Origin of the sequence: Amycolatopsis sp. 2-15 (genome assembly GCF_030285625.1) — a bacterium.
Classification (GTDB): domain Bacteria; phylum Actinomycetota; class Actinomycetes; order Mycobacteriales; family Pseudonocardiaceae; genus Amycolatopsis; species Amycolatopsis carbonis.
The window spans coordinates 3,257,821-3,314,148 of sequence record NZ_CP127294.1 but is presented as its reverse complement, the minus strand read 5'-3'; the positions used below and the strand labels follow the sequence as shown (position 1 = coordinate 3,314,148).

Sequence of the window (56,328 nt, the reverse complement as noted above, 5' to 3'; positions counted from 1 at the left end):
GCGTTCGAGATCGGAGTGTTGCATAGGGCAAAACTTGCTATAGGCAAGGTCTTGAGGTCAAGGGACTCGACGGGTGGCCCGTGTCACCCACCGGAACACACCAGGTGAACGACCTGCCCGACCCCGAAGATCTCCCGCCGCCGCCCGCTGGCCCTGAACCCCACCCGCCGATACAACGCCAGCGCCCGCTCATTGGCGACGCCGGTCCACAACTGCAGCCGACCCGCAGCGCGCTCTTTCAACGCACCCAGCAACGCCGCCCCCACTCCGGCCCCCCAACACTCGGGCCGCACGAACACCATCGAGACGTGGCACAACCCCGGCAGCACCGGCCCCTGTCCGTCCTCCGCCCGCCCCTCCTCGGCCAGCACCATGCCAACCACGCGCCCACCCACCACCGCCACGAGCACCAGCGCCTCGGGATCCGCCAGCTTCTCCCGCACCCGGTCCATCCTCTCCACCCCAGGCACCTTGCCGCGCGCAACATTGGCCGCACGCCAACACTCCCGCGCCTCCTCAAGCTCCGCACCAGTCCCCGCGACCCGAACCTCGACCACGGCCTCATCGCCCCCACGCTTCATCGGCACCTCCCACCGCACCCGACCCGCTACCCATGACACACGCTGGCGTGCCGGCGCATGGGGGCGCCCGGCGGTTGGGTGTGACGGACAGCCCGGCGCTTGGCACGCAAGCGGGGACGACAGGGCTGCGGCGGGCATCCCACACGCCGGTGCTCGGCGTGCTGGTTAAGACGGCAACCCGCCACCCGCCCACCTCACCCACACCCCACCCAACCGGCGCGGCTCTTGCCACCCTCAACCCCCACCCGGCAACACAACTCACCCCCCACCCACCCCTCCCCGCACCCTTCCCCCGGCCGGCCCCCGATGTCTTTCCCCCACACCGTCACAATGAAAAATCGGGGTGCCCCACCACCCACCCCGCGGCGCAATGGTGTGCGCAGCACGCCGAGCCGCCACCCGCTTCACCGAAAGCCCTAAACTCGACCACCGGCGACGCGGGAGGTGAGCCCGGTGGAGAACCACCCCTTCCGGGGCAACCCCGGAACGCACCACATCACCCATTCACAGCGCCCCACGCGAGGGCGGCACGCTGCGCGTACAAGACCGCGCGGATGAACGGAGAAAGAGTCACCCCCGCGTCGCCCACCAACCCGACCAACCCGGCCGACTCGTCAACACCACTCGGCCCCCGAGAACCATCCCTTCTCGACCCCCTCCCCCCGATCTGGCGCTGGCAAGTCCCCCGCTGGCCCACCTTCGAATCCTGCGCCACCGCCCTCGACCTCACGCCCGGCGAACTCTCCTGGTTCTCCGACCCCCGCCACTGGAACGACCGCGCCAACCACACCCTCCGCCACTACCACCACCGTTGGATCCCCACCTCCACCGGCCGCCTCCGCGTCATCGAACGCCCCAAACCGCGCCTGGCGGAGCTCCAACGCCGCGTCCGCCGACACGTCCTGGCTGCCCTCCCGGTCCACGACGCCGCCCACGGCTTCCACCCCGGCCGCTCCATCCTCACGTGCGCGGAACCCCACGCGGGCCAGGAAAAAGTCATCCGCATGGACCTCGAGCACTTCTTCCCCACCATTTCCGCCCGCCGGATCCGCTCGCTACTCGAACTCGCCGGCTACCCGCCCGCCGTCGCCCAGGCGCTGGCCGGAATCCTCACCACGACCACGCCACCGGACGTCCTCAAGTCCGCGCCCAGAAAAGTCCGCGACGAACTCGGCAAACCGCACCTGCCCCAAGGCGCCCCCTCGTCCCCAGCTGTCGCGAACGCCGTCACCAACCGGCTCGACCGCAGGCTCTCGGGCCTGGCACAGAAACTCGGCGCGAACTACACCCGCTACGCCGACGACCTCGCCTTCTCCGGCGAAGCCGCCCTGCCTCTCCACCGGCTCTTCCCCGGCGTCCGCCGAATCGTCGAAGACGAAGGCTTCCACCTGCGCGACGACAAAACCTCCGTCGCCGCCAAGTACCAGCGCCAGCGCGTGGCGGGCCTCGTCGTCAACACCAAACCCGCGGCCCCACGCGCCCGATACGACGACCTCCGCGCCACCCTCCACAACTGCGCCACAACTGGTCCCGAAGCGCAGAACCACGCCGGCCACCCCGATTTCCAGGCGCACCTGCGCGGCCGCATCGCCTGGATTTCCGCGACGAGCGCGCACCGAGGTGCCAAGCTGAAAGAGCTCTTCGACCGAATCGATTGGAGCTGACTGTGGAAACCAACGTGTTCGACGTCCTCGCCGCTCTGGACCGGTTACCCGACACGGCCGACACGATGCTGGTCGACGAGTACTTCGTGGACAAACCCACGGCGAGCGCGCGAATCTTCCGCATCTACCGCGAGCTGCCGCTGCACTACCACACGGAATGCGACGAGCACCTCTACGTGCTCAGCGGCCGCGGCACGTTCCACCTCGACGGTGAAGAGTTCGAGGCCCGCCCGGGTCTGCTGCTGCACTTCGAGAAAACCAAGGTCCACGGCTTCCCGCGGATCGGCGAGCACCCGCTCGTGGTGCTGTCGGTGGACGTGCCGAGGCGGCGCCCCGACGACGTGGTCTTCGTGGACCCGGCACAGGGCGACGCCGGCACGTTCATGGCGCGCAACGCGCCGGAACCACCGCGCTAGGCGCGCGTCACGCCAGCAGCGGGCAGAGGGTCCGCTCGAGCTCGGCCCACGAACCGACCGGCGCGGCGCCGGGGTCGACGTCGCGCGCCTGGATGTAGCCGGCGCGCTGCGCCAGGTCGAAACGGTTCTCGCGCCACGCGTAGGCCAGCAGGTCGTCGTACTGCGTGCGGGGCAGCCAGCCCTGCTCGCGCCCCACTTCGAGCCGCATCAGGTGGAACACGAGCTCCACGCTGCCCGGGTCCAGACCACGCAACCGTCGCGCGAATCCCTGTGCCGCGTCGAGGTTGCCTTCCTGGAAGGCCGTGTAGGCCAGAAAAAGCGCCGTCGCAGCCATCACGTCGGAACGGTGCAGGCCACCTTCGGCCGCGAGGTGCTCGGCGATCCGGAAGCTGCGGCCTCCCTCACCGAAACCCCCGTCGGACTCCACCGCCTCGGCCAGTGCACGCTGCTGGCTCGTGAGGTAGTCGTCCGCCAAATCCACCCTGTTGGCATTCGTCATCGAAACCCCTCCCCTCAGCCGAGCTTTCACCCGGCTGCTCCTCTGCACAAGATGTTACGGCGGAGTGGCAGATACATCGAATGCCCCAACGCCTTCCTCCGTTAGAAGGTTGGGGAGTCACGAAGTGTGCTCAAGGGTCGGTGATTTGGCCCCTCCGGCCGACCGGATGGGGTAACTTCGGGCAAGATCAACGCGGGCGAGGGCACCATCTCGGACGAAACGTTCACGTCCGCCGATGTGGTCATCTCGCTGGCCAGTTGAAAGATCGGTCCTCTTCGGAGTGCGCAGATGGTTCGCAGGGGCAACCAAAATTCCCCCTCCGACCCGGAGTCCTCCGTGGACTCGCCAGGCTACCGTGCAGTAATGACGACCACGGTGTTCCGCGGCGGCCGCGTCTTCACCGCCGACGCCGCGGGCACGAGCTGCTCGGCCGTCGCGATCTCCGGCGGCCGGATCGTCGCCGTCGGCGGCGACCGAACGGTGGAACCCTTCCTGCGCGAAGCCGACGACGTCGTCGACCTCGCCGGCGGACTCCTGCTGCCGGGTTTCGGCGACGCCCACGCGCACCCCGTGCTGGGCGGGCTCGAACGGATCCGCTGCGACCTTTCGGGCGCCGAAACCGCCGGCGCGTACGCCCGCATCATCGGCGAATACGCCCGCGCCCACCCCGACCGCGAATGGATCCTCGGCGGCGGCTGGGCGATGCAGGCGTTCCCCGGCGGCCGCCCGCACCGCGCCGCACTCGACGCCGTCGTCGGCGATCGCCCGGTGCTGCTCCCCAACCGCGACCACCACTCCAGCTGGGTCAGCACCGCCGCCCTGGCCCGAGCCGGGATCGACCGCGACACCCCCGACCCCGCCGACGGCCGCATCGAGCGCGACGCCGACGGCCAACCCACCGGGCTCCTCCACGAAGGCGCCGCGGATCTCGTCGCCCGGGTCGCCCCGGCCGACACGCAGGAAGACCTCGACGCCGCCCTGGCCGAAGCCCAGCGCTACCTGCACTCCTGCGGCGTCACGAACTGGCAGGACGCCTGGGTGGTGGTGCCGGGCGGCGGGCCGAACGTCCACGAGTCCTACCTGCGTGCCGACGCCGCCGGCACGCTGACCGCGAAGGTGACCGGCGCGTTGTGGTGGGACCGCTCGTGCCCACCCGAAGGCATCGCGGATCAAGTCGCGCGTCTCGCCGAGATCCGCGCCGCGACGGCCGCGCAGTGCCGCAACTACCGCACGCCGTCGGTGAAGGTGATGCAGGACGGCGTGGTCGAGACGTTCACCGCCGCCATGCTCGAGCCCTACCTCGACGCCCACGGCCACCCGACCGGCGACCGCGGCCTCGGTTTCCTCGACCCCGGATTGCTCCGCGACGTCACCACCGCCCTCGACGCCGCCGGCTTCCAGGTGCACTTCCACGCGATCGGCGACCGCGCGGTCCGCGACGTCCTCGACGCGCTCGAAGCGGCCATCGCCGACAACGGCACTTCCGACCGCCGCCACCACCTCGCCCACCTGCAGGTGGTGCACCCGTCCGACGTCCCGCGCTTCCACCGCCTCGGCGCCACGGCCAACCTGCAGGCGCTGTGGGCCGTGCACGAACCGCAGATGGACGACCTCACGCTGCCCTTCCTCGGTTATCCCCGCGCCGCCTGGCAGTACCCGTTCGGCGACCTCCTGCGCACCGGCTCCGCGCTCGCCATGGGCAGCGACTGGCCGGTCAGCAGCCCCGACCCGCTCGCCGCGATCCACGTCGCCGTGAACCGTGTCCTGCCCGGCGCGGCGACTCCGCCGCTGGGTCCGGAACAAGCGTTACCACTCGCGACCGCGCTGCGCGCCTACACCGCGGGCAGCGCCGCGGTGAACCACCTCGACGACGTCACCGGCGCGCTCACCGTCGGAAAGGCCGCGGACCTGGTGGTTCTCGACCGCGACCCGTTCGACGGCCCGCGCCGGGAGATCGGCGCGACGCAGGTGGTGCGCACGTACACCGACGGAACCGAGGTGTACCGCGCCTAGAAGTGCGCAGCCGGAGCTGTCGTTCTACTCAGGGTGAAACTCATCCCCCGAACGGGTGGCATGCCGCCTTGCCGAGACTGAGACGCGGCCAAAGAGGTTAGCCGAACGCGACCCCACTCCGCCAGAGGAGAGCCCGATGCCCATCCGCGTGCTGATCAGCCACGAGAGCACCGCGATTCCCTGTGAGAAGTGCGGCTACCCCACGTTGCACGTCGCCCACCTCGTGACCCCCGAAGGCCAGTGCATCGGCCGCAAGCTCGTGTGCACGCTGTGCCAGGAAAGGGAGAGCCAGGAGCAGGAGGCACCCGAAAAGCTCCCCGCCGGCTGAGCTCAGGCCACTTCCCCGCGCCGGCTGTCCGCCGTGTGCAGCCCCAGCATGTCCAGCAGCAGTGCGCAGTCGTCCGCGCCGCGCGAGTTCCCCGCCACGGCGAGCGCCGCCTTGCGGCGCACTTCTTCCTGGTGCGCCAGGTTTTCCTCGGTCATCAGGTCCGCGGCCGGGTGCAGCCCGGCGCTGAAGTCACGCATGCCTGTTCTCCCGAAGTGCGAAATCCCTTCCGTTCCGAACCTACCCGGGTGCGCGCGGAGCGAAACGCGATCAGAGCCAGTCGCGGCGCTTGAACGACGCGTAAAGCCCCACCGAAAGCAGCACAATGGCCACTGTGGACACCCAGAACCCGGACGTGGTCTGGAATCCCGGATACGGCACGTTCTGCCCGTAGAACCCGGTGACCGCCGTGGGCACCGCGATGATCGCCGCCCAGCTCGTGACCTTCTTCATGATCGTGTTGAGCCGGTTGCCCTGCAGGTTCAGCTGCGTCTCGCGCACGGTCGCCACCAGGTCGCGCAACGACTCCGTCCACTCCGACGCGCGCAACACGTGGTCGTAGACGTCCTGGAAATACGGCATCATCACGCTGTCGACCAGGTGCTGGTCGCGCCGCAGCACGGTGTTCACGACCTCGCGCATCGGCAGCACCACGCGGCGCAGCGCCGTGAGGCTCTTGCGCAGCCGGAAAGAACGCCGTTGCAGCTCACGCTGGTCGGGCCGCTCGTCGAACACGAGGTCTTCCAGCGCTTCGATCTGGTCGTCGAGCGCCTGCACGCTGTCGAAGTGCCCGTCGACGATGTAGTCGAGCAGGCCGTGGAGCAGGAACGCGACGCCGGACTTCGCGAGGTCGGCCGAGGAGTCCCACCGCTGCGCCACGGCTTCGATGTCGAACCCGTCGTCCTTGCGCACGGTCACGAGCGCCTGCTTCGTGACGAACGCGGCGAGCTCCGATTTCGTGACCATGCCGGTGTCGACGTCGAAGTGCGCCGAGTACGCGATGAGGAAGGAATGCGTGTCGTAGCGGTCGAACTTGGGGCGCTGGTGCTCCTCGGCCGCGTCCTCGACGGCCAGCGCGTGCAGGCCGAGCTCTTCGGAGATCGAGGCGAGGTCGTTTTCGGTCGGCTCGCAGAAGTCGAGCCAGACGGTGGTGGCCGGGTCCCGCAGGTAGTCGGAAACCTGCTCGACCGGGAAGTCCTCTTCGACCAGCACGCCGTCGCGGTAGACCCGCGTGTGCGCCACGCCGTGCCACCTTCCGCCGGGGTTTGTTCGTACGGAAAGTACCCGCAGCCGATCTCCGCGGAACCCACCGGCGTCCACCGAAGGTGTTGTGTGACTGGCATCACCACGCCGCCTGCGGCACTGTTCACGCCGTGCACTCAGCCCGAGGTCCCCGCCACCCTGTCCGCACCGCGCTGGCCGGGCTCACGCTGCTGGTGCTCGGCATCGTCACCGCGCTCAACGCCCGGAGCCTGCCCGTGATCGGCGACGGCACCACGTACGCGGCCGAGTTCACCGAAGCGGCCGGGCTGCGCAACGGCAACGACGTGCGCATCGCCGGCGTCCAGGTCGGGCGCGTGTCCGCGGTGACCCTCGACGGCGCTCGGGTGCGGGTGTCGTTCAAGGTCAAGGACGCCTGGCTCGGCGACGGCACCACGGCCGCCATCAAGCTGAAAACGGTGCTGGGCCAGAAATACCTCGCCCTCGACCCGGCGGGCGCGGGCTCGCTCGACCCGGACGTGCCCATCCCAAGCTCGCGCACGACCGTGCCCTACGACGTGCTCGACGCGTTCCGCGATCTCTCGGCCACCGTCGACCACATCGACACGACGCGGCTCGCGCACAGCTTCGACACGCTCGCCACGACGTTCGCCGACACTCCCGCCGACGTCCGGACCGCACTCGGCGGCCTCTCCCGCCTGTCGGACACCATCGCCTCCCGCGACACGCAGCTGACCGCGCTGCTGGCCAACACCCGCACCGTGTCCTCGACACTCGCCGACCGCGACGCGCAAGTGCAGCGCCTGCTCGCCGACGGCAACTTCCTGCTCGACGAGGTGGCCCACCGCGAGTCCGCCATCTCCACCCTGCTCGACGGCTCGCGGCGCCTCGCCAGCCAGCTGTCCGGCCTCGTCGCCGACAACGACCGCACCCTCGCCCCGACGCTCGCCGGCCTCGAGAGACTCACGTCCTTGTTGCAGCGCAACCAGGATTCCCTCGCCCACGGCGTGAAAGCGCTTGCCCCGCTCCTGCGCCTCGGCACCAACCTCGCGGGCAACGGCCACTGGATCGACGGCTACCTGTGCGGTCTGGTCCTCCCGTCGATCGGGCCGCTGAACGAGCCGGGCTGCTACCCGCGTTAGACGTGGTCCGCGGAGACCTCGTCCTGCGCGGGAGCCTCGTACCCGGGCACGTGCGTGATCCGCACCGTCACCTGGTTGTCGTTGTAGGTATAGGCCTCGTACGTGAACTCGACGCCTGTCTTCTCGATGTGTTCCATCCACGCGCGGTATTCGTGGCGCTTCCAGCCGGGGAAGTTGAAGAACTCGTCGAAGTGCACGATGCTGCCCGGACGCAGGCGCGGGCCGACGTTGTCGAGCACGGTTTTCGCGGAGCTGTAGAGGTCGCCGTCCACGTGGAGGAAGTCGACGTGGCCCGGGTGCTTCTCCAGGAATCCCGGGAGGCTGTCGTTGAAAAGGCCGACGACGAGTTCCGCGCCGGGGACGTCCGGCAGGTCGTCGCGGGCGAAGGCGCCGGCGGGCATGCCGTTGAGCCAGGCCTCGGGCAGGCCTTCGAAGGAGTCGAAACCGTAGACCTCGACGCCGCCGCGCGCGACGGCGATGGTCCGCAGCGTGTTTCCCGACGCGACGCCGAACTCGAGTGCCATGCCACCGGCCGGGGCCAGGGACAACGCGAACTTCAACGTCTCGGGCGGGCTGCCGAAGTGGCGGGCGCCGATGAGGTTTTCGCGGGCGAACACGTTGCTCTCGAGCGCGGCGTCCTGGTCACCGGCGTACACGATGTCGCGGCGGCTGCGGATTTCGAACTCCGCCACCCGGTCGAGCAGGCGGTCACCCTGGCGGACGATCTCCTCGCGGAGCTCATCCCGGATCTGGTTCAGCTGATCGGCGTACGGGTCATGCAGGCGGGTGGCCACCCGGCGCAGTACCAGGCCGGCTTTGCGCCGCAGAGCTCCGCCCAATGTCCTTGCCGTGGAACGATCTTGGTGCGGCTGGGTCATCCCGGGACGATATACAACATCCGGGCACCATTTCGAGCCGGCCGGTTTACCAACGGGTAACAAAAGCAAGCGTCCACTGTGTACCGATCAGCGGCCGGGGTGGCTGCCCGTGGTCCGAACGTCACCCGCCGCACCCCTCCGGGCAGCTTGCCGGAAACCCCCAGGGCCGATCATGGGATGGTGGCGACCATGACGACACGAATGTGGTGGGCCTGGCAGACGGTCCGCTCGGCCGCGATCGCGTATCGCACCGGGCGCAGACGGGCCCGCGACTGAGACCGAGACCGGCCCGGGGCACCCGCCGGCGCGTCAGCGTTCCGGCGAGTCCCCGCCCTGCTCGGCCAGGAACCGTTCGAACTGCGAACCGAGCTCCTCGGCCGTCGGCATATGCTCCTGCGACTCGGCCAGCAGGCTGTCGCGACCGGAGGCTTCGACGAACGTGTCGTACTGGCGCTCCAGCGCGCGCACGACGTCGGCGACCTCGTCGGACTCGGCGACCTGGCGGTCGATCTCGGCGGTGGCGACCTGCGCGGCCACGCGCAGCTCACCGTCGGGCAGGTGCAGTCCGGTGGCGCGCTCGACGGACTCCAGCACCAGCAGCGCGGCCGACGGGTAGGCCGACTGCGCGAGGTAGTGGGGCACGTGGGCGGCGAAGCCCATCGCGTCGTGACCCCATTCGCCGAGGCGGTACTCCAGCAAGGCCGACACGCTGCCGGGCACCTGCATGCGGTTGGGCAGCGGCTGGTGGTCGCCGCCGATGAGGCTCTCGCGCGTCGCGTGGGCCGTGACGCCGAGCGGACGCGTGTGCGGGGCACCCATCGGGATGCCGTGGTAACCGACGGTCAGGCGCACGCCCCAGCGCTCCACCAGGTGTTTCACGGCCGTGGCGAAGCGCTCCCACTCGTGGTCGGGCTCGGGGCCGGACAGCAGCAGGAACGGCACGCCGTCGGTGTCGTGGAGGAGGCGAACGGCCAGCTCAGGGGCCTCGTATTCCTCCCAGTGGTCCACCGCGTAGGTCATCGGCGGGCGCCGGGAGCGGTAGTCGATGAGGCGGTCGACGTCGAAGCGCGCGATCACGCGGTTCTCGACCTCGTTGGTCAGGTGGTCGGTGACGAGCCTGCCGGTGGAGCCGGCGTCCATGAAACCGTCGAAGAAGTGCAGGAGCACGGCTCCGTCCAGGTCGGGGACGTCCGAGTCCACCTCATACAGTTCCTCGGGATCGAATCCCACCGGAATCCTCCTGCTGATCGCTGTCGTGCACAGGCTTAGTCAAGTTCAACGCGGCACCGCTGCGAATCCATCCCGCCCGCGGCCGGAATAGTAACGCCCCGCACTCACCGGGGCCCCGGATCGGGGCACAGTGACACTTGTCGTGGCCACGATCACGACAGTTCAGGCACGCTGAGCAGGTGACCGCAGAAGAACCCGCCGCGTTGAGCCTGAGCCTTCGGCCACCCGAGCACCGGGTGAGCCGCAAGGCCATCGGCCACTGGACGGTGTCGGCCGCGATCGGCTGGCTCGTCGTGATCGGCGTGCAGGCGGTGGTGGTGGCCACGAGCGACGACCCGCCGTCGTGGCTGTCGGTGACGCTGGTGCTCTGCTGTGTACTCGGGCCGCTGCACCTGCTCGTGATGCCGCAGTGGCGCTACCGCGTGCACCGGTGGGAGGTCACCGCGGAGGCTGTGTACACGCAGGCGGGCTGGCTCAAGCAGGAGTGGCGGATCGCGCCGATCTCGCGAATCCAGACCGTGGACATCGAGCGCGGCCCGCTGGAGCAGCTGTTCGGGCTGGCCCGGATCACGGTGACCACGGCGTCGGCCGCGGGTCCGCTGCGGATCTCCGGCCTCGACCACGACCGCGCGGTGGCGCTGGCCGACGAGCTGACGCGCACCACGCAGGCCGTACGCGGAGACGCCACGTGAGCGCGGCGCTGCCGACGACCACCCAGGCGTACGAGGGCACGGCGGAAGCGCCGTGGCACCGGCTCGACCTGCGGATGCTGCTGATCCGGCCGGTGCTCGACCTCGTCCGGTCGCTGCCCGTGCTCGTCGGCGCGCTCCTGCTGGGCTCGGGCAACAGCTGGCAGTGGATCGGGCTCGCCTTCACGGCGCTGACGATCGCCACCGGCATCTCGCACTGCCTCACCTCGCGCTACCGCATCACCGCGACTCAGGTGGAATGGCACACCGGGCTGTTGCTGCGCAAGCAGCGGGCCGTGCCGCGCGACCGGATCCGCACCGTCGACGTGGTGTCGGAGCCGAAGCACCGGCTGTTCTCCCTGGCCGCGGTGCGGATCGGCACCGGGCGGCACTCGCACGGGAAGGGGCCCGGCAAGGACGCGCTGGTGCTCGACGCAGTCACCCGCGAGGAAGCGCAACGCCTGCGGACCCTGCTGCTGCACCGGAAAGCGGTGACGGCCGACGTCGTGGCGCCGCCGGAGCAGCTGGTGGCGGCCGTGGACCGGAAGTGGCTGCGGTACGCGCCGTTCACGCTGTCCGGCATCGCGGTGGTGGGCGCGATGCTCGGCACCGTCTACCACTTCGCGCACGAGCTGAACCTCGACCCGGTGCGCTACGGGCCGTTGCGCGAGCTCGCCGATCGCGTGACGGAGGAACCCGTGTGGCTCACGGTGGTCGCGGCGGCGATCGGCCTGCTGCTGCTCGTGTCGGTGCTTTCGGTGGGCGGCTACGTGCTGTCGTTCTGGAACTTCCGCCTCACGCGCGAGCCCGGCGGCACGCTGCACATCCGGCGCGGGCTCATCACCACGCGGTCGGTGTCGATCGAGGAAGACCGGCTGCGCGGGGTCGAGCTGAAGGAACCGTTGCCGCTGCGGATGGTCGGCGGCGCGAAGTGCGTGGCGGTGGCCGCCGGCCTGCGCGAAGGCAAGGGCGCCGACAAGGGTGGCGGACTGCTGCTGCCGCCCGCGCCGCTCGGGCGCGCGCAGGAGGTGGCGGGCGAGGTGCTGGGCGAGGACGTCGCGGGCGCGGCGCTCGTGCGGCACCCGCGAGAGGCGCTGAACCGGCGGATGACGCGGGCGCTGATGAGCGTGCTGGTGCCGGCGGCCGCGCTGTTCCTGCTGGCGTGGGCCGGCGCGTTGCCGGACTGGCCGTGGCAGCTCGTGCTGGTGCTGGTGCCGTTCGCGGTGCTGGTGGGCTGGGACCGTTACCGCACGCTGGGCCACGCACTGGCCGGCCGCTACCTCGTCACGCGCTCGGGTTCGCTGGCGCGCACGACGGTCGCGGTGCGGCGCGACGGGCTGACCGGGATCGTCGTCGAACGCTCGTGGTTCCAGCGGCGCGCCGGCCTCGTCACGGTGGTCGCGCCGATCGCGGCGGGGCGCGGCCGCTACCACGTGGTGGACGTCGGGGAAAGCGCCGGACTCGCGCTGGCCGATGCGACGGCGCCGGGGTTGCTCACGCCGTTCCTGGTCTCCGGGAAACGGGCTGAATAGCCGGCCATGATCATTCCGATGAATTTGCGGCACGCGATTTTTCCGGGCGTGTGGTAATTTATTCACTTGTCGTGCGCGCGAGTCGGGTCGCAGACCACGAAGAGGATTTCGAATGCCGCCTACCGAAGAAATCTCTGCAAGCTCTGCAAGCTCCGAGGGGCCGCGCCGAACAGCAGGCACAAGCAGTTCGCGCAAGGTTCTGCAGGTGCTGCTCGCGTTCTCCGAGCACCGGTGGGAAGCGAGCGTCGCGGAGCTGGCCGAGGTGATCGGCAGCCCGGTGGCCACGACTTATCGCTACGTGCAGCTGCTGAAGGAACTGCAGCTGCTCGAGGAGGCCCGCTCGGGCCGCTACCACGTGACCAGCCAGGTGATGCCGCTCGCGCGCGCCGCACGGCTGGCCAACGACGTCGCCCGCATCGCCCGCCCGACCATGGAGGAGGCGTCGCGCGAGCTCGGCGAGACGATCCTGCTGTTCCAGCATTTCGGTGACCTCGCCGTGTGCACCGATCGGGTCGAATGCGACCGTGCCATGCGGTTCACGTTCCAGCCCGGGCACTCGATCCCACTCGGCGCGGGCGCGACCGGCAAGATGCTGCTCGCCCTGCTGCCCGACGGCGAACGCGAGCAGCGCGTCGCGGAGATCGCGCGCGAACAGGGGATCGAGGTGCGCGAGGAGCTGAAGCTCGCCCTGGCGAACCGCTACGCGCAGAGCTGGGGCGAGATCGAAGACGGCGTGTGGGCGTGTTCGGTGCCGGTGGAAACGGGGCGGACGCGGCCGAGTGTGCTCTCGCTCGTCGGGCCCGCCGCGCGCATCGGCGACGCCGCGCGGGCCGAGGCGATCAGCGCGTTGCAGGTGTATGCCGAGCGCATCCAGAAAGCAGTTTCGTCGTATTCGGGGTAACGGGTAGGAATGGGGGATGATCCGGCTCGCCACTGCTGCCGACCTGCCGCTGCTGGGCGAGCTCGAACGCACGGCCGGGGAGCCGTTCCGCGATCTGGGGATGGCGGCCGTCGCGGATGACGAACCGTTTTCTGTCGCGGAGCTGCTGCCGTACCAGGCCGAGGGGCGGTGCTGGGTGGTGGATTCGTCGGGTGCCGTGGCCGCGTACCTGGTGGTGGACGTCGTGGACGGCAATGGTCACGTCGAGCAAGTGTCGGTGCTGCCGTCCTTCGCGCGCCGGGGGCTGGGTCGCGAGCTGATCGAGACAGCGGCTTCGTGGGCGACTGGTCGCGGTCTGCCGGCACTGACGATGACGACCTTCCGTGACGTGCCGTGGAACGCTCCCTACTACGCGCGGCTGGGCTTCCGGGAGCTTCCCGTGGCGTCGTGGGGCCCTTCGCTGCGCGCCATCCGCGAGCACGATGCGGCGCTCGGACTGGACCGCTGGCCGCGTCTCGCGATGATCCGCTGACCAGCGGTGTTACCCCTCTGGGGGACATACGTCGCCCACGAGGGGGGCCCGATTTGCGGGCGCCTTCGAACACGTGTTCTACTGATCGAGCCGGCCCCGGAGGGGGAAGCTCCGCGGGCCGGCACTCTCGGTTTTCAGCGTTTGGAGGCAGCGTGGCAGTCAAGATCACCCACCTCACCAACGGCCAGCAGGTGCGCTTCGCCAACGCCGACGGCGCCCGCCGCTACGCCGAAATCATGGGCGGGGGCGTCGACAAGTGGGCGTTCACCGACGTACCGGGCGAGTCCGAGCTGCCGAAAATGTCGGGGTCGGTCGTTAATGTCCCGGTATGGCGTATGACTTCCAGGTGACCGTGGACTCCGCGGAACCGCACACCCAGGCCGACTGGTGGGCCGAGACGCTCGGCTGGACCGCCGAACCCAGCGACGAGGCCTTCATCCGCGAGATGATCGCCAAGGGCTACGCAATGGAGTCCGACACCACGGTCCACCGGGGCGCTTTGGTCTGGCGCGAAGGCGCGGCGATCTCCCACCCGGAGACGTCGCGCCGCGTTCTGTTCCAGCTCGTACCCGAAGGCAAGACCGTGAAAAACCGCCTCCACCTCGACGTCCGCGTCGGCGGCCCGGAGAACATGGAGGACGAGTCCGCCAAACTCCAGGCCAGGGGCGCGACGTTCCTGCACCGGGGCTCTCAGGGGCCGAACCGCTGGATCACGTTGGCGGACCCGGAGGGCAACGAATTCTGCATCGGTTGACGGGTTGGGCGGCTTCTTTCGGAGCTTCCGGCCACCTCGGCCCCACCCACCTCTCGCCCCGGCCTGGCTGACGCGGGGCGGAGCCTTCGTAGTGATCGCGACCTTTGCTGCTCGGACCACCTTGTCGCTGAAACCGCCCTTGCCACTCCGAGCGGAACTTGCCACTCGACCTGGCACCATGCCAATCCGGGCTGGCCCATGCCATTCCGCGAGACACCTCGCCACCGCAAGCCGCACATCGCCACGGCCGCGGCACATGCCAAGGGCGCTGTACTTGCCACACCTCGATACACGGCAACGCCCGTGGCGCCTTGCCCATGAACGCGGAAACTTGCCATTGAATGTCGCACGTTGCCGCGGCAATGGCAGGGCAAGAGGCACCGGACTTGCCATCCACCTCCGGGCTTGCCGCGAGCACGAAGACTTGCCAGCCAACACGGGGCCTTGCCGAGTGGACCCATGTCTTACCACCGAGAGTGGCGAGACATGGATGGCATGGCTGAGGATCTTGCGGCCAGGCGCGTCGGTGTGGGGTGATGCGTGGTGTCCATGGCCCGGCAGCAGGGAACGGCCGGTCTGATTCATCCAATGGCAGGAGGCCCCTACGCCCATGACATCCCGCCGAGAGACCCAGCTGCTTGCCCGAGCCGCCGAGTACAGCGCGGCCGCGCTGCGCAACATCAGGAAAGAGTTCCCCAACGACATCCGCAGCACGATGCGGTTCGCGGGGGACTTCCCGAACCGTCCGCGCGACCTGTATCCCGCCTTCTACGGCTGCTTCGACTGGCATTCCTGCGTCGAGATGCACTGGCTGCTCGTCCGGCTGCTCCGCACAATCCCGGACGCCGTACCCGCCGACGACATCCGGACCGCGCTCAACGAGCACTTCACCGCCGACGCCCTCAAGGGTGAAGCCGAAACGTTCCGGACCAAAGGATCAAGAGCCCGCCCCTACGGCTGGGGCTGGGCGCTGATGCTCCACCACGAAATCGCCGGCTGGGACGACCCCGACGCCCAAACCTGGTCGGCCAACCTCGCACCCCTGTCGGCGGCCGTCACCGACGCCTTCCTCGGCTGGCTGCCCAAACAGACGTACCCCGTCCGCACCGGCGCGCACAACAACAGCGCCTTCGGTCTCTCCCGGGCCCTGCCGTATGCCAGGAGCCAAACCGAAAACCCAGCCCTCCTCACCGCCATCCAAGACGCCGCCACCCGCTGGTTCAGCGCCGACACAGACTACCCCGCAGGCTGGGAACCCTCCGGTGCCGACTTCCTCTCGCCCGCCCTCACCGAAGCGGAGCTGCAGGCGAGCCTCCTGTCACGAACAGACTTCGCCGCCTGGTTCGACCGGTTCCTCCCCGAGCTCCCCGCCGCGCTCCTCACCCCGGCCACCGTGTCCGACGACAGTGACGGCCAGATCGCCCACCTCCGCGGCCTCAACCTCAGCCGCGCCTGGTGCCTGCTGCGCGTGGCCGACAGCCTCCCCGCCGCCGACCCGCGCCAGCCCCTCCTGATCTCCGCCGTCGAAGCCCACGCGGACCCGGAGCTCGACCACGTCAGCGGCAGCGACTACATGGTCGAACACTGGCTCGCCTGCTACGCCGTGCTGTACCTGACCGCCGGCTCGCGCGACCAGGCAGGAAGGGCCCCGCAACGCGCGGAAACCTAACCCTGCAGCCGAGAAAGCGCCGCCGGAATCGCCGCCGCCAGCAGGTCCAGCTCCTCATCCCCCGCCACCAACGGCGGCGACATGGCGATCCCCTTCCCCAACGGCCGCACCAAAACGCCCTCGTCGCGCACCAGCCGCTGCAGCTTCCCCGGCGCCCCGGGATCCGCTGCCAGCACCTCCGCCGACAGCTCCACCGCGGCCAAAAACCCCAGCCCCGCCCGAACCTCGGCAACCAACGGATGGTCAGCCGCCCCGGCCAACGCGTCCGCCAACGGCTTTTCCAACTCCCGCCCCCGCGAGATCAACCCGTCCTTCTCGTAAATGTCCAGCGTCGCCAACGCAGCGGCACAACCCACCGGATGCCCGGCGTAAGTCGCCCCGTGCCGCAAAACCGGCGCTCCAGCCGAACCAGTGAAGAACGGCGCCGCCACCTCGGGCGAAACCAGCAACGCGGCCAACGGAATCGTCCCACCGGTAAGGCCCTTGGCCGTCGTCACCATATCCGGCCGAACCGCCCACCGATCGATCCCGAACCACGTCCCCAACCGCCCGAAGGCGGCGATCACGCAGTCCGCCACGAAAAGCACCCCGTACCGGCGACAAACCTCCACCGCGGCCTCGAGATACCCCTCCGGCGGCAACAACACCCCACCGGCACCGATCACCGGCTCACAGAAGAACGCGGCAACCCGATCCGCCCCCACCCGCAGGATCTCGGCCTCCAAAGCCGGAACACTGTCGTACGCCACATGCGAAAACCCGGACGGCATCGGCCCGAACCCCTCGGCATTCACCGGGATCCCGCCTACCGCGGTACCGAACCCGTGCGTCCCGTGGTACCCCTGTGTCCGCCCGATGATGTGGGTCTTCTCCGGCTGTCCAGTGTGGACGAAGTGTGCTCGCGCGATCTTCACCGCCGTGTCGACGACATCACCACCGCCGGAAGCGAGGAACACCTTGGACCCCGGCACCGGAGCAAGCGAAGAAAGCCGCGAAGCCAGCTCCAACGCCGGCTCGTTCGCGTAGTACCCGAACAGGTTGTACGAATCCAGCTTCTCCAGCTGCGCCGTCACGGCCTGGGTGATCTCGGGCCGCCCGTGCCCGAAGTTCGCGTACCAGAGTGAAGCCGTGGCGTCGAAGTAGCGGCGGCCGGCGTCGTCCCACACGTACGAGCCCGAGCCGCGCGTGATCACGAAACGGTCGCCGTCGACGGCACCCATGTCCGCGAACGGGTGCCACAGCGGGTTCTCCATGTAATCCTCCTTCGTCACAACAAAAATTCCGCGATCTCAGCCTCGGAGTACCCGATTTCCCCGAGCACCTCCGCCGTGTGCTGGCCAAGCACCGGCGGCGCCGACGTCGGCCGCGGCTGCGTGTCCGAGGCCTTCACCGGGAAACCCGTGCCGAGGTAGGTGCCGATGGTCGGGTGCGGCAGCCGCACGACCTGGTCGCGCGCAGCGGTCCACGGGTCGGCGTACACGTCGTCGATTTCGTTGATCGGCGCGGCCGGGATGCTCGCCTCGTCCAGTGCCTTCGTCCAGTCGTCGACGGTGCGCGTGACCAGCACTTCCTCCACCAACGCGTTGAGCTCGTCGCGATGCGCCGACCGCGCCGCGTTGGTGGAGAACCGCGGGTCCTCCGCGATGTCCAGGCCGAGCACGCCGCAAAAATTGCGCCACAGCTTCTCGCTCCCGACCGCGATGATGAGCCAGCCGTCGGACACGTGGTACGCCTGGTACGGAACGATGCTCGGGTGCGCCGAGCCCATCCGGCGCGGCCGCGGGGTGTCGTAGAAGTGCGCGCCGGCAGCGTAGATGTGCCAGGCGAGCTGCGCGTCGAGCAAGGAGACGTCGAGGTACTGCCCACGCCCGCTCGTGTGGCGAGCCTGCAGCGCCATCAGCACGCCGATGATCGCCCACGTCCCCGCGTTGAGATCGGCCACGGGCAGTCCCACTTTGGCGGGCGCGCCGTCGGGCTCACCGGTCAGCCCCATCACGCCGCCGAGCGCCTGCGCGACGAGGTCGTAGCCCGGCCGGTCGCGGTACGGCCCGGTCTGGCCGAAGCCCGTGATCGACACGTGGATCAGCCGCGGGTTCAGCTCGGACAGCGAGGCGTACGACAGGCCCCACCGCTCCAGCGTGCCGGGGCGGAAGTTCTCGACGAGCACGTCCGCGTCGGCCACAAGCCGGCGCACGGCTTCGCGGCCGCGTTCGGACTTCAGGTCGAGCACGATCCCGCGCTTGTTGCGGTTGGCCGCGAGGAAGTACACGGCTTCGTCACCGACGAACGGCGGACCCCACAGGCGTGTGTCGTCGCCGTGGCCGGGCGGCTCGACCTTGACGACGTCGGCACCCATCTCGCCGAGGTACTGCGTGCAGTAGGGCCCCGCCAGGATCCGGGAGAGGTCGACGACCTTGAGACCGTCGAGCGGGCGGACCTCGGGCATGGGGCGGCTCCTCGGGGCATCGTCGCGGACCTACGCCTCCTTTCTACCTCCCGGCCAACGGATTACCTACCAACGGCCCATTGACGTGAACCGTTCACTCCTGTTGATTCCTGAGTGAGTATGTGCTTCTTTGAGTAGTTCTGTTGCGCACTCTGGGAGGTATTTGTATGCGTCGTCTTGTGGGCCTGCTGGCGGCTGCCTGCCTGACCACCGGCCTGGCCACCACCCTCACCACCGGGCGCGCCGAAGCGGCCCCCGCCCCCTTCTCGGCCCAGCAGGAAACCGGCGCGCTGCCGCCGATGGGCTGGAACAGCTGGAACAAGTTCGGCTGCAACATCAACGAGACCCTCATCCGCGAGACCGCCGACGCGATCGTCTCCAGCGGCCTGCGCGACGCCGGCTACCAGTACGTGAACATCGACGACTGCTGGGCCGAGCAGAACCGCAACGCCGAGGGCAAGTTCGAGCCCAACCACGAACGCTTCCCGAGCGGCATCAAGTCCTTGGCCGACTACGTGCACGGCAAAGGCCTCAAGCTCGGCATCTACACCAGCGCCGGCACGCAGACCTGCGCGAAGACGATGCCCGGGGCCCTCGACCACGAGGACGTCGACGCGCAGACCTTCGCCGACTGGGGCGTCGACTACCTCAAGTACGACAACTGCAACAACGAGGGCCGCCCGGCCATCGAGCGCTACACGAAGATGGGCGACGCGATCAAGAAGACCGGCCGCTCGATGATCTACGCGCTGTGCGAGTGGGGCGAGAACCAGCCGTGGCTGTGGGGCAAGACCTCCGGCGCGCAGCTGTGGCGCACCACCGGTGACATCAGCGACAACTGGGCCAGCATGACCGGCATCCTCGACCAGCAGGTGGGGCTCGAGAAGTACTCCGGCCCCGGCGGCTGGAACGACCCGGACATGCTCGAGGTCGGCAACGGCGGCATGACCGACGCCGAGTACCGCTCGCACTTCGCGCTCTGGTCGCTGATGAACGCGCCGCTGCTGGCGGGCAACGACGTCCGCTCGATGCCGGCCGCGACGAAGGCGATCCTGGCGAACAAGGACGTCGTCGCCCTCGACCAGGACTGGGCAGGCGTGCAGGGCCACAAGGTCCGCGACGACGGCGACACCGAGGTGTGGACCAAGCCGATGTCCGACGGTTCGGCCGCGGTGGTGCTGTTCAACCGCGGGATTTCCGCCGCGACGATGTCGAGCAACGCGTCGGAGATCGGACTCTCCGGGCGCGATTTCCGCGTGCGTGACCTGTGGACGGGTGCGGAGACGGAGAGCTCCGGGACGCTGCGGGCGACCGTGCCGAGCCACGGGTCGGCGGTGTTCCGAGTGTGGCCGGCGAAGTTCCCGGCTGCCGCACCGGCGGCGACGTTGTCGCTTGACGCGGGGTCGTACTTCCCTGCGGGGAAGCCGTTCACGGCTCACGTTCGGCTGACCAACGACGGCAGCACGCCGGTCGCCGCGGCTCGGGTGACGGTGTCGGCGCCGTCCGGTTGGCAGCTTGACGGGCGGGGTGAGGTGCTCGTGCCGGTGGTGGCTCCGGGGAAGTCTTGGGACCGCGCCGTGACGGTTACGCCTGTGAAGCCCGGCGCGCAGGTGGCGATGTCGGCGAAGGCTTCGTACACGACGGCGTGGGGGCGGCGTTCGTTGTCGGCTGATGCGAGTGGGCCGGTGGTGACACCGTTCGGGTCTGGGGTGACGCCGATGTCGAAGGCGCCGTTCCTGTTGACGGAGAACGGCTGGGGTCCGGTGGAGCGGGGTACCAGCAATGGTGAGAACCAGGCTGGTGACGGGAACCCGATCACGATCAATGGCCAGGTGTACTCGGATGGGCTGGGGGCGCATGCTCCGTCGTTGGTCCGGGTGTATTTGGGTGGTGGTTGTCAGACGTTCCATTCGGTTGTGGGGCTGGACGACGAGTTTTCGACGGGGAGCGTGACGTTCGAGGTCCGTGGGGACGGGAAGACGCTGGCTTCGACGGATGTGTTCCGGCATGGCTCGGCGGCGCAGGCGGTGGATGTGCCGTTGGGTGGAGTGCAGGTGCTGGATCTTGTGGTGACGGATGGTGGGGATGGGAACAACACGGATCATGCTGATTGGGCTGATGCGGCGGTGACTTGCTGAGGATTTTGGTCCTGCGCAGGGGCGTGTTGCGGCAGGCGTGCACCCCGGGCGAGCCTGGGTGCAGGTTCCGCCAGGTGGGTAGGCGGCGGTTGCGCAGGCCCACGCGGCCTGGATGGGTCGTAAGTTGGGCAGGCGGCTGGCGGTTGGGTGGGAGCCAAAGCGCCCCAATGCGGCGTTCGGTGCGCTGGGCGCACCCAATGTGGCGTTCGGTGCGCTGGGCGCACCCAATGCGGCGTTCGGTGCGCTGGGCGCAACCAATGTGGCGTTGGGGTAGCGGTCAGCGGACGCCTAGGTCGAAGTCCAGGCTGTAGCGGTTCGAGGGCATCGCGCCGGCGGATTTGGCGCCGTCGATCGGCAGTACCGCGCCGTTGATGAAGCGGGATTCGTCGGTGGCCAGGAAGAGGATGGCCTTGGCGACTTCGGTGGCTTCGCCGACGCGGGCGGCGGGGGTGCTGGCCACGAGTTGGTGTTGTTTGGCCTCGAAGTCGTCCGGGGAGGCGAGGGTCGAGCGGAGCATGTCGGTGTCGATAGCGCCCGGGTTGACGGTGTTGGCGCGGATGCCCTGGTGGGCGTGGGCGACGGCGAGGGACTTCGTGAGGCCGACCAAGGCGTGCTTGGTGGCGTTGTAGACCGGGTCGCTCGGGCGGCCCATCATGCCGCCGTTGGACGAGGTCGTGATGATGCTGCCGGAGCGTTGCGCGAGCATGTGGGGCAGGACGGCACGTGTGCCGAGGAAGGCGGCGCGGACGTTAAGGGTGAAGATGTTGTCGAAGTCCTCGAGGGTGGTCTCGGTGAGGGGTTTCGCGAGGTGGACGCCGACGTTGTTCACCAGCACGTCGATGCGGCCCGCGTCCTCGATGACGCCCGCGACGAAGTCGTTGACGGCGGTCTCGTCGGTGGCGTCCACGAGCGAGTGGCGGTAGCCGTCCAGCTGAGCGGCCGGTTCACGGATGTCGCTCGCGAACACCACGGCGCCCTCGGCCAGGAACTCCTTCACCGTGGCGAGGCCGATGCCCCGCGCGCCCCCGAAGATCACCGCGACCTTGCCGGCCAACCGAACCATCGTTCAGTCCCTCCCTCGAAGTTCGGCCACCTCGTAGTCCTCGGGCAGCCTGACCAGCGCGTCCGGCACGCCGATGTAGCGCACCACCACGCCGTAGACGGACTCCGCCGCCTCCGCGGAAACGTACCCCGCCACCACGTCGGCCAGCACGTCCGCCACGGCGCGCCGCCGGGGGTCGCCGTAGCCGCCGCCACCGGGGAGGACGACGTCGACCTCGGCGTCGGGGTCCAGAGCCACGCGGCTCTTGGCGGGCAGATCATCGCCGGACACCAGCCCGAACCGGCCGAGGGCACCCGGAGAACCACCGTCCACACCGGACGCGGCGGCCCGCACGCGGTCGACGTTTCCGTTGACACTCCAGGGAACCCCACCCAAGGCCGACATCGTCGTCCGCTGCCCCAGCCCGCCGCGGAACTGCCCGGCGCCACCCGAGTCCACCAGCAGCTCGCGCGTGCCCTGCACCAGCGGCGCGCTCGTCTCGATCACCTCGGTGGGCGTCGAGCGCAGGCCGCTGGGAAAACCCGTGGTCGAGAGGCCGTCACGGGACACGCGCGCGCCCATGCCGCCGGTCTGGAACACCGTGGACATGAAGCCCTCGCCACGCCAGATCGTCATCCACAGGGCGTCGGCACTCGGCGCGATCGGGCAGCCCGGCAGCGCCCCGATCAGTAACGACGGCAGGAAGTGCCCGATCAGGTGCCGCGATGCGACGGGCGCCGGCGGCAGGCAGTTGAGCACCGAGCCCTCCGGCGCGGTCACGTGCACGGGCCGGAACGACCCCGCGTTGTGCGGCACCTCCGGCGAGATCGCCGCCTTCACCGCGAAGGACGCGTACGCCCGCGTGTAGTTCAGCACCACGTTGATCCCGCGCCGGCTCTGCGGCGACGACTCCGCGAAGTCCACGTGGATTTCGTCGCCCGCCACGGTCACCGCGACGCGCAGCACGACCGGTTCGTCGTCGAAGCCGTCGGTCGCCAGCTCGTTGCGGTACACGCCGTCCGGCAACGCGGTGATCGCCTCGCGCAGCGCGCGTTCGGAGCGGTTCATGATCTCCGCGGCGACGTCGTCCAGCGACGTCAGCCCGAACTCCGCCAGCAGCCGCACGAGGCTCGCCGCGCCGACGTCGTTGCCCGCGACCTGCGCGTACAGGTCGCCGATGGTCTCCTCGGGCGTGCGGACATTGGCGCGGATCAGCCGTTCCAGATCGGCGTTCACCTCGCCGGCCCGCAGGAACTTCAGGATCGGCAGCCGCAGGCCCTCCTCGAAAACCTCCGTGGCATCCGCGGACACGAGCCGGCCGCCGATGTCCGGCGCGTGGCAGCACGACGCGAACCACGCGACCAGCCGGCCACCGGCGAAAACCGGCGTGGCGACGGTGATGTCGTTGATCTGCCCGGCCGTCTGCCACGGGTCGTTGGTGAGCAGCACGTCGCCAGGCTCCAGCGTCTCCGGCGGGTACTCGGCGACGAAGTGGCGCAGGCCCGTGGCCATCGCGTTGATGTGGCCGGGGGTGCCGCCGGTCGACTGGCCGATCATCTCGCCGCGCGAGTCGAACACGGCGCACGCGAGGTCGAGCGATTCGCGCACGACGGCGGAGAAGGCCGTGTTGACCAGCGCGTTCTGCTGCTCGGCGAGGATCGAGTGCAGCCGGTTGCCGATCAGGCCCACGAGGATCGGGTCGGTCACCAGCTCACCTCCAGGCTCACGTCGCCGCGCACCACGCAGCGCGCGCCCGGCGGGACGACCACGGTCGACTCGCGTTCCTGCACGATCGCGGGGCCGGCGACCTGCGCGCCCGGCCGCAACCGGTATCGGTCGACCACCACCGTGTCGACAAATCCACCCGCGAAATACACCGGGCGGCTGCCGCCGAACGCCTCTCCGGAAGCGGGTTCCTTGAGCCGCAACGAAACCTCGGGCGCCGGAGCCGACGAGACCACCCGCCAGTTCAGCACCTCCACCGCCACCGGCGGCCCGCTTCGCCGATACAACGAGCGGTAGCCGTCCGTGAAGTCCGCGACCAGGGCGTCCGGCCAGGTCCCCGAAGTGGCCCGCATCGGCACCCGGATCTCGTACCCCTGCCCGGCATACCGCATCTCGGCGACGCGCGCGTGCGTCACGTCCGAACCGTCCACACCGGACTCCCGCAGCAGCGCCGCGCCCTCCGCCTCCATCTCGGCGAACCGCGCGTCGACGTCCTCCCACGACAGGTCGAGCACCGCCGCCCGCGCCGAACGCACGAAGTCGAACGCCAGCGGCGCCGTCAAAAACCCCAGCGCACTCAGCACACCCGCAGCCGGCGGCGCCACCACCGTCGGCGCCCCGAGTGCCCGGGCGACCCCAGCGCCGTGCACCGGCCCCGCACCGCCGAACGTATACATCGGTAGCTTCGCCGGATCCTTGCCGCGCTCCACGGCGTGCACGCGCGCGGCGTTGGCCATGTCCTCGTTCACACTCGTGTGGATGCCCCACGCCGCTTCCTCGACGCTCACGCCCAGCGGCTCGGCGATCTTCGTCCGCACCGCCTCGCGAGCAGCCGGGACGTCGAGCGCCATCCCGCCGCCGAGGAAGTACGCGGGGTCGAGGTAGCCGAGCAACAGGTCGGCGTCGGTGACCGTCGGTTCGGTGCCGCCGCGCCCATAACACACCGGGCCTGGCTCCGACCCCGCCGAATCCGGGCCGACGGTCAGCAACCCCAGCGCGTTCACGCGGGCGATCGAGCCACCGCCGACGCCGATCTCGATCATGTCGGTCACCGGCACCTTCACCGGCAGCCCCGAACCCGGCAGCAGCCGGTACTCGCGGCCGACCTCGAACTCGTGCGTCACCAGGGGCGCGCCGTCAGCGACCAGGCAGAGTTTCGCCGTGGTGCCGCCCATGTCGAACGCCAGCAGGTCACGTTCCCCCGCCCCGACGCCAAAGGCCGACGCGGCGAGCGCCCCGCCCGCCGGACCGGATTCGAGGATGCGGATCGGATACCGGCCCGCGGTCTCGACGGTCGCGATCCCACCGTGGGACAACATGATGTGCGGCGCGGGCCCTACGCCCAGTTCGTGCAGCCGCCGCGCCAGATCCGCCAGGTAGCGCTCGGCGAGGTCCTGCACGTAGACGTTCGCGACCGTGGTCGACGTCCGCTCGAACTCGCGGATCTCCGGCACCACCTCGGACGACAGCGCCACCCGCAGCCGCGGCGCCGCGCGCGCGAGCACCTCGGCCGCACGCCGCTCGTGCGCGGGATTGGTGAAGGAATGCAGGAAACAGACTGCGACGGCGTCGATGCCCCGCGCGTCCAGCTCGCGGCCCAGGCGCGCGACGTACTCCTCGTCCAGTCCCGTGTGGACGGTCCCGTCGGCCAGGATCCGCTCCGGCACGTCGAAGCGCAGGTGGCGCGGCACCAGCGGCTCGGGCAGTTCGAGGCGCAGGTCGTAGAGCTCGTACCGGTGCTCGCGGCGCATCTCCAGCACGTCGCGGAACCCCGCCGTGGCGAGCAACGCGGTGCGCGCGCCCTTGCGTTCGATCAGCGCGTTGGTGACCAGTGTGGTGCCGTGCACGAGCTGCTCGACGTCGCCGAAGTCCAGCCCGGCGCGCGCGAACACCTCCGCCAGGCCCTCGGCGACCGCGAGTGCCGGCTCGCGGTGCGTGGTGAGCACCTTCCCGACCGCGACGACCCCGGCTTCACCGAGCACGCACAAGTCCGTGAACGTGCCGCCGATGTCGATCCCGACCCGCAGGCCGGCCATCAGCGCGGCTTCCGTGGCCACCGGGGCGAGGTGTTCACCGGCGGCTTCAGCTTGGCTCGCACCACCAGCACGTTGGGCTCGTCCGACTCGATGAACTCGCTCAGCAGCCGCCGGAACGCGCGCCCGAACCCGGACACGCGGTCGGCGTGCACCCCGAACGACCGCGCCAGGCCGACGAAATCCGGGCTGTCCCAGTCGACGCCGCGGTGCGGCAGGCCTTCCTGGTCCTGGTCGTAGCGCAGCATGCCGTAGCCGCCGTCGTCGACGACCACGACCGTCACGGGCAGCTGTTCCTCCGCGAGCGTCGCGAGATCGCCCACCGCGTAGAGGAAACCGCCGTCGCCGGTCACGCACACGACGCGGCCGGAACCGGTGGCGGCGGCGCCGAGCGACGCGGGGAAGCCGTAACCGAGCGTGCCCCAGCCCATCGGGTACGCGAGCTTGCGCGGCGCGCGCACGCGGTGGAAACCGCCGATCCAGTAACCGGCCACGCACATGTCGGTGACCAGCATGGCCGGTTCCGGAAGCACTTCTTCCAAAGTGGACAGGAAGTCGGCCGCCTGCGGCTCCTCGGTGCGGATGCGCTGGCGCACGCGACGGCCGATGGACCCCAGCCGCACGGTCAGCTCGTCCAGGCCCGCCCGGCTGGCCGGGCGCAGCGACTCGACGACCCGGCGGGCGTCACCCACCAACGTGATGTCCGGTTTGTAGTTCTTCGCCGCGTCGAAGGCGTCCACGTTCACCGCGATCAGCTTGGGCGGCGCGGGCATCAGCCAGTTCTGCGTCATCAGGCCGTCGAAGTCGGTGCCGATGGCGAGCACCACGTCGGCCTCGTCCCACAGCTCGCCGACCTCCGGCGCGTGCACCGGATTCGGGGCCAGGCAAGGGTGATCGAGCGGCAGCAACCCGCGCGCGGCGAACGTCGTGATCACCGGTGCGGCCAGCCGTTCGGCGAGTTTGCCGATGGCCTCGCCCGCTTCCGAACGCAACGCACCACCGCCGGCCCAGATCAACGGACGCCGGGCTTGGGACAGGAGATCGGCGGCGCGGGCCAGGTCCGGCAGGTCGAGCACGCGCTCCGCCAGCGGCTTCGGCGGTCCGCTCGCCTCCGTGGTTTCACGCAGGTAGTCCGTCGGGATGCCGAGGTACACCGGGCCGGTCTGCGGCATCAGCGCGAGGCGCGCCGCGCGGTGGACGGTGGTGCCGATCTGGTCGGCGCGGTGGACGGTGAATCCGGCCTTGGTCACGGGCGCGAACATCGCCTGCTGGTCGGACGTTTCGTGCAGCACGCCGCGCACCACGCCGGGGCGCTTGAGCGTGAACGGGATGTCGGTGGCGATGACGAGCACCGGCGCGGCCGAGGCCATCGCCTCGCCCACGGCGCCGAGCGTGTTGGCCGCGCCGGGCCCGGTCGTCACGAGCGCGACGCCCAGTTTCCCCGTGGCGCGGGCATAACCGTCGGCGGCATACCCGGCGGTCTGTTCATGCCGGACACCGATGATCCGGATTCCCGTTTCCGCCAACGCCTCCCACAGCGGCAGGTTGTGCACGCCCGGGAGCCCGAACACGACTTCGGTCCCGAGTGCCTTCAGCGCGTCGCCCAGATGCTGAGCACCAGTCCGTCCTGCCACGGCTGCCACTGTATCCACAGCGCGAAAAGCACTGCACGGTCGTCACCGGACACCGTTTGTCACCAGCCGTTATGTGGTACTGGGCGTGGAAGACCTCTTCGTGCGTAGACTCAGGCCCCGGGGAGCGCCGATGCCCCCGGCGTGGGAGAAGGTGGGTGGCCCGAATGCCGTTGATGCCCGTGACCGACTCGATGTTCCTGATGGTCGAGACCCGCGAACACCCCATGCACGTCGGCGGCCTGCAGCTGTTCCGCAAGCCGGAGACCGCGGACGGCAACTACCTCAGCGATCTTCGCCAGAAGATGCTTGCGACCGACAACATGCGCAGCGTCTTCCGGCGCCGCCCCAGCCGGCCCGTGAACACCGCCGGGTACGTGCGCTGGACCGCCGACGCGGAGCTCGAGCTCGACTACCACTTCCGCCACTCCGCGCTGCCGCAGCCGGGCCGCATCCGCGAGCTGCTGGAGGTCACCTCCCGCTGGCACAGCACGCTGCTCGACCGGCACCGGCCGTTGTGGGAGATCCACCTCATCGAGGGCCTGCAGGACGGCCGGTTCGCGATGTACTCCAAGATCCACCACTCGCTGATGGACGGCGTCTCCGCGCTGCGCCACCTGCAGGGCACGCTGTCCGACGACCCGGACGATCTCGACTGCCCGCCGCCCTGGGGCAGCCGGGAGAACGGGGCAGGCGGCAACGGCAACGGCCACGCGCAGCCGTCGCTGTTCAGCCTCGCGGGCAAGACGTTCGACCAGGTCGCGGGTATCGCGCCGGCCGCGGCCAAGGTGGCGCGCGAAGCCTTCCGCGAGCACACGCTGACGCTGCCGATGCAGGCACCCAGGACGATGCTGAACGTGCCCATCGGCGGCGCGCGCCGGTTCGCCGCGCAGTCGTGGTCGCTCGACCGCGTGCGCGCGGTGGCGACCGCCGCCGGCGTCTCGCGCAACGACGTGGTGCTGGCCATGTGCTCCGGCGCGCTGCGCGACTACCTCATCGAGCAGAGCGCCCTGCCGGACGCGCCGCTGATCGCGATGGTGCCCGTGTCGCTGCGCCGCAAGGCCGACGCCGGCGAGGCCAGCGGCAACAACATCGGCGCGCTGCTGTGCAACCTCGGCACCGACCTGTCCGACGCGGCGCTGCGGCTTTCGGCGATCCACACGTCGATGACCAACGGCAAGAAACTCTTCTCGGAGCTCACGCCGTTGCAGACGCTGCTGCTCTCGGGCGTCAACGTGGCGCAGCTGGGCGCGTCGCCGATCCCGGGCGTCGTGAACAACACGCGCCCGCCGTTCAACCTGGTGATCTCCAACGTCCCGGGCCCGCGCAAGCAGATGTACTGGAACGGGGCCGCGCTCGACGGCATCTACCCCGCGTCGGTGCTGCTCGACGGCCAGGCGCTGAACATCACGCTGACCAGCAACGGCGACAACCTCGACTTCGGCATCACCGGTTGCCGGCGCAGCGTGCCGCACCTGCAGCGGATCCTCACGCACCTGGACACGGCGCTGGCGGAGCTGGAAGGCGCGACGGGGGCCAAGTAGGGCTTACGCGATGCCCTCCGGGCTGGCCCCGCCGATCTGGATGGCGCCGGCGGTGATGCGCTCGATCTCGGCGAGGTCTCCGGCTGTCAGGTCGAGGTCCGCGGCGGCCGTGCTGGCCTCGATGTTGCGCGGTTTGCGGGCGCCGACGATGGCGACGTGGATGCCGGGCTGGGCGAGCGTCCAGGCGATCGCGAGCTGGCTGACCGACGCGCCCCGTTCGGCAGCGAACTTGGCGAGCTCGTCGACGATCTCCAGGTTGTGCCGCAGGTTTTCCCCTTGGAACGCCGAGGATTTCGACCGCCAGTCGGACTCGTCGAACACGGAGTCGGCCGTGAAGGTGCCGGTGAGCAGGCCGCTGCCGAGCGGGCTGTAGGCGAGCACACCGATGTCGTGTTCCCGCGCGTACGGCAGCGGATCGGTCTCGATGCCGCGGCGGAACAGGTGGTACGGCGGCTGCAGCGTCTCCACCGGGCGCGTCTCGTCGAAGGTGGCGAGCTCGGCGGCGTTGTAGTTCGACACGCCGATGTGGCGCACCTTGCCCGCGTCGACGAACTCCTGCAGCGTCGCCGCGACCTCCTCCGCCGGCGTCTCGGGGTCGGGCCAGTGGATCTGGTAGAGGTCGAGATGGTCGACGCCGAGCAGGCGCAGGCTGTTGTCCACGCCCTGCGTGAGCCACTCACGGCGAGAGTCGCGGGCCCGTTCGGCACGCGGTTTCGTGCCGCCCTTGGTCGCGATGACGACGCTGTCGCGGTCGTGGTCCAGTTCGCTGCGCAGGGCCTTGCCGAGGAGCTGCTCGGCCGCGCCGGAGCCGTAGGCCTGCGCGGTGTCGAACAGGGTCACGCCGAGCTCTCGCGCGTGCCGGATGGCCGCGATCGCCGTGTCCTCGTCGAAGGAACCCCACTGCCCGCCGAGCTGCCACGTGCCGAAGGCGATCCTCGACACCTCGAGTCCGCTCCGGCCCAGAATCGTCGTCCGCATGATCCTCAGGAGAGCACACGGGCGACGGCCCCGCACCACACCTGTGGCGTGCGTCCCGGCCAGCGGATATCGAGTTGTGCCGGATGTCCCAATGATCGGATACTCGCTCGCGTGACGCGCCGATGAGCCTTCTCGAGCCCTTGCGCGGCCGCAGTTTCCGCGCGCTCGCCACCGGACGGACCCTCGCCACCTTCGCCAACGCCGTCGCCCCCGTGGCGCTCGCGTTCGCCGTGCTCGACCTCACCGGTTCGGCCGTCGACCTCGGTCTCGTGGTCGGCGTGCGGTCGGTCGCGAACATCGCGCTGGTGCTGTTCGGCGGCGTGCTGGCCGACCGCCTGCCCCGCTCGGTGATCATGCAGGGCACCGAGGTGGCCGCCGGCATCACCCAGGGTGCGCTCGCCGTGAGTGTCCTTTGTGGATTCGCATCGATCCCGTTCCTCGTGGCGCTGAGCGCGGTGAACGGCGCCGTGGCCGCGATCTCGCTGCCCGCGGCGGCGGCCATCACGCCCCAGACCGTTTCGCGTGACCAGCTGAACCAGGCCAACGCGCTGATCCGCCTGCTCACCAACACCGGCCGCGTCGCGGGCGCGGGCGTCGCCGGGATCGTGGTCGCCGTGGCCGGCTCGGGCTGGGCGGTCGCGGTGAACGCGCTGCTGTTCCTGGCCGCCGCCGTCGCCTACCGCGGCATCCGCCTCCCACGCGGCGCCCGCATCGAGGCGAGCCACCCGATCGCCGAACTGATCGCGGGCTGGCACGAGTTCCGTTCGCGCACGTGGGTGTGGATCGTGGTGGTGCAGTTCGCCTTCGTCAACGCCGCCGGCCTCGGCACGCTCGTCGTGATCGGCCCGGTGGTCGCCGACGAGACGTTCGGCCGCACGGGCTGGGGCGTCGCCCTTGCGGTCCAGACAGCCGGCTCCATGCTCGGCGGCCTCATCGCCGCCCGCCGGCAACCCCGGCGCGCGCTGTTCGTCGGCGTCCTGCTGGTGACGGCGGAGGCTCTGCCGGTGCTCAGCCTGGGCCTCTGGCCCGCCCTGATACCCCTGCTCGTGGCGATGGCCCTGGCCGGCTTGGCGATGGAGCAGTTCAGCGTCGTGTGGGATGTGTCCCTGCAGGAGAACATCCCCGAAGACCGCCTCGCCCGCGTGTACTCCTACGACGTGCTGGGGTCCCTCGCGGCCATGCCCATCGGCCAGATCGCGGCGGGACCGCTGGTCGAGCACCTGGGCCGCGAGCCCGTGCTGCTGGGCTGCGGCGTGCTGATCGTGGTGGCGACTTTGCTCACGTTGTCCAGCCGGCAGGTGCGCGGCTTGGTGCGACAGCGATCGATCGCGTTGCCGGCCACTTGAGCCCGTTGCGAAACGGCTATTTCGGGCGTACCGCCATGAAGTTGATGGCGTGGGCGCTCATCACGACCTCGGCGTCGGCGTTGAAGAGCTCGATGTGCGTGCGGAGCAGGCCGCGGTCCGGCTTGGACTTCGACAGCCGCGCTTCCTCGATGGTGGCGCGCACGTGGAGCTTGTCGCCGGGACGGACGGGGCGCGGCCAGCGCACGTCGTCCATGCCGGAGCTGCCGAGGCTGGACACCGAGGACAGGAAGTGGTCCACGAACATCCGCATCATCACGCCCGCCGTGTGCCAGCCGCTGGCGACGAGGCCGCCGAAGGGGCCGTGTTCGGCCGCGGCCGGGTCGGTGTGGAAGGTCTGCGGGTCGAAACGCCGCGCGTACTCGACGATCTCTTCCGCGGTCACCACCGCTTCGCCGAACTCGTACACCGCGCCTTGCGGGTAGTCCTCGAACCAGCGGTCGTCGATCGGCGTCGTGAACTCGGTCATGGCCCGCAGCCTGCCACAACAACTGTTCGCTCCGCAGCGAACTGTCGGCGGGCTAATCTCGGCCGATGACGGCCGGACCGGACATCGCGACCGTCGCGCAGGCGATCGGCGAACCGGCGCGCGCGGCGATGCTGCTGCAGCTCATGGACGGCGACGCGCACACCGCGCGCGTCCTCGCGACGGTCGCGGGTATCGCCCCGTCCACGGCGAGCGCGCACTTGCGGCGGCTGTGCGACGCGGGCCTGGTGCGCGTGACGGAGTCCGGCCGGCAGCGGCTGCACCGGCTCGCCGGGCCGGAGATCGCCCAGCTCGTGGAGGCCCTCGCCGCGCTCGCGCCTCCGCGCCTGCCCGCGAACCTGCAGCCGGACCCGCCGACGAACGCGCTGCTCGAGGCCCGCGTTTGTTACGGCCACCTCGGCGGCCGGCTCGGCGTCACGATCGCGGCCCGGCTTCAAGAGGACGGCGTCGTCGGCGCACTCCGCCCCGGCGACACCGCCGCCGTGCGCACCTTCGACCATCCGTTGCTCTGCGCACTCGGGATCACCGGAGTCACCGCCGCTCCACCCGTGCGCGCCTGCCTCGACTGGTCACAGGGCAGGGTTCACCTCGCCGGCGCGCTCGGCGCCGCGCTGCTGAGCGGCCTCCTCGACGCGGGCTGGGTCCGCCGCCGCCCGGCCGGGCGAGCACTGCGGATCACGCCGGCCGGCCGGGACCGCTTGGCGCGGCTGGCCTTTCCGCCAGTGGGTGTTTCCGGCAGTCAGCGTTTCGGTAGTCAGCGTTTCGGTAGTCAGCGCCCGGGCGAACGCGGCTCAGGCGCGACGTCGCGGTGACCGTCGAGCTTCCACCAGCTCTCGAGGGTCTGGCGCAGCGCCTTGAGCAGCTCCCCGCCCGTTTCGAGCGGCACCAGCGCCGTCGGGCCGTCTTCGATGCGGAGGGCGGCCGACAGACGGTCGTCGCGTTCGATGAGGCCCACGATCACGCGGGTGGGTTGACCGGCCATGTCGACAGTGGCGATCGCCTGCTCGTATCGCCAGCCCGTGGAATGCACGCGCCAGACCCTGGCACAGTTTCCGCCGCTCGCGGCCGGAGTTCACCCCAACGTGCGTCGGGTCAGCGCACCACCCAGGGCCGCACCTCTTCGAGCAGCTTCGCGACGGCCAGCACGAGGTCGTCGGAGTGCCGCGGACCCACGATCTGCAGCCCCACCGGCAATCCGGCCGACGTCCGTCCGGCCGGGACGCTGATCGCCGGCTGCTGCGTCATGTTGAACGGGTAGGTGAACGGCGTCCACTCCGGCCACTCGCTCAGCCCGCTGCCCGGCGGCACGTCGTGCCCGGCCTCGAACGGCGGGATCGGGATGGTCGGGGTGATCAGCACGTCGTAGCGCGTGTGGAACTCGCCCATCAGGATGCCGAGCGCCGCGCGGGCGGCGGTGGCGTCGAGGTAGTCGCTCGCGCTGTAGGTCTTGCCCTGCTCCCAAACGCGGCGCAGCCCGGGGTCGACGCGGTCCTCGCTGCCCGGCGGGAACCCGTCGAGCATCTTCGCCGCGCCGGTGGACCAGAGCACGTCGAACGACGGCTTCGGGTCCTCGAACCCCGGGTCCACCTCCTCGATCTGCAGCCCCGCGTCGTCGAGCGCCTTCACGGCCGCCGCGACGATCGCCGCTACCTCCGGGTCCACGTCCACGTAGCCGAGCGTCGGCGAGAACGCCGCGATGAGTCCGCGCACGTCACGCCGCACGGCCTCGCGGTAGGTGCTGACCGGCGGCGCGAGCGCGGCCGGGTCACGCGGGTCGGACGTGGCGATCACGTCGAGCAGCAGCGCGGTGTCGTCGACGCTGCGCGCCATCGGGCCGGCGTGCGACAGCGGGCCGAACGGGCTCGCCGGGAACAACGGGATCCGCCCGTGGGTCGGCTTCAGCCCGACGATCCCGCAGAACGACGCGGGGATCCGCACCGAACCACCGCCGTCGGTACCCACGGAGATCGCGCCCATGTCCGCCGCGACGGCCGCCGCGCTGCCACCGCTGGAGCCGCCGGCGGTCTTCGACGGGTCGACGGGGTTGCGCGTGATGCCGGCGAGCGCGCTGTCGGTCACGCCCTTCCACGCGATCTCAGGCGTGGTCGTTTTGCCCAGCACCACCAGGCCGGCCTCGCGCATCCGCGCCATCACGGGGCTGTCGACGTCCCACGACCCCTCGGCCGGGATGCTCGTGGAGCCGCGCCGGGTGGGCCAGCCTGCGGTGAGGAACATGTCCTTGATCGACGCGGGCACCCCGTCGAGCCAGCCGATCGGGTTGCCGTCGCGCCAGCGGATCTCGGCGGCCTTCGCCTGTTCCAGCGCGCGGTCGGCGTCGACGAGGCAGAAGGCGTTGAGATCGCCGTCGCGTTCCTCGATGGCCTGCAGCGCGTCCTCGGTCGCCTCCACCGGCGAAAGCTCCCCGGTGGCGTAGGCGGCGACCAGTTCGCTTGCGGTCAGTTCCCGGTGGCTCATCCGGCTGCTCCCTGCGATTCCGACGGCACGTATCCGAGCCGTTTGTCCACGACGTTGTGCAACGGCTCCCCGGCCACCCAGCGGCGGAAGTTCGCCGCGAAGACCTCTACCAGAGTGTTGCGCCAGCCCGCGAAGTCCCCCGACATGTGCGGCGACAGCAGCACGTCCGGCATTGTCCAGAGTGGACTGTCGCCCGGCAGCGGCTCGGTGTCGAACACATCGAGGGCCGCGCCCGCAATCTCACCTCCGCGCAACGCCGCCACCAGGTCCGACGTGACCACCAGCTCGCCGCGCCCGACGTTCACGAACCGCGCCGACGGCTTCATCGCCGCGAACGCCGCCGCGTCGAACATGCCCTTCGTCTGCTCGGTCAGCGGCGCGACGGCCACGACGTAGTCGAAGGCCGGCAAGTGCTCCGTGAGCTGCGCGGAGTCGTGCAACGTGCCGAAGTCGGGGTCGCCCGTGCGCGGGCGCCGTCCGGCCCCGGACACGCGCAGGCCGGCCGCGCGCAGCAGCCGCGCGATCGAGCGGCCGATGGGCCCGGTCCCGACCACGAGCACCTCGCGCCCGGCGACGCGTTCGGTCTCGCGGTGCTGCCACGTGCCGGCGCGCTGCAGGTCGAGCGATCGCGCGAAGTCCTTGGCGAAGGCCAGGACCACGCACAGCACGTACTCGGCGATGGCGTCGTCGAAGACGCCCCGCGAGTTAGTGAGCACGACGTCGCTCTCGACCAACCCGGGGAACAGCACCGGGTCGACGCCCGCGCTCGCGATGTGCAGCCAGCGCAGGTCGCCGGCCGCGTGCCACGCGCCGGGCACGGCCGTGGAGAGGAAATCGTAGACGAACAGCCCCTGGGCTCCGGTAAGCGCTTCGGGTAGTCCTCGCGCGTCGGTGTAACGAACCACCGCCGCCTCTTCGATAGCGGCCATGTCCGGTGGTGGAGCCGACCCGCACAGCACCGCCAGTACGGGAAATTCCGAGGCGATCACATTGACACCGTAAAAGTGGCTCGTATGATTGTCAACAATCCGAGGAACGACCCCCGGAGCACCGGACGTGTCATCTGCACAGGCGTATTCCGGAGGCTGAGCCTTGGATCTGGATTTCCTCGCGTTCGAGGGCCCGCTCGCACAGCGCGGCATCGGCGTGATCGCGCCGTTCGACCTTGCCCTCGAACGCGAACTCTGGCGGTGGGTACCCATGGAGGTCTCCCTCCATCTCGCCCGCACGCCGTACGAACCCGTGCCCGTGAGCATGGAGATGGCGCAGCTCGTGAGCGACAGCCGCCACCTCGCGGCGGCGACGCGCGACGTGCTGCACGTCGAGCCCGAGGTGGTCGCCTACCTCTGCACGTCGGGCAGCTTCGTCAACGGCATCGACTACGAGCGCTCCCTCACCAAGGCGATCTGCGACGCGGGCGCGCTCGACGCGGTGACGACCTCGGGGGCGCTGGCCGAGGTGCTGCAGCAGCTCGACCTGCACCGGATCTCGGTGCTCACCCCCTACGACGCCGACCTCACCGGCAAGCTCCACGACTTCCTCGCCGAGCTCGGCGTGACCACGGTGTCCAGCGACCACCTCGGCCTGGGCGGCGGCATCTGGAAGGTCAGCTACCGCACCATCGCCGAGCGCATCCTCGCCGCCGATCACAGCGACGCCGAAGCGATCTTCGTCAGCTGCACCAACCTCCCTACCTTCGACTTGATCGAGCCCCTCGAGGCCGCGCTGGGCAAACCCGTGCTCACGGCCAACCAGCTGACCATGTGGGCGTGCCTGCGCCGCATGAACCTGCCGATCGTCGGCCCCGGCAAGTGGCTGCGGGAGGTCTCTTGACGCGCCTGTCTAAGATTGTCGACAATCTGCTCATCCCGGAGGTTTCGTGACCACGATCGGCTTCATCTACCCCGACCACGCGGCCGAGGACGACTACCCGCTCGCCGAGCAGCTGCTCGGCGGGTCGGACGCCGACGAAGGCGACATCCGGCTGCCGGTCGAGCACATCTACGGCACCGACCTGCACGCCGTGCCCGAGCTGCTCGACCTCGGCAGCGAGGCCCGCCTCGCCGACGGCGCCACGCTGCTCGCCAAGCACGAGCCCGACGCGGTGATCTGGGCCTGCACGTCCGGCAGCTTCGTGTACGGCTGGGACGGGGCGCGCGACCAGGCCGACCGCCTCGCCGCGGTGGCCGGGGTCCCGGCATCGAGCACGTCCTTCGCCTTCGTGCACGCAGCGCAGGCCCTCGGCGTGAAGCGGGTCGCGGTGGCCGCGAGCTACCCCGACGACGTGGCGCGCCTGTTCGTGGACTTCCTCGCCGTCGGCGGCGTCGAGGTGCTCACGATGGCGAGCGCGGGCATCGACACCGCCGCCGAGGTCGGCCGCTTGGAGCCCGAAGCCGTGGTGCGCCTGGCCGCGGAGAACAACCACCCCGAGGCCGACGCCGTGCTCGTGCCGGACACCGCGATGCGCACGCTCGGCGAGATCAACGCCATCGAGACCGCGCTGGGCAAGCCCGTGCTCACCGCGAACCAGGTGACGATCTGGGAAGGCCTGCGGCTCACCGGCACCACGCGCCTGGTGCGTTCGCTGGGCGCGCTGTTCCGGGTGAGGAGCTGAGCCGTGGTCGTCCTGCCCGACATCGAACCCGTCAGCCGGGAGTCGACCGCCGCCGTGATCGCCCGCCAGCTGCGCGACGCGATCATGACCGGCGCGCTGCCTCCCGGCACCCAGCTCGGCGAGACCGACCTCGCCTCCCGCTTCCAGGTCTCGCGCGGCCCGCTGCGGGAGGCGATGCAGCACCTCGTCTCCGAAGGACTGCTCCGCAGCGAGCGCCACCGCGGCCTGTTCGTGATCGACCTCGAACCGAGCGACGTGTTCGACATCTACCTCGCCCGCTCGGCCGTCGAGCGCGCCGCCCTGCTGTGCGCCCTGCGCGGCGACCGCGAGCAGATCGCGGCCTCGCTGGAGCAGTCCGTGGCCGACATGGCCGCCGCCGCGAACGACGACGACCCCACCGCGCTGTCGGCCGCCGACCTCGCCTTCCACGAGGCCCTCATCAACGCCTCCGGCAGCAAACGCCTCGTGCGCATGGCCCGCACCCTCCTCATCGAGACGCGCATGTGCCTGACCCTGCTGCAAAGCACCTACCAGGGCGTGGAAGACCGCGTGGACGAACACACGCGCATCATCGACGCCCTGCGCACCGGCGACGCGGACGCGGCCCTGCACCTGCTGGACGCGCACATGGAAGATGCGATCGGCCGGCTGGTGCCAGGGACGAGCCTGAAGGAAGGCGAAGCGCCGGCTCCCGCGTGACCGTGCGCCGCATACGGCAGCTCGGCTCGCGGGCGAGCGGGAGCCGCCATGCCCGGATTCGCTCGCCGCCGCACCGAGAAACCGCGATTGGCGACCGGCCGCACCCGACCTTCCGCGGCCAAGACGGCGCCACACCCGCCGACCCATCGGCCCGCAGCCGCCGGAGAGGCTGAGCATCGCGGCCCTGACGACAGCGGGAGCGCCCGTGATCCGCGGGCGCCAGGTGCCGCGGCCGGATTCGTTTGCCGCGCAGGACGACCGCTCGCGAAGACGCTGCCGCACTCGCTCAGTCATCGGACCGCGTCCCCAGCACCGGCTGGCCGCCGAGGCCGTCGCGGTAGGACGGGGACCACGGGAAGCGGCCGGCCTCGTCGGCGTGGACGAGCTGGAGCGCGCGAATGTCGTGGCCGTACAGGGAAACCGCGACCGACAGGTGCGCCGACGGTGCGGTGAGGGCGACGACCTCGACAGAAGGCAAGCCCCGCAAGGAAAAGACCTCGCCGGGGCGCGGTGGGCCGGAGCCGAAGGAGCGTTCGGCGGCGGCGCCCAGCAGCAGGATGGACGCGTGCGGCGGCAGGCCGGTGACCACGAGCTCCGGCAACCCGTGGGCCGTTAGGCCGACGGTATAGGCCCAGGGCGGCCGGGGACCCGTGCCCAGCACGCCCTGGACGCACCAGCCGTACTCCTGGACCCGGTCCAGGATCTCCGCCAGGTAACGCTCCCCGGGTCTTCCTGTGTTGTCGCGGCCCTCGCACTGCTCGCACATCGGTGCTCCCCCTCGTTCGACGAAACCGGTCCGGCGGGAGCCGGTCGGTCGAGGAGAAGTGAAGCGGGGAGCACCGACGAAAAATCAGCGGAGCGCTTCGGCCACCGCCGTGCCGAGGCGAGTTGTGGTAGCGGTGCCGCCGAGGTCGGGGGTGAGCTCGGCGCCGGCCGTGAGCACCTCGTCGACGGACGTGCGGATCGCTTGCGCGGCAACGGTTTCGCCCAGGTGTTCGAGCAGCATCGCGCCCGCCAGGATCTGGGCCACCGGGTTGGCGATGCCCTGGCCGGCGATGTCCGGAGCACTCCCGTGGACCGCTTCGAACATCGACGGAAACTCACCCGATGGGTTGATGTTTCCGGACGGTGCCATGCCCAGGCCACCCGTGACGGCGGCCGCCAGGTCGCTCAGGATGTCGCCGAACAGGTTCGACCCGACGACCACGTCGAGCCGGTCGGGCGCCTGAACCATGCGCGCTGCCAACGCATCCACGTGCATCTGTCCACTTTCGACATCCGGGTACTTCGCCGCGACCTCGGCGAAGATCTCGTCCCAGAACGGCATCGAGTGGATCAGCCCGTTGGACTTCGTCGCCGACGTCACGCGAGAAGTACGCGTACGCGCCAGCTCGAACGCGTACCGGATGATCCGCTCCACCCCGACGCGCGTGAACACGGATTCCTGCAGCACGAACTCGTCCGGCCGCCCGGAGTTGTGCCGTCCGCCGATCGCCGAGTACTCACCCTCGGAGTTCTCGCGGACGATCACCATCTCCAGCTCTTCGGCCGTCCGCCCCGAAAGCACCGACGTGGTGCCCGGCAGCAACCGCACCGGTCGCAGGTTCACGTACTGCTGGAACGCGCGCCGCAGCGGGATCAGCAAGCCCCACAAGGAAATGTGGTCCGGCACGCCGGGGAACCCGACGGCACCCAGCAGGATGCCGTCGAACGCCGCCAGCTGCGCCACACCGTCGTCCGGCATCATCGAGCCGGTCTGGGTGTAGCGCTCGCAGCTCCAGTCGAACTCGGTCCACCGCAAGGAAAAGCCATGCCGAGCAGCGGCCGCGTCCAGGACCTTGCGCGCCTCGACCGTGACGTCGACACCGATCCCGTCGCCCGGGATGCTCGCGATGCGGTACTCGCTCACAGGCTCACCGCGATGTACTTGGTCTCGAGGAACTCCTCGATGCCGACCGTGCCGCCCTCACGCCCGAGGCCCGACTGCTTGATGCCGCCGAACGGCGCCGCCGGGTTCGACACGATGCCCTGGTTCAGCCCGATCATCCCGGCCTCGAGCCGCTCGGACACGCGCAGCGCGCGCTTCACGTCGTTGGTGAACACGTACGACACCAGGCCGTACTCCGTGTCGTTGGCCTTCGCGATCGCCTCGTCCTCGCTGTCGAACGGGGTGATCGGCGCGACCGGCCCGAAAATCTCCTCCGACGCCATCCGCGCGTCGACCGGCACGTCCGTGAGCACCGTGGCCTGGTAGAAGTGGCCGGGCCCGTCGACGGTCGCGCCGCCGGTGAGCACCCGCGCCCCGCGGTCGGTGGCGTCCTTGACCAGTGCGGTCACCTTGTTCACGGCGGCTTCGTCGATGAGCGGGCCGACGACCACGCCCTCCTCCGTGCCGCGGCCCATCGCCAGCGCCTGCATGCGCTCGGTCAGCCGCCGCGAGAACTCCTCGGCCACGCCGCGCTGCACGTAGAAGCGGTTGGCCGCCGTGCACGCCTCGCCGATGTTGCGCATCTTCGCCTGCATCGCGCCATCGACGGCAGCGTCGAGGTCCGCGTCGTCGAAGACGAGGAACGGCGCGTTGCCGCCCAGCTCCATCGACGTGCGCAGCACCTTCTCCGCGCACTGCTCCAGCAGCTTGCGCCCCACCGCGGTCGACCCGGTGAACGACAGCTTGCGCGCGCGTCCGTCCCGGATCAGCGGCTCCATCACGCCACCCGCGTCGGTGGTCGTGACGACGTTCAGCACCCCCTCGGGCAGCCCCGCCTCCGCCAGGATCGACGCCAGCGCGAGCATCGACAGCGGCGTCTGCGCGGCCGGCTTGATCACCATCGTGCAGCCGGCGGCCACGGCCGGGCCGATCTTGCGCGTGCCCATCGCCATCGGGAAGTTCCACGGTGTGATCAGCAGCGTCGGACCCACGGGCTGCTTGGTGATCAGGAAGCGGCCGACGCCGTTGGGCGCCGTCGCGTACCCGCCGTCGATGCGCACGGCCTCCTCGGCGAACCAGCGGAAGAACTCGGCGGCGTAGGTGATCTCGCCGGCGGCCTCGGCCAGCGGCTTGCCCATCTCGAGGGTCATCAGCAGCGCGAGCTCGTCGCGCCGCTCGATCAGCTTGTCGTAGGCCCGGCGAAGGATTTCGCCTCGTTCACGGGGTGCGACGGCGGCCCAGCCGGCCTGCGCCGCGACGGCCGCGTCGAGGGCCGCCATGCCGTCCTCGGCGCCTGCGTCGGCCACCTCGCACAGGGCGGTGCCGGTGGACGGGTCCTGCACCTCGAAGGTCTTACCGCTCTTCGCGGGCACCCACTTGCCGCCGATGAAGAGTTCCTTGTCGACCGCGCCGACGACGCCGGCTTCAGTGATCGCGCTCATCCAGCTTGCTCCTCCGTGTTGTCCCGAGGCCATGCTATGGATATTGTCAACAATCGACAACCGCTCACAGTGCTTTCCCGCGCAACCTCACACCAAGAACCAGGAGCGCCGCATGGCCGAGCTTTCCCCGCTGCTCAAGCAGGCAACTCCCGTCGTGGTCGACCACGGTGAAGGGGTGTACCTCTACGACGTCGACGGGAAACGTCACCTCGACTTCACCGCGGGAATCGGCGTGACCAGTACCGGCCACTGCCACCCGCGCGTCGTCGAGGCCGCGCGCGACCAGATCGGCAAGCTGATCCACGGGCAGTACACGACCGTGATGCACAAGCCGTTGCTGGAGCTCACGAAGCGCCTCGGCGAGGTGCTGCCGACCGGTCTCGACTCGCTGTTCTACGCCAACTCCGGCAGCGAAGCCGTCGAAGCCGCGCTGCGCCTGGCGCGCCAGGCGACCAAGCGCCCCAACGTGATCGTGTTCCAGGGCGGCTTCCACGGCCGCACGGTCGCGGCGGCCACCATGACCACGTCGGGCACCCGGTTCAGCACCGGCATCGGCCCGCTGATGGGCGGCGTCCACGTGGCCCCGTTCCCCTACGCCTTCCACTACGGCTGGGACGAGCAGACCGCCACGAAGTTCGCGCTGCGCGAGCTCGACTACCTGTTCCAGACCGTCTCCGCGCCGAGCGAGACGGCCGCGATCTTCGTCGAGCCAATCCTGGGCGAGGGCGGTTACGTGCCGGCAAACAACGAGTTCATGGCCGGCCTGCGCGAGCGCGCCGACCGCCACGGCATCGTGCTCGTGGTCGACGAGATCCAGGCCGGGTTCGGCCGCACCGGCAAGTTCTGGGGCCACGACCACTTCGGCATCACACCCGACGTCGTGCTCATCGCGAAAGGCCTCGCGAGCGGCTTCCCCCTTTCGGGAATCGCGGCTTCGCAGGAGCTGATGGCGAAGGCGTACCCGGGTTCGCAGGGCGGCACGTACGGCGGCAACGCGGTGTCGTGCGCCGCGGCGATCGCGACGCTCGACGTGATCCGCGACGAGAAGCTGGTGGAGAACGCCGCCGAACGCGGCCGTCAGCTGCTCGAAGGCGCGCGGCTGATCGCAGACAAGACTCCGGCGATCGGCGACGTCCGCGGCCTCGGCCTGCTCGTGGGCACCGAGTTCACCACCGCCGACGGCGAGCCGGACGGGGCGACGGCCGCGGCGGCCCAGCAGCTGGCGTCGAAGAGCGGCCTGCTGCTGCTCCCCTGCGGCGCCTACTCGAACGTGGTCCGCATGGTCCCGCCGCTCGTCGTGAACGCCGAGCAGGTCGACGACGCACTGAAGATCTGGGGCGACGTGGTCGCCTCCGTCACCGCGGGGAGCTGAGGAATGGCGCGCTACATCACGATCACACTCGACAAACGCGGCGTCTCCTGCCGCGCGCGGCTGCTCGACGCCGAGGCGCCGCGCACCTGCCAGGCCGTGTGGGACGCGCTGCCGCAGAGCGGCTCGGCCTACCACGCGAAGTACGCGCGCAACGAGGTCTACACGCTCGTGCCGCCCTTCGCGAACCCCAAGCCAGGCCGCGAAAACCCGACGATCACGCCGATCCCGGGCGACGTCGTGTACTTCGGGTTCGAGGCGTGGGAGATCGGCAACCCCGCGTACGGCTACGACGACGGCAGCGAAGCCCACGGCGACCAGGGCGCCACGGACCTCGCAATCTTCTACGGGCGCAACAACCTCCTGATCAACGGCGACGCCGGCTGGGTGCCGGGCAACGTGTTCGCCACGATCGAAGAAGGCCTGGCCGAGATGGCGGCGGCTGCGCAGGACCTGTGGCTGCGCGGCGTCGAAGGCGAGACGCTCACCTACGCGCGAGCCGAGTAAGACCCCCCAGTCGAAGGCCTCCGCGTCCGGTGTCCGGACGGGCGCGGAGGCCTTCGCCGTCCCCCAGCACCCCCGGCTCAGCTGGCGCCGTTGACGTAGTTCTCGTACAGCGCCGTCCACACGTCGAGGTCGGCGAGCTCGTCGGCCAGGCACCGGCCTTCTTCGGTGAGCGCGAACCGCGTGTCCGGTGTCGGGCGCTCGTCCCACGAGCCGGTCCCCCGGACGAGCCCCTCGGCGGCGAGCACCCTCAGCACCCGGGCGAGCCAGTGACGCGACAGGCGGGTGCGCCTGCGCAGTTCGGTGAAGCCCGTCTCACCCTCGGTGAGCACGTCGATCACCTCGACGGCCTTGCGGTAGCCGGTCACGTGCAGCGGTCCAGGCACGGCGCACCTCCTTCACCCGCGACGCTAAAGCGGTCGGGCACAAGGAACTCGGGCCGTTGACGAAGCCTTGACGCGGCGCCACGGGCGTTGACACCACGCCTCTGTCACCCGGGAGTGTGAACCTCCGAGACTCACCATTCGTGGCAGCCCCATCACCGGTTCGGGTAACGGCGACGCCCGGTTGTCGCAACGAGAGTCTGCTACCCAGAGTGATCAACTGAACTCTCGGCTACCTACGGTGGCCGCCCATCCACAAGGGCACCCCGCCGCAGAACACGAAAGCCTTACGCGTTTATGGTGGGAAGATTCGTGACGCCCGCCTCCGCCGGCGAATGGCTTTTTGACACCACGCCAGGGCGGTGAAAATCTTCGTTCGCTCCTCGCGAGAGCACAACTGAACACAAATCAGAACAAGGAGCCCCTCAATGCACACGTTCATCCAGCACGCGCACCACGGCCACGACCTGATCACGGGTCTGCTCGCCCACCTGGCGCACGTGCTCGGCTGGCTTGTCTGATCTGGCGGCAAAGTTTACCGGGGGCCGGCCTGTTGGCGCGGGCCGGTCCCCTCGGTCACCTTTTTTCGAAGCACCATTCCCGAATCACGCGCCCCGCCGTGCGCAACGGCGTGGCGCAGTTTTTTTCCGGCCATTTTTCGGCGGCTCGCGGGGCGTCGCCGAAATGGTCGTTTTTTCATTTCCGGGTGAATGAAAGGCGACATCGAGGCCACCGGTCGCCGCGCGGGCGCGAACGGTCCCTTCGCGACACCCACCCCGCGAACGTGAAGAAGTTTCATAGCGAGCCCTCCACACGACGTACTACGCTTCGGTAACCAGGCACCGGCGCGTGAGGGAGTGGCAGCTGATGGGTACCGTCGCGGCACGGCTGGCGGACATCGTCGGGGCGGAAAACCTGCTGGTCGGCGACGCGATCTCCGACGACTACGCCCACGACGAGGCGCTGAGCGTGCAGCAGCAGAAGCCCGCGTACGTCGCGAAGCCGCACAGCGCCGAGGAAGTCGCGGAGCTGCTGAAGGCCGCGACGGAAGCCGGCCTGCCCGTGACCGCACGCGGCTCCGGCACCGGGCTCTCCGCGGCCGCGCGACCCGTCGAGGGCGGCCTGCTCGTGTCGTTCGAGCGGATGAACTCCGTCCTCGAAATCGACACCGTGAACCACGTCGCCGTGGTGCAGCCGGGCGTCACACTGGCGGAGCTGGACCAGCGCACGGCCGAGGCCGGCCTGACCTACCCCGTCTACCCCGGGGAGCTGAGCGCGAGCGTCGGCGGCAACGTCGGCACCAACGCGGGCGGGATGCGCGCGATCAAGTACGGCGTGACCCGCAGCAACGTCCTCGGTCTGCAGGCCGTGCTGCCCACCGGCGAGATCATCCGCACGGGTGGGCGCACGTCGAAGATCTCCACCGGCTACGACCTCACGCAGCTGATCGTCGGCTCGGAAGGCACGCTCGCGCTCGCCACCGAGGTCACGGTGAAGCTGCACCCGCGGCTGCCCCACGGCGCCACCGTGCTCGCGCCGTTCGACGACTTCGACCAGGTGATGGCCGCCGTGCCGAAGGTGGTGACCAGCGGCCTCGCGCCGCACATCCTCGAGTACATCGACAACCTCACCATGGCCGCGCTCGTCTACAACGAGAAGCTCGAGCTCGGTGTCCCCGACGCGATCCGCGACAGGGTGCAGGCGTATCTGGTGGTGGCGCTGGAAAACCGCGACACCGGCCGGCTCGAGGAAGACGTCGAGACGCTCGGTGAGCTGCTGAGCGAACTCGGCGCGATCGACGTGTACGTGCTCGAAGGCGGCTCCGCGCGCAAGCTCATCGAGGCACGGGAAAAGGCGTTCTGGTCGGCCAAGTCCGCGGGCGCCGACGACGTGATCGACGTCGTGGTGCCCCGCTCGTCGATGTCGCCGTTCCTCACGAAGGCGCGCGAACTCGCACAGACCGCGGGCGCCGGCGCGATCGGCTGCGGGCACGCCGGCGACGGCAACGTCCACCTCGCGATCTTCTGCAAAGACCCCGAAGTGCGCACGAAACTGCTCACCGACATCTTCACCTGCGCCATGGACCTCGGCGGCGCGATCTCCGGTGAGCACGGCCTCGGCCGCACGAAAACCAAGTACCACAAGGAACTCGAAGACCCGGCGAAGCTCGAGCTGCTGCGGCGGATCAAGCAGGGCTTCGATCCCGCCGGCATCCTCAACCCCGGTGTCCTCTTCTCCTGAGCCCTGAGCCTGACCCAGAAAGTGAGCAGCATGAACGGCGCCCAGTCCCTGATCCGCACCCTCGTCGACGCCGGGGTGGAGGTCTGCTTCTCGAACCCCGGCACGTCGGAGATGCACTTCGTCGCCGCGCTCGACTCCGTGCCGGAGATGCGCGGGGTGCTCGGGCTGTTCGAGGGCGTGGTGACCGGCGCGGCCGACGGCTACGCGCGCATCGCCGAGAAGCCCGCCGCCACGCTGCTGCACCTCGGCCCGGGTCTCGGCAACGGGCTGGCGAACCTGCACAACGCGCGCCGCGCGCACACGCCGGTGGTCAACGTCGTCGGCGACCACGCGACCTACCACAAGCAGTACGACGCGCCGCTCGAGTCGGACATCGACGCGCTCGCGGGTTCGCTCGAAGGCTGGGTGCGCCGGTCTTCGCACACGAAGGATGTCGGTGCTGACGCGGCCGCGGCCGTGGCGGCTTCGCAGGACGCGCCGGGCCGGGTGGCCACGCTGATCCTGCCCGCCGACGCGTCGTGGGGCGAAGGCGGCGAGACGTGCGCGCCGATCCCGCCGCGCACGCCGCACGCCGTGGACGCGACGACGGTGAAGAACATCGCCGAGGTGCTGCGCAGCGGTGAATCGGTGGCGCTGCTCATCGGTGGGCCCGCGTGCCGCGAGGCCGGATTGCTGGCCACCAGCCGCATCGCCGCCGCGACGGGCGCGAAGGCGCTGATCGAGACTTTCCCGACACGCCTCGAACGCGGCGCGGGCCTGCCGAACATCGAGCGGCTCGGGTACCTGTCGGAGCAGGCGATGTACCAGCTCGAAGGTGTGAAGCACCTGATCGTGGCCGGCACGCGGGCGCCGGTGTCGTTCTTCGCCTACCCCGGCAAGCCGAGCGTGCTCGTGCCCGAGGGCGCGAAGGTCCACGTGCTGGCCGACGTCGGGCAGGACGTGACGACCGCGCTGAGCGACGTCGCCGCGATCGTCGCCGCCGACGTCGAGCCGGTGCGGCAGGAGGCTTCGCGGCCGGCGTTGCCGAGCGGACCGCTGACGGCGCAGAACTGGGTCGAGGTGATCGGCGCGCTGCTGCCGGAGCAGGCCATCATCGCCGACGAGGCCAACACGTCCGGCCTGCTGCTGCCCGGCGCCACGGCCGGCGCCCCGCGCCACGACGTGCTGACGCTGACTGGCGGCGCGATCGGCTACGGCATGCCGGTGGCCACGGGTGCCGCGATCGCCGCGCCGTCACGTCCGGTGATCAACCTCCAGTCCGACGGCAGCGCGATGTACACGATCTCCGCGCTGTGGACGCAGGCGCGCGAAAACCTCGACGTCACCACGGTCATCCTCAACAACCACGCCTACGCGATCCTGCGCATGGAGCTGCAGCGCGTCGGCGCGGCGTCGGACGGGCCGAAGGCCAAGGAGCTGCTCGACCTCAGCCGGCCCGACATGGACTTCGCGAAGATGGCCGAGGGCATGGGCGTGCCCGCCACGCGCGCGACCACGGCGGAGGAGCTGGCCGAGCAGTTCAGCCGGGCGCTGGCGGAGCCGGGGCCGCACCTGATCGACGCCGCGGTGGCGCCGCTCCTCTGATTCAGACCGCAGCCGGTTCCGGGGCGGCCGTCTTCGCGCGGGCTCGGGGCACGAGGGCCGTGAGGCCCAGCCCGATCACCGCGGCGACGGCTGCCACCGCGAACGTCGTGCGGAAGCCGGTGAGCGAAGGGACCGTCAGCGCGCCGACGGTGATGGTCAGGTTGGCGAGCAGCGTGGCCATCACCGCGCTGGACGTCGAGGTGCCGACCGACCGCATGAGGGAGTTGAGGCCGTTGGCGGAGGCGGTTTCCGTCACCGGCACCGAGCCCATGATGAGCGCGGGCATCGCAGCGTAGGCGATGCCGACGCCCGCGCCGATGATCACGGACGCGGTGATGAGCTCGGCGGCGTTGTCCATCAGCAGGATCGCGAAGACGTAACCGAGCGCGATCACGACGGACCCGGTCATGAGGGTGACGCGCGCGCCGTAGCGGTTGGTCAAGCGCGCCGAGACGGGTGAGAGAGCCATCATGACCAGGCCGTTGGGCGCGAGGCAGAGGCCGGCTTGGACCATGGTCTGGCCGAGCCCGTAGCCGGTGGCCGACGGTGCCTGCAGCAGCTGCGGGAACGACAAAGCCATGGCGTACATGGAAAACCCGACGAGGATCGACGCCAGGTTCGTGAACAGCACCGGCCGCCGCGCCGACACGCGCAGGTCGACGAGCGGGTCACGGCGGCGCAGCTGGTACCAGCCCCACGCGAGCAGCACGACGACGGCCGCGGCCGCGCTCCCGAGCGTGCCTGCGCTGCCCCAGCCCCATTCGGCGCCCTTGACGATCGGCAACAGCAGACACGTGAGGCCGACGACCAGCCCGAACGCCCCCAGGTAGTCGAACGGCGCGGGCGTGTGCACGGGCGATTCGCCGACGTAGCGCAGGATCAGCGCCGCACACACCACACCGAGCGCGGCGGCGGTCCAGAACAGCACGTGCCAGTCGGCGTTCTGCGCCACGACCGCCGCCAGCGGCAGGCCGATCGCGCCACCGACACCCAGCGTCGCACTCATCAGCGCCACCGCGCCGCTCACGCGCTCGGGCGGCAGCTCGTCGCGCATGATGCTGATCCCCAGCGGGATCACGCCCATCGCACAGCCTTGCAACCCCCGGCCGACGACCATCAGCGCCAGCGAGCTCGTCAGCGCCGAGATCACCGAGCCGGCGACCAGCACGGCCAGGCTCGCGAGCAGCACCCGCCGCTTGCCGTACAGATCCCCGAGCCGCCCCGCGACCGGCGTGATGATCGCGCCCGCCAGCAACGTCACGGTGACGACCCACGACGCGTCGGTCGCGGATGCGTTGAGCAGCTTCGGAAACGCCGGGATGAGCGGCACTACCAACGTCTGCATGAACGACGCGACCAGCCCGCACGAGGCGAGCACCGGAACGATCGCTCGCCCGCTTGTCTGAGCCACGCTGTGCCCCCGGTTTAGTCGTACGTGGTACCGGAAGGGACGCTACCGCTTAGACCGGCCTCGGCGGGAGATACGTGATTGATCCGACTTACCGGATTAGGCTGAATGGAGCAGTCAAATCGGGCAGGTTTCAAGTGTCCGATGTGGACGTCCTCAGCCCTTCGCCGAGACCCGGCAACCGCCTTCACCCCTCGCGCCGGCGGCGGCCACGGCACCCTGTACCTGGTGGTTCCAGCCGCGTCCGGACCGGGCGCACGGTACTGTGTCGACGGGCCGGGGAGCGCCCGGAACGACGGAGGCGACGGGGGCCGGTACGTGGGGATTTTCGACAAGATCCGCGGCGAGTTCATCGACATCATCGAGTGGACCGACGACAGTCGGGACACGATCGTGTGGCGCTTCCCGCGCTACGAAAACGAGATCAAGATGGGTGCCAAGCTCACCGTCCGCGAATCGCAGGCCGCGGTCTTCGTCAACGAGGGCCAGGTCGCCGATGCCTACGCCCCGGGCATGCACACGCTGCAGACGCAGAACATGCCCATCATGTCCACGCTCAAGGGCTGGAAGTACGGGTTCAACTCACCGTTCAAGGCCGAGGTCTACTTCGTCAACACCCGGCAGTTCACCGACCTCAAGTGGGGCACGCAGAACCCGATCATCCTGCGCGACCCGGAGTTCGGGATGGTCCGGCTCCGCGCCTTCGGCGGGTACGCGGTGCGCGTGGTCGAGCCGGTCGCGCTGCTCAAGGAGCTCGCGGGCACCGACCCGCAGTTCCGCACCGAGGAGGTGTCCGAGTACCTCCGGCAGATGATCATCGGCAAGCTCGGCCCCGCCATCGCCGCGGCCAAGGTGCCGATGCTCGACCTGGTCACCCAGCAGGACCGCATCGGCGGCGCGATCGCCAACGCGCTCAACCTCGAACTGCACGCCAACGGCATCGAGATCTCGAAGTTCATCATCGAGAACATCTCGGTCCCGCCTGAGGTCGAGGCCGCGATGGACAAGCGGACCCAGATGGGCGTGGTCGGCGATCTCGACCAGTACACGAAGTTCCAGTCCGCCAACGCGATCGAAGCGGCCGCGAACAACCAGGGCGGCGCGGGTGAAGGCCTGGGCATCGGCCTCGGCATGGCGCTCGGCCAGCGGGCCGCGGGTCCGCAGGGCGCGCCGCAGCAGTACCAGCAGCCGCAGCAGTATCAACAGCCCCAGTACCAGCCGCAGCAGCAGTATCAGCAACAGCCGCCGTCCGCGCCGACGCCGCAGATGCCGCCGCCGCTGCCGCAGTCCGAGCAGTGGTTCCTGGGGGCGAACGGTCAGCAGCTCGGCCCGTTCGACCGGGCCCAGCTCGGGCAGCAGATCTCCGCGGGCACGCTCACCCGGGAGACCCTCGTGTGGAAGTCCGGGATGCCGCAATGGACGCCGGCCGCACAGGTACCGGAGGTCTCGCCGCTGTTCGGCGCGACCCCGCCGCCGCTGCCGCCGCAGTCCTGAGCCGTCCTGACTCGTCCAGCGGAGGGGAGCCGCCATGACCAACCCGAACTACCCGCACCACGGCCCGATGCCGAGCGGACCCATGCCTAGTGGCCCGATGCCGGGCGGTGCCATGCCCGGCAGCCCGATGCCGGGGGCACCTATGCCCGCCGGACCCATGCCCGGCGGCCCGATGCCAGGGACGCCCATGCCCGGCGGCCCCGTGCCGCCCGGTCCGCCACCCGCGTTCGCGCCGGCGAACACGGCCGCGACCACCTACCCGTGCGGCGGCTGCGGCGCCCGCCTGGAGTTCGCGCCGGGGTCGACCTCGATGCAGTGCCCGTATTGCGGGTACCGCCAGGAGATCACAGCGGGCGACCGGCAGATCCGCGAAATCGCGTTCGCCGACCTGACCGGCCTGGCGCGCAAACCGGTGGCCACGATCGGCCAGTACGTCTTCAAGTGCCAGCGCTGCGGCGCCACCACCGAGACCAACGAAACGGCCAGTCTGTGCCAGTTCTGCGGTGCCCCCCTGGTGATCGACGCGCAAGCGTCCGGGCAGTTCGTGCCCGAGGGCGTACTGCCGTTCCAGTTCGACAAGGGCGCGGTGAGCACGCACCTTAAGAAGTGGACGAACTCGCGCTGGTTCGCACCGAACGCGCTGAAGAAAGTCGGCACGGCCGAGTCCACCAAGGGCACCTACATCCCGCACTGGACCTACGATTCGCAGACGGACACCGTCTACTCCGGACAGCGCGGCGAGCACTACTGGGTCACCGAGACCTACTACGACAACGGGCAGCAGAAGACCCGCCGGGTGCGGCACACGCGCTGGTATCCGGCGGGCGGCCGGGTGGGCCGGTTCTTCGACGACATGCTGGTGCCGGGCAGCACCCAGCTGCCGCCGAAGGAACTCGACCGGCTCGCGCCGTGGCCGTTGGAGCAGGCCGAGCCGTATCAGCCGCAGTTCCTCGCCGGGCATTTCGCGCTGCGCTACGACATCGAGGCCGAAGCCGGCTTCGAGGAAGCGAAGCGCCGCATGACGCCGGTCATCGAGGACGACTGCCGCCACGACATCGGCGGCGACGAGCAGCGCGTGCAGTCGATGAACACGCAGCACCGCGACGTCACCTTCAAACTGATGCTGCTCCCGGTCTGGGTCGCCACCTACGTCTACGCCGGCAAGAACTGGCGGATCCTCGTCAACGGCCGCACCGGCGAAGTCCAGGGTCAACGGCCCTACAGCAAGGCGAAGATCGCCATCGCGGCCCTCATCGCGCTCATCGTCGTCGCCGCGATCGTCTACTTCGTCGCGATCCGCGGCCACAGCACCGGCTCGACGCATTCGTCGACCACCCACTCGACCAGCCACCACACCACGGTCACACACCACCATTGACGCAGGAGCGGCTGACTGCCACGCCGCGGAATCAGGTTGCGGGGCGCGAGATCCAGGTACGGACACCCTTGTGGCCGGAGCACGTGCCGGAGCGGTGCTTGCTGTAGCTGTACTGGCCGTCGTTGCAGATAGCCGTCGCGCCTGTGGGGTTGGAGGATGGGTTGTGCACGCAGACGCCGGAGGAGTTGCGGTAGTAGTCGGCACTGCAGGCGGCCGAATTGGTTTTGGGCGGGGCTGCGGTGGTTTTCGGAGTGGTTTTGGCTTTCGCCGTTGTTTTCGGAGCCGTAGCCTTCGCCGCGGTGGTTTCCGGTGCGACGTAAGCCGGCACCGAAGTGGTCGAAACGGGCGAATCGGTCATCGTCGGCGTCGCGGAAGTGCTTTCCGGTAAAGCAGAACTGCTCGGCGCCGAAATCGTGGTGACCGGTGCGACGACACCGGTGTGCCCGGTCGGTGCCGGCGCCGCCCCACAACCCGCGACCAGCAGTCCGGCAGCCAGCACCATTCCCAGTTTTCGCAACAACCTGTGCCTCCTCGAAAAAGAACATGCGCCGCCTTGTCGAGGAAATGGCGTTGAGTGTTACATTCGTGAACAAATACGCAGAAAGGTGCAGAATCCGTTGCCGGGCCACGAAAGGGACTCAGGAACGGACCGAGCGGCTCAGCCGCCGACCTGATCGGCGGCTGAGCGGGCGCACCCGTTGCCGGTCTAGACCTTACCTGTCGAGATCCGGAAAAAGCCGCACTCCGGTCCGTTCCGGTGATCTTGTGACACCTTTTCCGGGTTGTCACGGCACCGTTTCCGCGAGGAAGATGTGCGCGTGCGAAAACGAGCGGTGGTGGCCGGGGGCGGCGTTGTCGGGCTGACGACGGGGCTGGCGCTCCGTCAGGCGGGGTTCCAAACCCTGGTGTGCGAACAGGAATCCGAGATCCGTGGCGTCGGAGCGGCGCTGGGGCTGTGGGCCAACTCACTCGCGGTGTTCGACCGGCTCGGCGTCGGTGGCGAGATCCGCGCGGCCGGCGCGCCCAGCGCGATCCGTTACCAGGACCCGGCCGGGCAGGTCATGGACGAGTACTACGGCGACCTCGCCGACGTCGATTACCTCATGGTCACCCGCCAGCGTCTCAACGAGCTGCTCGCCGCCGCGCTGACGCCGGACGAGCTGCGCACCGGCGCCCGCGTGACCGGCTACCGGGACCACGACGGCGGCGTCACCGTGGAGTTCGCCGACGGTTCCACCGAGGAAGCCGACCTCCTCGTCGGGGCCGACGGCGTGTACTCGCGCGTCCGCGAGCAGCTCTCCCCCGGCTCGGCCGCGCAGGAGTACCCGGGCCACCTGGCGTGGCGCGGGATCGTCGCGGAGAGCGCGATCCCGGAGATCACCGAGGAACGCTTCGTCGTCGGCCGCGAACGGACCCGCGGCGGCGTGGTCCGCAGCGGCGGCGGCACGGCGTTCTGGGTCCTCGCACAGCTCGGCGCGCCGCCCACCACGCGTTCCGCGAAGGAGGAAGCCCTCGCCCGCGTCCCCCACCTCTACGACGGCGGCTGGCCGTTTCCTCTGCGCGAAGCCATCGAAGCGACGCCGGAGGACCGCGTGGTCAGCAACCGCGTGATGGCGCTGCCCCTGCAGCCGCGCTGGGTCTCCGCCCACGTCGCCCTCGCCGGCGACTCCGCGCACGCCGTCTCCCCGCACATCACGTCCGGCGCGTCCCTGGGCATCGAAGACGCCCTGGTGCTGGCCGACCAGCTGACCCAGGCCGACGTTCCTGCTGCTTTGCAGGCATACGAAGCGAACCGGCTCCCGCGTTACGCCGAGGTGTACTGCTGGGTCGACGACGTCGCCGCGGCCGCCGACGAACCGCACCTCTACGCCAAGGAGTTCTTCGACTTCGTCCGGTGGATGCTCGGCCGATGAGTTTTCGGGCGCCCGGCGGTCAGCACAGGCACACCGAAAACGAACGGAGACCCCCATGGGCAACGTGCGCTGGCACCTCATGATGTCGCTCGACGGCTTCGCCGCCGGCCCCGGCCACTCGATGGATTGGATGTCCGGGACCAAAGTCAGCCCCGCCACCCACCAAGACGCCATCTCCACCCTCGGCGCCGTCCTCGGCGGCCGCCGCGGCTACGACGCCCTCGCGCAGCGCTTCCCGGGCAAGGCGAGCCGGCAACCCTACGGCGGCGAGTGGACCGGCCCGGTGTTCGTGCTGACCCACCACCCCGAAGACGCGATCCCGGACGCCGGCATCACCTTCCTCGACTGCGACCTCACCGAGGCCGTCGAGATCGGCTTGGCCGCCGCGAAGGGCAAGGACCTGGAGATCCACAGCCAGGACATCGCCCGCCAATGCCTCGAGCTCGGCCTGATCGACGAGTTCCACGTGCACTTGGCCCCCGTGATGCTCGGCTCGGGCGTGCGCATGTTCGACAGCCCGGGCACCGCGCCGGTCCGCTGGGCCCGCGTTCACGACGGTGACCCCGCGTTGGCGGTGGACCTTCGGTACCGCCCGGTGAGGTGAGCCTGCCCCTTGGGAAGATGGCGGCACCACCTTGCCTGAAACCTGCGTCCGCTACTGGCCGCCGAGATAGACACCCACTCACGAATCCGCCGGGCACCACCCATCCGACGTGTGCCCCGCCGCCATCCCGCAGAAGCCCTGCAACCCCCGCACCACTTCGCCACCCTCGACGCGCAGCACCGAGACCGGCTTGGCTTCCGGCACATGGCGGCCGATGTCGCCGCCGTAGTCAATGGTGCCGGTGACGCCTTCGATGTATTTGTTCGTCTGGTGGTCGTCCGGGCGGGAGGTGTGGATGGCGGTGATCTCGCGCCACACCGCGCCCGGCGTCACGGGGACGTTGGCGGATGTCTCGCGCAGGTAGGCGGTGGCCGTGATCATCACCAAAGCGGCGTCGTATGACAGGGCGGCGTGGCCGTCGAAGGAGCGGCCGCGTTCGGTCTGCTCGAACAGGAACAGCGTGCGGTCCAGCGTGGTGTAGAAGTCGCGCGCCAAGCCTTGCGGGTCGGTCGCCGGTTCGCTGGCGAACGACAGGTAGTAGTACGGCAGCGCGCGGTTCTGTTCGCGCGCCACCTGGTCGGCGACATACCGCGAAACGTCGTCGTCCCCGATGATCGTGGCAGTGCTGCCGCACTGGGCGGCGCCGGCGGCGAAGTCGCCGAAGTCCGGGACGCCGCGGCCGGCGAAGAGGACAAAACCGTTGTAGGAGCACGTGTCCCGGCCAGCCGCGGCGGCGTTGCCGACGAGACGTTCGCCGTAGCGGTCGTGCGACGACGGCGCCTGCTGGCCGCCGTCCGGTGTGAAAGCCCGGGCGTCGACCGAAAAACCCCTTGTCCGCGAATGACTTCATGACGTCATCACGCAGGTTCGTACTGTAGGTGTCGGAATCGTCGTCCGAGTAGTACACGCGCGAGACCTTCGGACCCGGCCGGGTAGCGGCGAACGCCGCGGCCACCGCGGCCTCACGACGGTTTTGCGGCGCCACCTGGAAGTACACCGGGTTCTGGTCGGCGAGCCCGTCGGCCGACAGCGTCGAAGCCACCACCGGCAGCCCGGCGTCGCCGAGTGCGCGGATGGTCTGCTGCGTCGGCAGGCTGCTCATGTCCAGCCCCACCACGCCGACGATGCTGCGGTCCTGCTCGGCCATCCGGCTCAGCTGCCGCGCGACGGCCACGCCCTGCCGCATCCCGAGCCCGCCGTTCGCCACGAGCACGCGCACGATCGGCTCGGCCGACGCCGTCGCGGTGAGCTGCCGCAGCTGCGCGACCGCGACGCCTTCCAGTGATTCGCGTTCCGCGGTGAGGCCTTCGGGCGTGCCGTTGGACGACGTCAGCGCCTCGAGGTCGACGAGCGTGATGTACGGCCGTTCCGGGTGCACGTCGTGCAGCTCGGCCGCGCGCCGGTTCTGGTCCGTGATCACGGAAAGCACCTGCCGGATGGTGTCGTCGGCGGGCTGGTACACCGAGAACGAGCCGTCGGAGATCCCCACGCACTCGGTGCCCGTCCACGTGAGCCACTCGCTCGACGTCCCACAGTGGCTGGTCCGGTAGTCCTGGTACCGCACGCCGACGAAACTCGCCACCAGCGCGACGATCACCAGCGGCACCCCCAGCCGCATCCACCGCGTCGCCCACCACGGCGGGCTCGACTGCCTGCGCCGGAGCACATACGTGTCCCCCAGCGACTGCAAGGCTTGCGCGCCCTGCTCTGCTGCTCGGGCGTGCCAGGGTCGAGGCCGATCGGCAGGTACCACGCGGCGGCGTCGCGGGCGCGGCGGTCGCGGAGCAGCTCGTGCTGCCACGAGCGGTACGCGTCGCCCGCGTCCGCCGCGGTCCACCGTGGACGGTCCTGGCTCGGCCGGCTCTCCGGCGGCGGCGCGTCGCTCGTGCTGACCACCAGCAGCGGGTCGAACAGCCCGGTCTGGTTGCGCACGTCGTTGATCAGCTCCAGCAGCCGGTAGCCGCCGTTGGTGGTGGTGACGTGGTCGAGCAGCAGCACCGGGTACGTCATGCGCCGGCGCCGGAAGAACTGCCGCCGGTAGCCGCGGCGCAGGTCTTCGAGGAACGCGTTGACCAGCAGCCGCGCGACGAACTCCGGCGACTCCTGCTGCCACTCGCCGTCGGTGAGGCGCACCGCGAAGCGCACGAAGCTGCCCGACATCTCCGGCGCGAGGTGCGGCTGGCGCAGGAACCACCGGTACCGCCCGGAAAGCAGCGGCACGCGGCCGGTGACGGCGAGCCGGAACGTCGCCATCGTCAGCAGCCGCAGCACCAGCAACGGGTACTTCCACGCGTCGTTGGACGGCACCAGCTCCTTGCCGACGTTCTCGATCGCCGAGCGGAAGCGCACCAGCAGGCCGTTGTCCTGCAGCTTGCGCAGCAACGTCCGCTCCGGCGGATCCGACGCCGGCAGCTTTTCGGCCATCAGCTGCACGACGAGCGTGAACAGCCCGAACCGCAACCCCGAGCCACGCGAACGCGGGCTGCGCAGCAGTTCGGTGCGCGCTTCCCACAGGATGTCGCGGATCGCGTGGATGCTCGCCTCGGTCGCGGGACCTTCCGCGTCTTTGCGCTGGTCGAGCGGCAGGTACGCGTAGCGCACGCCGCCGCTGGGCCGCGCCGTGCCCAGGCGCCGCTTGAACTCTTCGAGCACACCCTCGGCCGGCCCCACCAGGCACACCATCGGCAAACCCTTGCGGCCCGCGCGTTCCTGCTGGTAGCCCGGCTCCCACTCGACGTTCGCCGAGTGCAACGACCGCGGCCGATCCCCCATCCGCGGCCGTTGGTACAGCGCGCCGACGAGCTTCACCAGCTTGTCGGACCCCGCGAACGCGAGCGGGTCTTCGCGCTCCGCGGTGGGCGTCGTCATGGTCTGGTCCAT

General features: G+C 70.0%; 53 protein-coding genes. 28 read left to right on the top strand and 25 right to left on the bottom strand.

Features of this window, described 5'->3' with window-relative positions:
- Positions 1-83: 83 nt before the first annotated feature.
- Positions 84-452: a GNAT family N-acetyltransferase gene (locus tag QRX50_RS16180; RefSeq protein ID WP_285974481.1), complete on the bottom strand. Its 369-nt coding sequence runs from the start codon at positions 450-452 to the stop codon at positions 84-86.
- Positions 453-1,135: 683 nt separating this feature from the next.
- Here QRX50_RS16180 and QRX50_RS16175 point away from each other — a divergent pair.
- Together QRX50_RS16175 and QRX50_RS16170 are read left to right on the top strand one after the other, a co-directional pair.
- On the top strand, positions 1,136-2,245 hold the full coding sequence (locus QRX50_RS16175; protein ID WP_285972756.1) for a reverse transcriptase family protein: 1,110 nt from the start codon (positions 1,136-1,138) through the stop codon (positions 2,243-2,245).
- A 2-nt stretch (positions 2,246-2,247) separates the two neighbouring features.
- The gene (locus QRX50_RS16170) at positions 2,248-2,661 is read left to right on the top strand and encodes a cupin domain-containing protein (RefSeq protein WP_285972755.1); all 414 of its coding nucleotides are present in this window, start codon (positions 2,248-2,250) and stop codon (positions 2,659-2,661) included.
- 7 nt (positions 2,662-2,668) lie between these two features.
- Here the strand turns inward: QRX50_RS16170 and QRX50_RS16165 are convergent, their stop codons facing one another.
- Positions 2,669-3,160, bottom strand: a complete 492-nt coding sequence (locus QRX50_RS16165) for a hypothetical protein (protein ID WP_285972754.1) — start codon at positions 3,158-3,160, stop codon at positions 2,669-2,671.
- Positions 3,161-3,523: 363 nt separating this feature from the next.
- On the opposite strand from QRX50_RS16165, the gene QRX50_RS16160 reads away from it, so the two are divergent.
- Together QRX50_RS16160 and QRX50_RS16155 are read left to right on the top strand one after the other, a co-directional pair.
- Positions 3,524-5,173, top strand: a complete 1,650-nt coding sequence (locus QRX50_RS16160) for an amidohydrolase (RefSeq protein ID WP_285972753.1) — start codon at positions 3,524-3,526, stop codon at positions 5,171-5,173.
- 136 nt (positions 5,174-5,309) lie between these two features.
- Positions 5,310-5,501 carry a hypothetical protein gene (locus tag QRX50_RS16155; protein ID WP_285972752.1) on the top strand — a complete coding sequence of 64 codons (192 nt, stop codon included), beginning with the start codon at positions 5,310-5,312 and terminating at the stop codon, positions 5,499-5,501.
- 2 nt (positions 5,502-5,503) lie between these two features.
- On the opposite strand, the gene QRX50_RS16150 is transcribed toward QRX50_RS16155, so the two are convergent.
- Both QRX50_RS16150 and QRX50_RS16145 read right to left on the bottom strand, forming a co-directional pair.
- Positions 5,504-5,698 (bottom strand): hypothetical protein, encoded by a 195-nt coding sequence (locus QRX50_RS16150; RefSeq protein ID WP_285972751.1) that lies wholly within the window; start codon positions 5,696-5,698, stop codon positions 5,504-5,506.
- Positions 5,699-5,768: 70 nt separating this feature from the next.
- Positions 5,769-6,740 (bottom strand): magnesium transporter CorA family protein, encoded by a 972-nt coding sequence (locus QRX50_RS16145; protein WP_285972750.1) that lies wholly within the window; start codon positions 6,738-6,740, stop codon positions 5,769-5,771.
- 131 nt (positions 6,741-6,871) lie between these two features.
- Here QRX50_RS16145 and QRX50_RS16140 point away from each other — a divergent pair, with 131 nt between their 5' ends.
- Complete coding sequence (locus QRX50_RS16140) at positions 6,872-7,861, top strand: MCE family protein (protein ID WP_285972749.1); 990 nt, start codon at positions 6,872-6,874, stop codon at positions 7,859-7,861.
- Here QRX50_RS16140 and QRX50_RS16135 read toward each other — a convergent pair.
- Together QRX50_RS16135 and QRX50_RS16130 are read right to left on the bottom strand one after the other, a co-directional pair.
- Positions 7,858-8,739 (bottom strand): class I SAM-dependent methyltransferase, encoded by an 882-nt coding sequence (locus QRX50_RS16135; RefSeq protein ID WP_285972748.1) that lies wholly within the window; start codon positions 8,737-8,739, stop codon positions 7,858-7,860. The two genes, QRX50_RS16140 and QRX50_RS16135, sit on opposite strands and share 4 nt — an antisense overlap.
- Before the next feature lie 309 nt (positions 8,740-9,048).
- Entirely contained in the window at positions 9,049-9,969 is a 921-nt protein-coding gene (locus tag QRX50_RS16130; RefSeq protein ID WP_285972747.1) for a proteasome assembly chaperone family protein, read from the bottom strand.
- 179 nt (positions 9,970-10,148) lie between these two features.
- On the opposite strand from QRX50_RS16130, the gene QRX50_RS16125 reads away from it, so the two are divergent.
- From QRX50_RS16125 to QRX50_RS16095, 7 genes are all read left to right on the top strand, one after another.
- Entirely contained in the window at positions 10,149-10,661 is a 513-nt protein-coding gene (locus QRX50_RS16125) for a PH domain-containing protein (RefSeq protein WP_285972746.1), read from the top strand.
- A 74-nt stretch (positions 10,662-10,735) separates the two neighbouring features.
- Positions 10,736-12,190 carry a PH domain-containing protein gene (locus QRX50_RS16120; RefSeq protein WP_285974480.1) on the top strand — a complete coding sequence of 485 codons (1,455 nt, stop codon included), beginning with the start codon at positions 10,736-10,738 and terminating at the stop codon, positions 12,188-12,190.
- Positions 12,191-12,395: 205 nt separating this feature from the next.
- Complete coding sequence (locus QRX50_RS16115) at positions 12,396-13,091, top strand: IclR family transcriptional regulator (protein WP_285972745.1); 696 nt, start codon at positions 12,396-12,398, stop codon at positions 13,089-13,091.
- A 16-nt stretch (positions 13,092-13,107) separates the two neighbouring features.
- Positions 13,108-13,602: a GNAT family N-acetyltransferase gene (locus tag QRX50_RS16110; protein WP_285972744.1), complete on the top strand. Its 495-nt coding sequence runs from the start codon at positions 13,108-13,110 to the stop codon at positions 13,600-13,602.
- Between the two features lie 152 nt (positions 13,603-13,754).
- On the top strand, positions 13,755-13,952 hold the full coding sequence (locus QRX50_RS16105; RefSeq protein ID WP_220243923.1) for a hypothetical protein: 198 nt from the start codon (positions 13,755-13,757) through the stop codon (positions 13,950-13,952).
- On the top strand, positions 13,931-14,356 hold the full coding sequence (locus tag QRX50_RS16100; RefSeq protein ID WP_285972743.1) for a VOC family protein: 426 nt from the start codon (positions 13,931-13,933) through the stop codon (positions 14,354-14,356). Before QRX50_RS16105 ends, QRX50_RS16100 begins: the two co-directional genes overlap by 22 nt.
- Before the next feature lie 610 nt (positions 14,357-14,966).
- Positions 14,967-16,025, top strand: coding sequence for a DUF2891 domain-containing protein (locus tag QRX50_RS16095; RefSeq protein ID WP_285972742.1), 1,059 nt, complete (start codon positions 14,967-14,969; stop codon positions 16,023-16,025).
- On the opposite strand, the gene QRX50_RS16090 is transcribed toward QRX50_RS16095, so the two are convergent.
- Positions 16,022-17,278 (bottom strand): aminotransferase family protein, encoded by a 1,257-nt coding sequence (locus QRX50_RS16090; protein ID WP_285972741.1) that lies wholly within the window; start codon positions 17,276-17,278, stop codon positions 16,022-16,024. The genes QRX50_RS16095 and QRX50_RS16090 overlap by 4 nt on opposite strands.
- Before the next feature lie 14 nt (positions 17,279-17,292).
- Positions 17,293-18,471 (bottom strand): CaiB/BaiF CoA transferase family protein, encoded by a 1,179-nt coding sequence (locus tag QRX50_RS16085; RefSeq protein ID WP_285972740.1) that lies wholly within the window; start codon positions 18,469-18,471, stop codon positions 17,293-17,295.
- A 143-nt stretch (positions 18,472-18,614) separates the two neighbouring features.
- Between QRX50_RS16085 and QRX50_RS16080 the strand changes: the two genes are divergently transcribed.
- Positions 18,615-20,609 carry an NPCBM/NEW2 domain-containing protein gene (locus QRX50_RS16080; protein ID WP_285972739.1) on the top strand — a complete coding sequence of 665 codons (1,995 nt, stop codon included), beginning with the start codon at positions 18,615-18,617 and terminating at the stop codon, positions 20,607-20,609.
- A gap of 277 nt (positions 20,610-20,886) precedes the next feature.
- On the opposite strand, the gene QRX50_RS16075 is transcribed toward QRX50_RS16080, so the two are convergent.
- The 4 genes from QRX50_RS16075 to QRX50_RS16060 are packed head-to-tail and all read right to left on the bottom strand — an operon-like array spanning position 20,887 to position 27,043.
- Complete coding sequence (locus tag QRX50_RS16075) at positions 20,887-21,672, bottom strand: SDR family NAD(P)-dependent oxidoreductase (protein WP_285972738.1); 786 nt, start codon at positions 21,670-21,672, stop codon at positions 20,887-20,889.
- A 3-nt stretch (positions 21,673-21,675) separates the two neighbouring features.
- The gene (locus tag QRX50_RS16070) at positions 21,676-23,361 is read right to left on the bottom strand and encodes a hydantoinase B/oxoprolinase family protein (RefSeq protein ID WP_285974479.1); all 1,686 of its coding nucleotides are present in this window, start codon (positions 23,359-23,361) and stop codon (positions 21,676-21,678) included.
- On the bottom strand, positions 23,355-25,412 hold the full coding sequence (locus tag QRX50_RS16065) for a hydantoinase/oxoprolinase family protein (RefSeq protein WP_353074155.1): 2,058 nt from the start codon (positions 25,410-25,412) through the stop codon (positions 23,355-23,357). The genes QRX50_RS16070 and QRX50_RS16065 overlap by 7 nt, the downstream gene beginning before the upstream one ends.
- A complete protein-coding gene (locus QRX50_RS16060) occupies positions 25,412-27,043 on the bottom strand; it encodes a thiamine pyrophosphate-binding protein (protein WP_285972736.1) in 1,632 nt (543 codons plus the stop codon). Before QRX50_RS16060 ends, QRX50_RS16065 begins: the two co-directional genes overlap by 1 nt.
- 164 nt (positions 27,044-27,207) lie before the next feature.
- On the opposite strand from QRX50_RS16060, the gene QRX50_RS16055 reads away from it, so the two are divergent.
- The gene (locus QRX50_RS16055; RefSeq protein WP_285972735.1) at positions 27,208-28,584 is read left to right on the top strand and encodes a WS/DGAT/MGAT family O-acyltransferase; all 1,377 of its coding nucleotides are present in this window, start codon (positions 27,208-27,210) and stop codon (positions 28,582-28,584) included.
- A gap of 3 nt (positions 28,585-28,587) precedes the next feature.
- On the opposite strand, the gene QRX50_RS16050 is transcribed toward QRX50_RS16055, so the two are convergent.
- Positions 28,588-29,562 (bottom strand): aldo/keto reductase, encoded by a 975-nt coding sequence (locus QRX50_RS16050; RefSeq protein ID WP_285972734.1) that lies wholly within the window; start codon positions 29,560-29,562, stop codon positions 28,588-28,590.
- Between the two features lie 122 nt (positions 29,563-29,684).
- On the opposite strand from QRX50_RS16050, the gene QRX50_RS16045 reads away from it, so the two are divergent.
- The gene (locus tag QRX50_RS16045; RefSeq protein ID WP_285972733.1) at positions 29,685-30,908 is read left to right on the top strand and encodes an MFS transporter; all 1,224 of its coding nucleotides are present in this window, start codon (positions 29,685-29,687) and stop codon (positions 30,906-30,908) included.
- 16 nt (positions 30,909-30,924) lie between these two features.
- Here the strand turns inward: QRX50_RS16045 and QRX50_RS16040 are convergent, their stop codons facing one another.
- Positions 30,925-31,395, bottom strand: a complete 471-nt coding sequence (locus QRX50_RS16040) for a MaoC family dehydratase (protein WP_285972732.1) — start codon at positions 31,393-31,395, stop codon at positions 30,925-30,927.
- Between the two features lie 65 nt (positions 31,396-31,460).
- On the opposite strand from QRX50_RS16040, the gene QRX50_RS16035 reads away from it, so the two are divergent.
- A complete protein-coding gene (locus tag QRX50_RS16035) occupies positions 31,461-32,225 on the top strand; it encodes an ArsR/SmtB family transcription factor (protein ID WP_285972731.1) in 765 nt (254 codons plus the stop codon).
- On the opposite strand, the gene QRX50_RS16030 is transcribed toward QRX50_RS16035, so the two are convergent.
- The 3 genes from QRX50_RS16030 to QRX50_RS16020 all read right to left on the bottom strand — a co-directional run bounded on the left by QRX50_RS16030 (position 32,183) and on the right by QRX50_RS16020 (position 34,817).
- Positions 32,183-32,443, bottom strand: a complete 261-nt coding sequence (locus QRX50_RS16030; RefSeq protein ID WP_285972730.1) for a hypothetical protein — start codon at positions 32,441-32,443, stop codon at positions 32,183-32,185. The two genes, QRX50_RS16035 and QRX50_RS16030, sit on opposite strands and share 43 nt — an antisense overlap.
- A gap of 62 nt (positions 32,444-32,505) precedes the next feature.
- Complete coding sequence (locus QRX50_RS16025; protein ID WP_285972729.1) at positions 32,506-33,888, bottom strand: amidase; 1,383 nt, start codon at positions 33,886-33,888, stop codon at positions 32,506-32,508.
- Entirely contained in the window at positions 33,885-34,817 is a 933-nt protein-coding gene (locus tag QRX50_RS16020; RefSeq protein ID WP_434533276.1) for a D-2-hydroxyacid dehydrogenase, read from the bottom strand. Before QRX50_RS16020 ends, QRX50_RS16025 begins: the two co-directional genes overlap by 4 nt.
- A gap of 163 nt (positions 34,818-34,980) precedes the next feature.
- Between QRX50_RS16020 and QRX50_RS16015 the strand changes: the two genes are divergently transcribed.
- From QRX50_RS16015 to QRX50_RS16005, 3 genes are read left to right on the top strand one after another with little or no spacing between them, the layout of a single operon-like run.
- Complete coding sequence (locus tag QRX50_RS16015) at positions 34,981-35,721, top strand: maleate cis-trans isomerase family protein (protein ID WP_285972727.1); 741 nt, start codon at positions 34,981-34,983, stop codon at positions 35,719-35,721.
- Between the two features lie 46 nt (positions 35,722-35,767).
- Positions 35,768-36,502 carry a maleate cis-trans isomerase family protein gene (locus QRX50_RS16010; protein WP_285972726.1) on the top strand — a complete coding sequence of 245 codons (735 nt, stop codon included), beginning with the start codon at positions 35,768-35,770 and terminating at the stop codon, positions 36,500-36,502.
- 3 nt (positions 36,503-36,505) lie between these two features.
- Positions 36,506-37,201, top strand: a complete 696-nt coding sequence (locus QRX50_RS16005; protein ID WP_285972725.1) for a GntR family transcriptional regulator — start codon at positions 36,506-36,508, stop codon at positions 37,199-37,201.
- A gap of 286 nt (positions 37,202-37,487) precedes the next feature.
- Here the strand turns inward: QRX50_RS16005 and QRX50_RS16000 are convergent, their stop codons facing one another.
- From QRX50_RS16000 to QRX50_RS15990, 3 genes are all read right to left on the bottom strand, one after another.
- Positions 37,488-37,967 (bottom strand): DUF4262 domain-containing protein, encoded by a 480-nt coding sequence (locus tag QRX50_RS16000; RefSeq protein ID WP_285972724.1) that lies wholly within the window; start codon positions 37,965-37,967, stop codon positions 37,488-37,490.
- An 84-nt stretch (positions 37,968-38,051) separates the two neighbouring features.
- The gene (locus tag QRX50_RS15995) at positions 38,052-39,110 is read right to left on the bottom strand and encodes a tartrate dehydrogenase (protein ID WP_285972723.1); all 1,059 of its coding nucleotides are present in this window, start codon (positions 39,108-39,110) and stop codon (positions 38,052-38,054) included.
- Complete coding sequence (locus QRX50_RS15990; protein WP_285972722.1) at positions 39,107-40,570, bottom strand: NAD-dependent succinate-semialdehyde dehydrogenase; 1,464 nt, start codon at positions 40,568-40,570, stop codon at positions 39,107-39,109. The genes QRX50_RS15995 and QRX50_RS15990 overlap by 4 nt, the downstream gene beginning before the upstream one ends.
- Before the next feature lie 112 nt (positions 40,571-40,682).
- Here QRX50_RS15990 and QRX50_RS15985 point away from each other — a divergent pair, with 112 nt between their 5' ends.
- Both QRX50_RS15985 and QRX50_RS15980 read left to right on the top strand, forming a co-directional pair.
- Complete coding sequence (locus tag QRX50_RS15985; protein WP_285972721.1) at positions 40,683-41,942, top strand: aspartate aminotransferase family protein; 1,260 nt, start codon at positions 40,683-40,685, stop codon at positions 41,940-41,942.
- Positions 41,943-41,945: 3 nt separating this feature from the next.
- Complete coding sequence (locus QRX50_RS15980) at positions 41,946-42,446, top strand: DUF3830 family protein (RefSeq protein WP_285972720.1); 501 nt, start codon at positions 41,946-41,948, stop codon at positions 42,444-42,446.
- A gap of 77 nt (positions 42,447-42,523) precedes the next feature.
- On the opposite strand, the gene QRX50_RS15975 is transcribed toward QRX50_RS15980, so the two are convergent.
- Positions 42,524-42,829, bottom strand: a complete 306-nt coding sequence (locus QRX50_RS15975; protein ID WP_285972719.1) for a winged helix-turn-helix transcriptional regulator — start codon at positions 42,827-42,829, stop codon at positions 42,524-42,526.
- 864 nt (positions 42,830-43,693) lie between these two features.
- On the opposite strand from QRX50_RS15975, the gene QRX50_RS15970 reads away from it, so the two are divergent.
- Both QRX50_RS15970 and QRX50_RS15965 read left to right on the top strand, forming a co-directional pair.
- The gene (locus tag QRX50_RS15970) at positions 43,694-45,067 is read left to right on the top strand and encodes an FAD-binding oxidoreductase (RefSeq protein ID WP_285972718.1); all 1,374 of its coding nucleotides are present in this window, start codon (positions 43,694-43,696) and stop codon (positions 45,065-45,067) included.
- 30 nt (positions 45,068-45,097) lie between these two features.
- Positions 45,098-46,651: an acetolactate synthase large subunit gene (locus QRX50_RS15965; RefSeq protein WP_285972717.1), complete on the top strand. Its 1,554-nt coding sequence runs from the start codon at positions 45,098-45,100 to the stop codon at positions 46,649-46,651.
- Between the two features lies 1 nt (position 46,652).
- Here QRX50_RS15965 and QRX50_RS15960 read toward each other — a convergent pair whose 3' ends face one another.
- Positions 46,653-47,996, bottom strand: a complete 1,344-nt coding sequence (locus tag QRX50_RS15960) for an MFS transporter (RefSeq protein ID WP_285974478.1) — start codon at positions 47,994-47,996, stop codon at positions 46,653-46,655.
- A gap of 381 nt (positions 47,997-48,377) precedes the next feature.
- Between QRX50_RS15960 and QRX50_RS15955 the strand changes: the two genes are divergently transcribed.
- Positions 48,378-49,553: an SPFH domain-containing protein gene (locus QRX50_RS15955; RefSeq protein ID WP_285972716.1), complete on the top strand. Its 1,176-nt coding sequence runs from the start codon at positions 48,378-48,380 to the stop codon at positions 49,551-49,553.
- A gap of 34 nt (positions 49,554-49,587) precedes the next feature.
- Positions 49,588-50,931 carry a TFIIB-type zinc ribbon-containing protein gene (locus tag QRX50_RS15950; RefSeq protein WP_285972715.1) on the top strand — a complete coding sequence of 448 codons (1,344 nt, stop codon included), beginning with the start codon at positions 49,588-49,590 and terminating at the stop codon, positions 50,929-50,931.
- A gap of 31 nt (positions 50,932-50,962) precedes the next feature.
- Here the strand turns inward: QRX50_RS15950 and QRX50_RS15945 are convergent, their stop codons facing one another.
- Positions 50,963-51,451 (bottom strand): DUF3761 domain-containing protein, encoded by a 489-nt coding sequence (locus QRX50_RS15945; RefSeq protein ID WP_285972714.1) that lies wholly within the window; start codon positions 51,449-51,451, stop codon positions 50,963-50,965.
- Between the two features lie 298 nt (positions 51,452-51,749).
- Here QRX50_RS15945 and QRX50_RS15940 point away from each other — a divergent pair, with 298 nt between their 5' ends.
- Entirely contained in the window at positions 51,750-52,844 is a 1,095-nt protein-coding gene (locus QRX50_RS15940) for an FAD-dependent oxidoreductase (RefSeq protein WP_285972713.1), read from the top strand.
- Positions 52,845-52,899: 55 nt separating this feature from the next.
- The gene (locus tag QRX50_RS15935) at positions 52,900-53,448 is read left to right on the top strand and encodes a dihydrofolate reductase family protein (RefSeq protein ID WP_285972712.1); all 549 of its coding nucleotides are present in this window, start codon (positions 52,900-52,902) and stop codon (positions 53,446-53,448) included.
- Positions 53,449-53,526: 78 nt separating this feature from the next.
- Here QRX50_RS15935 and QRX50_RS15930 read toward each other — a convergent pair whose 3' ends face one another.
- Positions 53,527-54,021: a type 1 periplasmic-binding domain-containing protein gene (locus tag QRX50_RS15930; protein ID WP_285972711.1), complete on the bottom strand. Its 495-nt coding sequence runs from the start codon at positions 54,019-54,021 to the stop codon at positions 53,527-53,529.
- A gap of 527 nt (positions 54,022-54,548) precedes the next feature.
- On the opposite strand from QRX50_RS15930, the gene QRX50_RS15925 reads away from it, so the two are divergent.
- Complete coding sequence (locus QRX50_RS15925) at positions 54,549-54,998, top strand: hypothetical protein (protein WP_285972710.1); 450 nt, start codon at positions 54,549-54,551, stop codon at positions 54,996-54,998.
- Positions 54,999-55,041: 43 nt separating this feature from the next.
- Here QRX50_RS15925 and QRX50_RS15920 read toward each other — a convergent pair whose 3' ends face one another.
- Entirely contained in the window at positions 55,042-56,316 is a 1,275-nt protein-coding gene (locus tag QRX50_RS15920; RefSeq protein WP_285972709.1) for a hypothetical protein, read from the bottom strand.
- Between the last annotated feature and the right edge of the window lie 12 nt (positions 56,317-56,328).

What these genes read in the sequence shown, in the direction of transcription:
- QRX50_RS15935 (WP_285972712.1), top strand. Translation starts at nt 52,900, where the DNA reads ATGGGCAACGTGCGCTGGCACCTCATGATGTCGCTCGACGGCTTCGCC.
- QRX50_RS16040 (WP_285972732.1), bottom strand. Translation starts at nt 31,395, where the DNA reads ATGACCGAGTTCACGACGCCGATCGACGACCGCTGGTTCGAGGACTAC.
- QRX50_RS16065 (WP_353074155.1), bottom strand. Translation starts at nt 25,412, where the DNA reads ATGGCCGGCCTGCGGGTCGGGATCGACATCGGCGGCACGTTCACGGAC.
- QRX50_RS15980 (WP_285972720.1), top strand. Translation starts at nt 41,946, where the DNA reads ATGGCGCGCTACATCACGATCACACTCGACAAACGCGGCGTCTCCTGC.
- QRX50_RS15950 (WP_285972715.1), top strand. Translation starts at nt 49,588, where the DNA reads ATGACCAACCCGAACTACCCGCACCACGGCCCGATGCCGAGCGGACCC.
- QRX50_RS15970 (WP_285972718.1), top strand. Translation starts at nt 43,694, where the DNA reads ATGGGTACCGTCGCGGCACGGCTGGCGGACATCGTCGGGGCGGAAAAC.
- QRX50_RS16095 (WP_285972742.1), top strand. Translation starts at nt 14,967, where the DNA reads ATGACATCCCGCCGAGAGACCCAGCTGCTTGCCCGAGCCGCCGAGTAC.
- QRX50_RS15925 (WP_285972710.1), top strand. Translation starts at nt 54,549, where the DNA reads ATGTCCAGCCCCACCACGCCGACGATGCTGCGGTCCTGCTCGGCCATC.
- QRX50_RS16155 (WP_285972752.1), top strand. Translation starts at nt 5,310, where the DNA reads ATGCCCATCCGCGTGCTGATCAGCCACGAGAGCACCGCGATTCCCTGT.
- QRX50_RS16055 (WP_285972735.1), top strand. Translation starts at nt 27,208, where the DNA reads ATGCCGTTGATGCCCGTGACCGACTCGATGTTCCTGATGGTCGAGACC.
- QRX50_RS16045 (WP_285972733.1), top strand. Translation starts at nt 29,685, where the DNA reads ATGAGCCTTCTCGAGCCCTTGCGCGGCCGCAGTTTCCGCGCGCTCGCC.
- QRX50_RS15985 (WP_285972721.1), top strand. Translation starts at nt 40,683, where the DNA reads ATGGCCGAGCTTTCCCCGCTGCTCAAGCAGGCAACTCCCGTCGTGGTC.
- QRX50_RS16035 (WP_285972731.1), top strand. Translation starts at nt 31,461, where the DNA reads ATGACGGCCGGACCGGACATCGCGACCGTCGCGCAGGCGATCGGCGAA.
- QRX50_RS16120 (WP_285974480.1), top strand. Translation starts at nt 10,736, where the DNA reads ATGCTGCTGATCCGGCCGGTGCTCGACCTCGTCCGGTCGCTGCCCGTG.
- QRX50_RS16175 (WP_285972756.1), top strand. Translation starts at nt 1,136, where the DNA reads ATGAACGGAGAAAGAGTCACCCCCGCGTCGCCCACCAACCCGACCAAC.
- QRX50_RS16085 (WP_285972740.1), bottom strand. Translation starts at nt 18,471, where the DNA reads ATGCCCGAGGTCCGCCCGCTCGACGGTCTCAAGGTCGTCGACCTCTCC.
- QRX50_RS15920 (WP_285972709.1), bottom strand. Translation starts at nt 56,316, where the DNA reads ATGACGACGCCCACCGCGGAGCGCGAAGACCCGCTCGCGTTCGCGGGG.
- QRX50_RS15965 (WP_285972717.1), top strand. Translation starts at nt 45,098, where the DNA reads ATGAACGGCGCCCAGTCCCTGATCCGCACCCTCGTCGACGCCGGGGTG.
- QRX50_RS16180 (WP_285974481.1), bottom strand. Translation starts at nt 452, where the DNA reads ATGGACCGGGTGCGGGAGAAGCTGGCGGATCCCGAGGCGCTGGTGCTC.
- QRX50_RS16110 (WP_285972744.1), top strand. Translation starts at nt 13,108, where the DNA reads ATGATCCGGCTCGCCACTGCTGCCGACCTGCCGCTGCTGGGCGAGCTC.
- QRX50_RS16100 (WP_285972743.1), top strand. Translation starts at nt 13,931, where the DNA reads ATGGCGTATGACTTCCAGGTGACCGTGGACTCCGCGGAACCGCACACC.
- QRX50_RS16150 (WP_285972751.1), bottom strand. Translation starts at nt 5,698, where the DNA reads ATGCGTGACTTCAGCGCCGGGCTGCACCCGGCCGCGGACCTGATGACC.
- QRX50_RS16160 (WP_285972753.1), top strand. Translation starts at nt 3,524, where the DNA reads ATGACGACCACGGTGTTCCGCGGCGGCCGCGTCTTCACCGCCGACGCC.
- QRX50_RS15990 (WP_285972722.1), bottom strand. Translation starts at nt 40,570, where the DNA reads ATGAGCGCGATCACTGAAGCCGGCGTCGTCGGCGCGGTCGACAAGGAA.
- QRX50_RS16165 (WP_285972754.1), bottom strand. Translation starts at nt 3,160, where the DNA reads ATGACGAATGCCAACAGGGTGGATTTGGCGGACGACTACCTCACGAGC.
- QRX50_RS16025 (WP_285972729.1), bottom strand. Translation starts at nt 33,888, where the DNA reads ATGAGCCACCGGGAACTGACCGCAAGCGAACTGGTCGCCGCCTACGCC.
- QRX50_RS16090 (WP_285972741.1), bottom strand. Translation starts at nt 17,278, where the DNA reads ATGGAGAACCCGCTGTGGCACCCGTTCGCGGACATGGGTGCCGTCGAC.
- QRX50_RS16050 (WP_285972734.1), bottom strand. Translation starts at nt 29,562, where the DNA reads ATGCGGACGACGATTCTGGGCCGGAGCGGACTCGAGGTGTCGAGGATC.
- QRX50_RS15960 (WP_285974478.1), bottom strand. Translation starts at nt 47,996, where the DNA reads ATGCAGACGTTGGTAGTGCCGCTCATCCCGGCGTTTCCGAAGCTGCTC.
- QRX50_RS16135 (WP_285972748.1), bottom strand. Translation starts at nt 8,739, where the DNA reads ATGACCCAGCCGCACCAAGATCGTTCCACGGCAAGGACATTGGGCGGA.
- QRX50_RS16020 (WP_434533276.1), bottom strand. Translation starts at nt 34,817, where the DNA reads ATGGCCGCTATCGAAGAGGCGGCGGTGGTTCGTTACACCGACGCGCGA.
- QRX50_RS16000 (WP_285972724.1), bottom strand. Translation starts at nt 37,967, where the DNA reads ATGTGCGAGCAGTGCGAGGGCCGCGACAACACAGGAAGACCCGGGGAG.
- QRX50_RS16075 (WP_285972738.1), bottom strand. Translation starts at nt 21,672, where the DNA reads ATGGTTCGGTTGGCCGGCAAGGTCGCGGTGATCTTCGGGGGCGCGCGG.